Here is a 56,067-nt window from a genome sequence, read left to right on the forward strand (position 1 = left end):
CTTGTTCATGTTGGTGATTTCGATGGCGACCTCGTCGCTCACCTGCATTTTGGAGCGGTCGATTTCGCGTTCAATTGCAAGTTCAGACATGGTTGCTCTCCTCCAGCTTCCGTGTGGCGGTGATTGCACCGGCAAGATCCATCACCGCGTTGCCTACCGATTTGAACAGAGTGATTTCCTGTGCGCTGCTGCGGCCAGTATTGCCCTGTGTCAGCGCGTAGAGATCCCCCAGAATATCCGTCTGGGTGATTGCGCCGGTTTCCAATGGTGTCTTCAGCTCACCGGCTTCGATTGTTGCGAATTTAGTGTCGACAAACAGGCGGGCGCGTTGAAGCGCGCGGTCGTCAGCCTCGCGCATGGCCGGGGTGAAGGCACCGATCAGGTCCACATGCTGACCGGGTGTCAGCCAATCCCCCTTTAACAACGGTTCGGTTGCCAGCGTCGCCGCGCTGATGATGTCGGCCTGAGGCACGGCTGTTTCCAGATCAGATACCGCCTGAGCGTCCCATCCAGCTTCTTTCAGGGTGTCTGCCAGTCGTTCCGCGGCCGCAGGAAAAACATCCCAGATGCGCACGGTCTTGATCGGGCGTACTGCGTGGAAAGCTTCGGGGAGTTGAGCGGCAACCTTGCCGGCCCCGATGACCAGCAGATTCTCTGCATCTTCCCGCGCCAGAAGCCGTGCGCCCAACGCCGAGGCCGCAGCTGTGCGCCGTGCCGTCAGTACCGCGCCATCAAGCAAGGCCAGATGTTCGCCGGTGGTCCGGTCAAAGACCAGCACCGAACCGGCGATCGCAGGCAAAAGGCGGGCCGAGTTGCCCGGCGTGGCCGTCACGACTTTGACGCAGCCCAGGTTTTCGGTCCAGGCTGGCATCAGCAACAGCGTCGCGTCAGGTTCACCTTGCATCGGCATGGTGTGGTGGTGGCGGTCGGGCGCGGTCAGATCGCTTGCGAACAGCCCTTCCATCTGATCGATCAGACCATCAAAGGGAAGCACGCTTGCCGTTGTTTCAGCATCGAGAATTTTCATGAGTCAGCTTTCAAAACGGGAAGGGGAGAAGAGTGTAGCGTCAACGCCTGCCCCGATCAGATTGGAGGGCATATTTGCGCCGGTCAGCAGCGACGCGGCGAGTTGGCCCACTGCCGGCGAAGTCTGAATGCCGTATCCGCCAACACCGGCCAGCCAGAACAGGCCATCGACTTGTCCCGAGAACCCAATGACGGGCAATCTGTCCTTGGCAAATGTGCGCAATCCCGCCCAGCTATTGGCGACATGTGTGACCTCCAGCGTGGTGCATTCGCTCAGGTAATGGGCCGCGTAAGCGATATCCAATTCCTCGGGCCAGGCGTCGTGCGGGTCGACAGGGGTTTCGTCCGCGGGGCTGACCATCAATTGGCCCGCGTCCGGTTTGAAGTAGAACACTTCGTCGATCTCATTGACCTCGGGCATGTGGAATACATCGAAATCCGGAACCTTGACACTGATTGCCGTGCGGCGGTGGGGCACGATGCCCAATGGGTCAGCGCCGAACATCCCGGCAATCGGATCAGCCCAGCCTCCAGCGGCATTGACGACCATGCGGGCCCTTACCTCACCACTGGATGTTTCCAGCACCCAGTGGTCGCTTTCCTGATGGGCGGCGGTCACCGCGCTGGATTGACGGATTTCGGTGCCTTTGGCCTTGGCCCCGCGCGTGTATCCCTGCAACAGGTTTTCCACTTCGACATCCCAGCAATCGGGATCGAAGAACGCGGCCTTGACCCAATTGGGGTCGAGGAAAGGCATCTTTTCTACAGCTTGTTCGATGCTCAGCAACTCGACCGGCGAAGCACCTTCGGGTGTGTTTGCCCGTTCGTGCTCAAACACCTGAAGCAAATGGTCTGCCTTTTCGGCGTCGGCGATCAACAGGTTGCCACGCAGGCGCAGCAGGTCGAACTCGGCAAACCCGGATGGTGGCTGCATCATGAAGTCACTGCTGGCCTGCGTGAGCTGTCCTGTCACTTTCGAATGAAACCTGCGGGTGAATTCCGCGGCCGAGCGTCCGGTGGAATGATAGCCAAGCGAGGTTTCCTGTTCCAGCAGGACAACCGAACGCTGTTCATCCAGAAAAAACGCAGCAGAGGCCCCGGTAATTCCGCCCCCGATGATGGCGATGTCGAAAATCTCAGGCATTGATCTCATCCAACGGAAAGACAGGGCGACGCAGGCGGGTATAGGTGCGGCGTTTGACGTTGGGGGTGCACAACCCACCTGCGTCGGTGATGATGATGCGCGACGCAATCGGGCCGAAGGCTCCTTTAAAGTGCTGCATCGACTTTACGGCCAGAACGGTCTTGTCCGCCGGTTCGATCCCCACAACGCGGAACACGTTTTTGTCCAGCATCTGCATCCGGTCGGACACGATCATGATGTCGATCCCCTGCACCCGCAGGCAGACGCTTTGCCCGGTTGAGCCCGGAAGGCCGGTGAACATCGGACCTTCGAAGGTAAAGCTGCCATTGCTGATGGCCATGATCTTACCGGTCACCTCCAGCGGCCCGCCACCCACGGACGGGTCGGTTTTGCCACCGAGGGGGAGAGTGACCGTGGCTCCGACGCCGTGGGTGACGAGCTGGGCCACGGCTTGGGGGTCATAAAGCGCCCCGGCTGCCGCGTTCTGAATACCAGCCTCCAACATGGCTGCGATCAGTGCGGTGCAGTCGCTGTATGCGCCTGAGCCGGGGTTGTCGGAAAAATCCGCAACCACGATAGGGCCAGTGCCTGCTGTAGAGGTTTTGAGTTGCGCGATACAATCTTCCAACGGAATTGGCAGGTCCCACTGATCGCGGAACGACCAGATTCTGTCGCACATCCGTTCGGCGCAGCCTACCGCAGTTTCGCTTGTAGTAGTGGCCGTGTCATAGGTCACCAGAACCGATGGTCCGGCGGCCCAGACATCGGCATCGGTGAACCCGGCATTGATCGCGACATTCAAAATGCCGGGGGTCTGCATTTCCTGTGCCGCATCTTCCAGCAGGCGGCACATCGGGCCGTTTTCAGTCGTGCGCCCATCGTCGCAACCCACCAGCATCGGCGGGCGGCGGATCAGCAGCTTTGGTGCGATCTCACCCTCCAGTGTCCGGTGCAGCAGCTCACATGCCTCGACCCCGACCTCGCGCGTGTCCACATGCGGATAGGTGCGGAAGGGCACGGCGATTTGCGCCAGTTCTGCTGTCTCATCCGAAATGTTGGCGTGTAGATCAAGCGTGATGGCCAGTGGAATCTTATCCCCCACAACAGCCCGGATTTCGCGCAGGAACTGACAGTCGCCGTCCTGGTCGGTCTCGGTCACCATTGCACCGTGCAGCGCGACAAATACTCCGTCGAGCGGCCCGTTTTTACGTAGGCGACTGACACACTCTCCGGTGATTTCGGCCCGCGCGGCCTCGGTCACGGGACCGTTTGGTTCGGCATGGGCAGCGGTGATATAGACGGGCGTCCAGCCGCGCGCCTCGGCTACCTCAATCGCACCGCCGACCTCGGACCCGGTGCCACGGAAATTGGCCGGGATGTCGTCGCCTTTGAAGTAATGCGAGGCGTGAAAGTCATCCATTCCCGTCCGCATTACGGTGAATGTGTTGCTTTCGTTGATGAACTCGATGATGGCGACGCGGTGGGTCATGAAGCGGCCTTTCTCTGGTCGGCGCGGGCGCAGATATATTCCAGCGCCAGAGACGCCCCAAGCAACGCCGTTACATCCGCATGGTCGTAAGGAGGGGACACTTCAACGATATCCATGCCAATGAAATTCATATCAATACTGCCGCGCAGGAACTGGATGATATCATTCGGGGTCAGCCCGTCCACGACAGGGGTACCGGTGCCGGGCGCATAAGCCGGATCAAGACTGTCGATATCAATCGTCAGATAAGTGGGGCGATTTCCGACAACCTCTCGGACCTTTTCCAGTGCTCCACGCCAGCCGTGGTCATGCATCCAGTCACGGTAGAGAACGGTGATCGGGTCATCATCCTCATAAAATGTGCGGATTCCGATCTGGACTGAGTGCTCAGGGTCGATCAGCCTCTCGTTCATCGCGTGATGCACGAATGTACCGTGATCGAACCAGTCGCTTTTCTGCGTATCGCGATGCGCGTCGAACTGGATCAGCGCCAGAGGTCCGTGCTTTTCGGCATGGGCCTTCAGCGCGGTGTAGGTGGTGCAGTGATCGCCCCCCAGCATAAGCGTGCTGGCCCCGGACGATGTGATATGGCGTGCCATGGCGATGGCGCTGTCGCGCATCTGTTCGACCTGACCGCGCCGGAATGGCACATCACCACAATCGACGACCGAAAGGATATCGAACGGGTCGAAGCCCCATGGCCAGACCTCGCCCCAGGCCAGTTGAGAGGTTGCTTCTCGCAACGCGCTTGGACCCAATCGGGCGCCGGGGCGGCCCGAGGTGGTCAGATCGAATGGAATTCCATAAACCCCGATATCAACCCCTTCCATATCGACGGTAGGGCGGCGGCGCATGAATGTGCGGATGCCGGAATAGGGCATTTCCACATGGGTGCCGTCAGGGCCGGCCGCGGTGCGAAACACGCCTTCGCGACCGAACGCGATTTCGTCTGCCTGAATCTTCATCGCAATTATCCCTTATACTTGAGCCAGACGTTGCGGTTTTCGAGGTGTCGCCAGATCGCTTCGATCAGCAGAACGACGATCAGATAGTTTACTGCGGCGATATAAAAGACGCTCAGATCGAAGGTTTCACCGAAGAGGTAACGCGCCTGTCCCATCAGATCCCGGACAGTGATGACGCTGACCAGCGCCGACGCCTTGAGCAGCAGTACCAGTTCGTTGCCAAAGGCGGGCAGCATCCGGGCAACGGTGATCGGCAGGATCAGCAGGCGGAAAATCTGAAACCGGTGCAGCCCAAGCGCCTGTCCTGCCTCGATAGTCCCTTTGGGAATGGCCAGAATACCGCCTCGCAGAATCTCGGCCTGATAAGCGGCCGAATTCAGCGTGAAGGCCAGCAGCCCGCAATAGTATGCATCACGGAAGAACCACCAGACACCCAGTGCCTTAAGCTCTTTGTGGAACTGGCCCAACCCGTAATAGATGATGAAGATTTGCACCAGCAGCGGGGTGCCCCTCACCATGTAGATGTAGAAATAGGCAAGACGGGACAGCCATTTTTGCTTGCTCAATCGTGCGGCGGCCAGTGGAACGGCCACAAGGAAGCCAAGGATGAAGCCGAATACCGTCAGGCTGACCGTATTCTGCAGTCCTTCGATCCACAGATCGAGGTTGTCAGTTACATGCGACCACATCTCAGCGCCCTCCGACCAGATTGCGATTGGCGCGGCGCTCCAGAACGGTCTGGATCTGCCCCGAGATGAAGGCCAGCGCCACATAGATCAGCGCAAGGATCGAATAGAAAAAGAACGGCTCGCGCGTGGTGGCGATTGCCATGTTGGCGTAGCGCATCATGTCACTTACGGCGATGATTGAGATAAGTGAGGTGTCCTTGAGCAGGATCAGCCACAGATTTCCAAAGGCGGGAATGGCGTGCCGCCACATCTGGGGCAGGATCACGAGAAAGAAGGCCTTTGCCCTATGAAGGCCCATCGCAGCGGCAGCTTCGGACTGACCTTGACCAACGGCCTGATAGGCCGTGCGCACAACCTCGGACCCCAAAGCCGAGAACACAAGTGTCAGGGCAACCACACCAGCGGCGAACGCATTAAGAGAGATGTTTGCATCCGGAACGAAAAGCCTGACAGCAAAGTTCAGCAGGCTCTGCAGCTGGTAGTAGATGAGGATCAGAGTCAGAATCTCGGGCAGGCTGCGAAACACGGTCGTATAGCCATTTGCCAATGCGCGAACCCATTTGCGCTTGGAATGCTTGCCCCAGGCTATGACAAAGGACATCACCAGTGCGCACGGGGCCGTCACCAAAGCCAGAGCCATCGTGACCCAGAAGCCGCGCAATAACTCATCTCCCCAGCCGTCGTTGCCGAAGGCCAGTAGCGAAAGCAAATCTGTCATGGGTGAAGTCCCCCGGTTGCGGTGGGGTCCGGAGATTACTGCGGACCCCGTACTGCTCAGTTACCCAGAAGTTCGGATGCTTTCTTGGGTTGGGTCATGATGTCAAAAGTGAAGTATTCGCCCCTGATCTTGTCATAGGTACCGTCGGCGACGATCTCATCCAGCGCCACATTCAGCGCGTCACGCAGCTCGGCGTCGTCTTGTCGTACTGCAATTCCGGTGCCCTTGGCGAAGTCGGGCAGGAAAGTTTCGCCGACAAACTCGCAGCAGGCGCCTTCGTCGGTTTTCAGCCAATCGCCCAGTACGAACTGGCTGGCCAGAACAAGGTCGACCCGGCCTGTTTCCAGATCAAGCAATGCATCGTCAAGTTTGGGGTACAGCTTGAGCTCGCTGTCCGGGAAATACTGTTCAAGAATCTCAACTTCGCCCGTGGCCGATTGGGTGCCGATTATCTTGCCCTCGAGGTCCGCAGGCAGAGCATTTTCCAGACCATGACCTTCGGCCGCGACAAAGCGGATCGAGTTGAAGTAGTAGGGTTTGGAAAAGCTGACAACCTTGCTGCGCTCGTCCGTGATGGTCATCGAGGCAATGATTGTGTCGAACTTGTCCGAGTTCAGCGCCGGAATGATGCCGTCCCAGTCAGTCGTCACCCATTCGCACTTGACGTCCATCCGCTCGCACAGCGCGTTACCGACATCAATGTCAAAGCCCTTGATTTGGCCCGCGCTGTCGAAAAAGTTGAAAGGCGGATAGTAGCCTTCGGTTCCCATGCGGACCGTTTTGTCCTCGGCCATTGCCGACGTTGCCAGTGCGGATGCGGCGACGGCAGCCAGTGAAATTTTCGCAAACATGAGTTCCTCCCGATCGTTTGCTGGATTTGATGAAGGAGGATTCCCGATCCCTTCTCCTAATTCAAATTTATAGTTTTTAGATTTGGCATTAACTAAATTTATGGTGTAGGGAGCTGGCATGAGTGACTTTGCGCGAAATCTGGACTGGAACCTTCTGTATACTTTCATGGTGGTCGTGCAGAACGACAGCATGACGAAAGCGGCGGAAGAGCTTCTGCGTTCACAACCCGCAGTCAGTCTGGCCGTCAAGCGTCTGGAACAAAGCACTGGCAAGCGCCTGTTGATGCGTAAGGGAAACCGGATATCCGTCACCCCCGCCGGTCAAGCTCTCTACGATCAGGCGACCGAGATCTACTCGGCAATTTCAAGGCTGCCGCTGACGTTTGAAAAAGCGCCCCGGGCCTTGACCGGCAAAATCACGGTTGCCTCGATCGACCATGTTGAAAGCAGAATTTTCAATGAACGCCTTGCCCTGTTTTTTAGCAAATACCCAGGTGTTGAGCTTGAGATCTTGGTGGCGACGACGGCAGATGTAATCCGAATGGTAGAACTTGGGTCCGCGACGTTTGGTCTGTGCGATGGTGTTATTCCGCAAAGCCTGAATTCGACGACATTGCTGGACGAGCGTTTTGGTCTCTATTGCGGTTCCGGCTACCATCTTGCCGGTCAAACCGATCTTGCTGCCATCGACCTGAGAGGAGAACCGTTCATAGGGTTCACGGCGGACGTCTTGGGAGGCAGCCACATGGGAGACGTGACCGCATTCCGCGCCCGTGCCTCAATCGGTCAGTATGTCAGGGGGCAATCCAGTCATGTGAACGAAGTCAGACGGATGATCGAATGCGGATTGGGCATCGGCTTCCTTCCCGTTCACTTGGCCGACCCCTACGCGGCAAGAGGTGAACTGTTCCGTCTTCCGCCTTATGAGAATGAGCCAAATGCATCTGTTTTTTTGATCGCAAATCCGGCGGTGTCATTGTCAGAAGCGGAACAAATTCTACTGGAAGAGATGCATCGGGACTTGGCTACGAAAGGGTGAACTCCCAGATTGCACGCGGAATTTTGGGCAGGAAGCGGAAGCTCGTTGCAAGTGCAACACGACTTGGCTTAGGTGACAAGCCGGACACTCAATACGCTTAGAGGCCAGTTATTCTAATACGCCAAAGCAACTGACCTCCGCATTTAGGCAGACGTCAAATCTTGCCTGCTCGGCGTAAGAATGGGCTTGTCTTGGTTGCCTAGGAAATAGATGCCCGGCTTGTTGTTCCTCTGACGATCCGTTCCAAGTCGCAACGGATCCGAAACGGAACTGGATCGTCCGATGTAATGTAGTCGGTGAACTTTTCGCCTGCGAGTATTCCGATGGTTTCTGCAGGGATGCGAATTGTCGTGAGGCCCGGTTCAACATCTGCAGACCCTTTAAAGTCACCGATTCCGATAATCGACAGGTCGTCGGGAACGTTTATTCCTAGGTTTTGCGCCGCAAACAAGGCGCCTTGTGCAATCACGTCATTTCCGCAAAGCAAAGCCGTCGGACGAGATTGTTTGGCCAAAAGGGTCAATGCCGCTTCTTTGGCTTGAGATACACTGTAGGGCGCTTCCGATGCATGTTCGATTGGGACAGAAACTCCCACTGCATCCAGTGTGTCATGCACGGCCGAAAGCCGATGCTGCGCACGGTCATTGCCACTGGTTGTGGGAAAGATAAGACCAATGTTTCGGTGCCCTAATTCCAACAAATGCTCAGTCGCCAACCGCCCGGCCAACCGGTTGTCGGCCCCAACACACGGAAGGGGAGATTCCTCCGAAAAATTCCATATCGCAAGGGCCGGTATCTTCTGCTGTTCGATCAAGCGTGCGGTAGCGTCTGAATGCTCCAATCCGACCAGCGCCACTCCGTCCACACGGTGCTCCAGAAACTTACGAACCATCGCATATTCTCGATCGAGGTCATAACCGTGCGACGCCAACAAAAGGCTGAAACCGGCTTTGTCGATTGAATCTGAAAAGGCCTGTATGACTTCGGCGAAAATTGCATGGTTAATCGTGGGCACCACCAATCCGATGGTGCCCGACCGCTTGCCATGCATCGTCTGAGCTGCCCGGTTGCGGATGTACCCCAGTTTTTGGACTGCTCTATTGATCTTTTTGCGAGTCGCAGGGTTCACCAGATCCGGGTGATTGAAGGTACGCGACACAGTGGATGGTGACACTTTTGCGGCCTTTGCGACCGCTACAATATCCACCTTACCCTTTTGAAAATTAGCCATAATATCCTCCCGCAAGGTCGAATTTATGAAAACATTTGCAATACTATTTTCATCGCCTACCCTGAATTGTCAACAAAAGTAAAAGTATGAACCGACGGGTTGGGAGGCCCTGAATGGAATTCATTTATTACTTCGGAGACGTCTTCACACCGCTGTCGTTTATGCTGCTGCTGGGCGGTACGATCGGGGGGTTGATCCTGGGCGCGACACCAGGGCTTTCACCCACAATGGCTGTTGCGCTTCTGATACCGTTTACCTTCCAACTAGAAGCTGTTCAGGGTCTGATCCTGCTGGGCGCTGCCTATACGTCAACCGTGGCTGGCGGAGCGGTCAGCGCCATCTTGCTAAAGATCCCCGGCGCACCTGCCAATATCGCAACGACATTGGACGGGCATACTATGGCCAAGCAAGGTCAGGGTGCGCGGGCGCTGCAGTTGTCCTTTCTGGCCTCGGCCGTGGGTGGCATTTTTGGAGTACTCCTGCTGATCTTCTTGACGCCGGTTCTGGCAAAATGGGCACTGGCATTCGGCCCTTCACATCTGTTCTGGCTGGCCATTCTGGGTGTGACAGTGATCGGCACCCTGGATTCCGCGTCAGTGGTCAAAGGCCTGCTCTCGGGCTGTATCGGATTGTGGCTGGCCACTATCGGATTTGACGACATCATGGGGGCACAGCGCTTTATCTTTCACCCCGCTTTGGGAGGGGGGATCAATATCATTGCTGCACTGATCGGCCTGTTCGCAATTCCGCAGGTTCTGACGATGTTTGCAAAGGGTCGGTACAATACAGGCGCAGAGGTTATTGAAGTGCAGCGACACTCGATCCTTGCTGCCGTTCGCGAACTGTTCAGCCGCACACGCGCGTTAAGCATCGGCACGCTTACCGGTTCGATCATCGGCCTGATCCCCGGGGTAGGAGGGCAGATCGCGGGCCTCGTCGCGTATGATCAAACCAAGAAATTCTCATCCGAAAAGGACAAGTTCGGAACCGGCCATTCCGAAGGAGTAATTGCCGCGGAATCCGCCAATAATGCGATGGTGGGCCCTTCCCTGGTGCCGCTGCTGACCCTTTCGATCCCGGGCAGTCCTACCGCTGCCGTTCTACTTGGCGGATTGCTGATCCACGGGATTTTTCCGGGCTCAGACCTGTTCGACAATCATCCTGATGTGGCCTGGACCTTCATCAATTCCATGCTGATCGGTCAGGTCTTGATGTGCATCTTCGGCCTTTATGTTGCCGGTCTTGCAGCGCGTGTTGCACAGGTTCCGCAATCAGTGATGGCAGCCATCGTTCTGGCCCTGTCGGTCTTTGGTGCATATTCGGTGCAGGGATCGATGGGCGACGTCTATGTCATGGCCTGTCTCGGCATCGGAATGTTCTTTTTAGAGCGCTTTGGTTTCTCTGCTGCGCCGTTGGTTTTGGGGCTTATCCTTGGACCCATCGCTGAGGCCAACTTTATTCAAGGTGGAATGATCGCGGACGCCACCGTGGGCAAAGCTTCGTATTTCCTGACCGGTGGATTGAACCTGCTGCTGATCGCAGTGGTGCTGGCCTCAGTCGCGTACTCGGTCTGGATGGAACTGCGCCACCGTCGCTACACCACCAAAGAGGAGGCGCAGGCATGAACCGTTCACAACACGTATTTGGGTCTGGTCTGGTTTTTGCAGTTGGTCTTTGGGTGACCTGGGTCAGCTATACCCAGCAACCGGCCGAGGCGTTTCTGTTCCCGCGTCTTATCGCATCGGTCTTTGTAGTTCTGGCGGGATGGACGTTCGGCAAGGCGGTGCTGGGGCTGTCCAAAGTCGGGAACGGTGTGACCCGTACGATGTTCACAAACATGCTGCCGGGCCTGATCATCACGGTGATCTACGTTTTCTGGGCAGCAAAAACGCTTGGGTTCTACACTGCGACAGCGATCGCGTTTTTCATTCTGCTGTCAATTTATGATCCAGCTCCGCATTCCGAACTCAAAACCTGGCTCAAGCGGTGCCTGATCACGGTGATCTTCGTGGCGGTGATGTACGGGCTCTTTGCCACGCTTTTAAACGTCTACACGCCAAAGGAAATTTTGTTCTGACCGCGCAGGGCGCGTCTGAACCTAATCTGGGAGGAAACGCAAATGAAACATATACTTGCAGGGGCGGCATTAGCCCTCATGAGCCTTACGGGTGCAGCAGTCGCCGAGGAATACCCCGAACGACCGATCATGATGATGGTCAGTTACGGCGCAGGTGGCGCGACCGACTTTCAGGCACGGATCGTAACTATGACCGCCGGAAACGAAGATGCACTGGGTATGCCGATTGCCATTATCAACAAACCCGGAGCAGGTGGGCGGGTAGGCTGGAACTGGTTCGCCACTCAGGCGGACGCGGATGGTTACACTTTGGCCGCCTACAATGTGCCGCACTTCATCGCTCAATCGATCAAGGGCGGCGTAGAGTATTCAACTGACAGCTTTGAACCGATAGCAAACTGGGGTGCTGATCCGGCGGTTTTCGTGGTCGGTGCAGACAGCGCGTTCAACTCGATGGAGGACGTCGTCGCCTATGCCAAAGAGAACCCAGGCAAACTGACGGTATCCGGGGCGGGTCTTTTTGTCGGTCACCACATTGCTGCGCTGCAGATCGACAAGGCAGCGGGCACTAAGATGGCTTATATCCCAACCAAAGGCGGTGGGGCCGCAGCGATGAAAGCGGTGATCGCCGGTGAAGTCATGGGCGGCATCAACAACCTGTCGGACGCGTTCCGCGCGCAAGAAGCAGGTAACGTCAAAATACTTGGAGTCGCTGATCTGGAGCGCAACGCATTTCTGCCGGACGTGCCAACAATGATGGAACTGGGGCTGGATGTAGACAATTCCTCGGTCAATTTCCGGGGTGTGATGGTGCCCAAAGGGACGCCGCCGGAAGTGATCGAGAAACTGGCGGCAACTGTGCCGGAAATGTTCGCCAACGACCGGGTTTCCAAGAAGATGAAAGCCGGCGGATCGCTGATGCATGTCATGACACGTGATGAGGTGATTGAGATGTGGGCCCAGCGTCAGCAGACACTGAACGAGTTGCTGGCCGGTCTCTGAGCCGGATGGACACAGCGGGGCGGAGCAGGTCCGCCCCGATCAACCTATTGAGGACCAAGATGAACGCTCAGGACGGAATTTCACCCGAAATGGCCGAAGTAGATCGTATCGTGGCTCAGGCGCGCAAGGCGCAGAGGGATTTCGAAGCTGGTGGCAGTCAGGCGCTTTATGACAAAGCGGCACTTGCGGCAGGATGGGCCATCATGGAGCCTGCGCGCAATCGGGCTCTGGCCGAGACTGCTGTTGAAACCACCGGTCTGGGCAACGTGCAGGACAAGATCACGAAGAACCACAGAAAAACTCTGGGTCTGCTGCGTGATATCGCCGATGTAAGAACCCACGGCATCATCAGTGAAAACCGGGAAACCGGCATCACCGAGATCGCTCGGCCGATCGGCGTTATTGGCGCGGTTGTGCCGTCGACAAACCCTGCTGCGACACCGGCCAATAACATAATCAATGCGCTCAAGGGTGGTAACGCCATCGTCGTCGCGCCGTCCCCCAAAGGTGTGGCATCCTGCGAGATGCTGATTGGCTACATTCACTCTGAATTCGATAAGCTGGGACTGGACCGTGATCTGGTCCAGATGATCCCGGCACCCGGTTCAAAAGCCAAGACACAGCAACTGATGGAAACTGTTGATCGGGTGATTTGCACCGGCAGTCAAAACAACGTCCAGCGCGCACAGTCCTGTGGCACTCCTGCAGTCGCGGTTGGCGCGGGCAATGTAACAGTGATCGTGGACGAAACTGCTGATCTGCAAGCCGCTGCAGCCAAGATCGCTGCGTCGAAGTGTTTCGACAACGCGACGTCCTGCTCTTCCGAGAATGCAGTGGTCGTTGTGAGTGCGGTTTATGACGCCTTCGTTGCTGCGATGGCCGCCGAAGGTGGTGCCTTGGTGCCGTCTTCAAACGCAATTGACATCATCATGAGGCTTTGGCCCGATGGCCACTTAAACCGTTCGGTCATAGCGCAGGACGCCGACAAAATGCTCCAGGCACTGGGGATAGCCGATAAAGTGCCCGAGGGGACCAAGTTTCTGGCGGTAGAAACCGAGGGCATAGGCCCGGACCATCCTCTGTCCGGGGAAAAGCTCAGCCGGGTTCTGGCGCTTTATCGTGCCACAGATTTCGAAGAGGCGAAGGCGACCGCCACCCGCATTCTGGCGCATCAAGGTGCCGGGCACTCTGTTGGTATTCATACGGCAGATGATACACGCGCGCTTGAATTGGGCCGGGATTTGCCCACCTGCCGGGTTATTGTAAACCAGGCGCATACCTTCGCCACCGGCGGAAGCTTCACCAATGGAATGCCTTTTTCCCTCTCCATGGGTTGCGGCAGTTGGGGGGGCAATTCCATCGATAACAACCTGCACTGGCGCCATTTTGTTCAGACCACCAAGATTGTACGTGAAACACCGCCGCGCGAACCAGAGCTGGACGAGATTTTCGGCGACTACTGGTCGGAGGCTGGCCAATGACAGAGCCACCGAAGGGTACTGTCCGCGATTGGCTTGATTTGCGAGCAAGTCAGGGAGGAACCGGGTTCGTTTTCCCTGATGGGGCGCCGGATCTGACCTGGTGCGAATTGCGCGAAACTGCACGCCGGGTAGCAGCCATGTTAACCGGTTTGGGCATCGCAAAGGGGGAAAGCGTCGCCATCCTCTATCCCAACTGCCGGGAGGCCTTGGAAGTCCTTTTCGGAGTGCTCTACGGAGGATTCCGGGCAACAATGATCAACCTTGTTGCGGGTGACAGCGCCGTGGCCTACGCGCTGGAACATAGCGACGCACGCTATGGCTTTGTGCATCCTGAACAAATGGATATGTTCGCTCGGACCGCCGATCCCGCTAAGGTCACTTCACTACAAGTTGCGGAATCCGATGTTGCTGTTGACGGCCTGCATGACCTATCGCCCAGCGACCATGCGCTTTTGATGTACACGTCCGGAACAACCGGTCGCCCAAAAGGTGTGGTTCACACCCATTCCAGCCTGTTGGCCGGTGGCTGGACCACAGCGGTAGCGCATGAATTGTCCGAAATTGATCGCGGGTTTTGCGTATTGCCGATCTACCACATCAACGGGCTATGCGTAACCGTCATGGGAACGCTTGTTTCGGGCGGATCACTGGCCATGTGTGAGCGATTTTCGGCAAGTAGATTCTGGGGCAACCTGGGAAAGGTTGAGGCAACTTGGTTTTCGGTTGTGCCAACCATAATATCTCACTTGCTGCACTCCGATACCAAGCCGGATGCGGACACCCGCCAGCGTGTGCGTTTCGGTCGTTCGGCATCTTCAGCATTGGCGCCGGACGTACAACGCGCCTTTGAAGACCGGTTCGAAATTCCAATCGTTGAAACAATGGGGTTAACGGAAACCGCTGCGCAAATTTTGTCCAACCCGTTGCCTCCGGGTGTTCGCAAGATTGGGTCCCCAGGCGTCGCGTACGGCAATGAGGCGGCGATCTTTGACACTAACCTTCGACAGGTCCCAAACGGAACCGAAGGTGAGTTGGTCATTCGCGGACCAAATGTGATGCTGGAGTATCTCAAAGACGCCGATGCAACAGCAGGCACATTTACCTCTGATGGCTGGCTGCGAACGGGCGATCTCGCCCGAATGGACGCGGACGGGTACGTATTTGTCACGGGTCGGTTAAAGGAACTGATCATTAAGGGCGGTGAAAACATAGCGCCGCGCGAGATCGACGAGGCGCTTTATTCCCACCCCGACGTTGTTGAAGCCGCCGCTTTTGCGCGCCCCTGTGACAGCTATGGTGAAACCGTGGAGGCCGCTGTCAAAATTCGCGAAGGTTCTGAATTGACGCCTTTGGAGTTGTCGAAGATCTGCGAAGCCCAGCTAGGTCGCTTCAAATCACCCGATGAAGTTCACATCTTGCTTGATCTTCCTAAAGGTCCGTCGGGAAAAATCCAAAGAAACAGAATACTCGAGATTGTTAACGAAAAGGCCGGTAACTCAACCAACTGAGTATCCGCGACACGGTTTGTAAAAAGACCAATATTCGCATTGGCGAAGTTGCGATGCTGCACCATAAGCTGGTCAAATGGCGGTTATTAGGCCGTTCACGAGGATAGCGTGACTTGTTGTCAGATCGATGCCGCGCTGTCTCCAAAGTTGGTTTCGAGCCCATCCTGTGAATTCGATTTTTATGCTGTAAGCGCTCGCAGCATGAAAACTGTTGCAACTGAATTGCTTTTCCTGACGCGGCGCAGCCATGAATTCAGTCATTCGTGACATGCGCTATGCAAGAAGCGAAGGACTTCTCGGTATCTAACTTTTGTGTCCTGGAGTTGTTGGTAAAAGCGGAACAGCTCCTTCAGTGGGGCGGAAAAGTCCTTGTGGGCCGCGAGTACAGCAATCAGTGCTCCAAGGGTGATGCGATCTTGCAAAACGAGAAATCCACCCAGAAGGTAAAAAAGAACGGCGTCAGTGAGGTCAGAAAGTTCGTGAGGGCTTTGGCCAGAAATTTTACGCGGTGAATTCGAAGTCGCGTCTCTTCAAGTTTGCGCAGGGTTGCAATAATCTCGGATAGGTCGTCGGGCAAATCCCCCTCTGGTTCCATTTGCGACGTAAGCTTATGGCTCAACCGCCTCATGTGCATTATGCGCAAGCGGCTTAGTCGATTGATCAGTTTTTGAAGCTTGGGAAGGATCGTAAGCTGGACAGGCAAAATAGCGATTGCAGCTGCCCCGAGAATTGGATCTTGGGCAAACATGAATACCAAGATTGTCACGAACGTCCCGCCCTGGGTGATCGGAAGTGTCAAATAGTCTGACGCAAACCCTCCCAAAGGCTCGATCTCGGGGCCCATGACTTGGTGCACTTCCGGCTTTCTCGCTGACGTTTTCCGTAACCGCCATTCACGATAGATACGCAACCGCAGATGGCGCAAAAAACGCTCAGCGACCCGGCCCTTTGCCGTGTTCAGCTGATATTTTATCAAACCATTCAATGATATGGCCGCCAGAAACAAAAGGCTTAGGACGCTCAGAAGCTCCGACTGCGAAAACGACCAATAGAGCCAGCTGACGTCTTGTTGGTGTGACGTGCCAAGTACATTGTTCACAATCTGTTTGGGCAACTCTAATGTCAGGTAGAAAATGGGCATCACTGCAAGGCTCAGAATGACAAGGTAGATTTGCCTTGGTTGGGTCCTAGCAAACACATGCGCGAGCAATGACCTTTCCACGCCTTCAACTTCGATGAATGGCTCTGCTCGCCGGGCGCTGTTCGATCTGAGTTTCTTTGTCAGGCGCGCCAAGTAATACACCGCCAGCGCTGAAAGCAGTGTGGGCCCAACAATTAGGACAATGTGTAACAATGCATGCAGCACTTGGGGGACGTCGTCGTCCAGGGCGATGCCGAAGAACCGCAATACGGCTTCTGCCGTTGCGTGAATCAAAGTTTCCATTTTGGGGAATTCTTTTTCAGTATGGCTGCGCGCCACTACAGCGCGCAGCTCGACTCGATTAGCTGACGCTGGCGGTTCCGAACATGCCGGATTCGTAGTGGCCAAGGATCAGGCAGGCGAACTCGAACTCGCCGGCATTTGTGAACGTCCAGACGATTTCACCTTTCTCACCCGGTTGCAGAGTGATTGCATTGGACATCTGATGGGCGTTTTCATCCTGCCCTTTTGCCATCAGTTCCTTGTGAGTCTGGTTGTTTTCACGGGTATCCAGCACAAACTCGTGCTCAAGCTCGCCGCGGTTCGAGATCTTGATCCGGACGGTTTCCCCTTTCTTCACCGCAAATCTGTTAGGTGTGAAGATCATCTCACCGTCGTCGGTCTCCTTCATGGTGACGCGAACTGCCCGGCGGGCTTCACCTTTGTTTCCGGGCATTCCTGCGATCATCATCGCCGAGTGGTCCATATCATGCCCCGCTCCATGATCCGAACCATGGCCGCCGCCGGATGGCCCTGACATCGCTGGAATTGACATGGCAAAGACCATTGCTGCGCCGACAAATACTGCTCTCATTGAACTATCCTTTCTAAGGTTGGAGAGACTGAAGATGCGCGGCGGTGATCTCGCCGCGCGGAGTTCTCAGAACATCAATCGGACACCGGTCACGATTGAGAATTCGTCATCCTCCTCGCCGGCAGCTCGCATCATGTCGGCAGTGCCACCGAACGATTTTTCATAGTTGATGCCGATGTAAGGAGCGACCGATCGGTCGATGAGGTCGTAGCCAAGGCGCGCGCCGATCTCGACAGTGGCCCCTCCCGCTGCTTGCATGTAAGCCGGATCATCCTGCACAGGCAGAGTGACCTCTAAGGATGGTATCAGGGTCAAGCGGTTGGTCAGCAAAGCCTCATATTCCCCTTCAAACCGAAGGAACGACCGGTCTGACAGGTAGAAATCTGCGTCGATTTCAAACCACTGTGGTGCAAGTCCTTTGACACCAACAACAGCTGCATATCTGTCGGGCAATTGGTCTGGCGTTTGTGCGTACACCCCGACAACCGCATCGAAGAATCTGGATATGGGCATCTGCAATCGCAGCTGGTTTTCCAGACTCTCGATCTCACCAGAGCTTTCTGCGACTTCACCTTTGCTGCGCCACACGAACTTCAATTCGTCGGTGCCCACCAGAGCATCGAAATCCCAGACATATGTCCCGCCGTCATCGGTCGAACGATATTCCAGTTGCTCGACCTGAATGCCGTAAGTGAGAGCTTCTGCGCTTGTGTGCTGCGCGACCCCACCCGCCATGATCGACAGCGCCAAAGCTGTCATCTGTTGGTTGAGTGATCGTTTCAATGTCATGACGGTGTTCCTTTGATAACGACTTTGCGGAACATCCCTGCGTCGGCGTGGTAGGACAGGTGGCAATGAAAGGCCCATTGTCCTGTCACATCGACCTCTGTTTCGGTGTAAACGGTCGTGCCGGGGTTGACGTTAATTGTGTGCTTGATCGGGTCTCTGCGGCCTTTGCCGGTATCGAGGATCGACCACATACCGTGCAGATGCATGGGATGCGCCATCATGGTCTCGTTGACGAATTTGAAGCGCACCCGCTCACCATAATAGAGTACCAACGGCTCGGCCTCAGAGAGCTTCTTGCCGTTGATGGACCAGATGTAGCGCTCCATGTTTCCGGTCAGCCGCAGCTCGATCTCACGCGTCGGTGGACGATCCGGATAAAGCGGCTTTGCAGCCGACAGGTCTTGGTATGAAAGGAACCTTCCGCCGTTCGCCGCCTCGGGGATCAACCCGCTGCCATCGGCATAGAACGGTGCCGAAGCCCCGTTCCCTGCGCCATGGCCCATTTGTGCATGTGACATGGCGCTCATGGATTTGGGAGCCTGACCGTGACCGGAATGTGCAGGCATTGCCGCGGTCTTGGATGGTTCGCCATGACCCATTGCGGCGTGATCAACTTGATCATTGCTCATCTGGCCGTGACCCATGGCCGAATGGTCCATCTGACTATGGTCCATCTCGCCCTGTTTCTTCTTTTCGACTGGGGCGGCTGGCGTCATGTCCATCATGGAATGGTCCGCCTGCATCACATGGTCTTCCATGTTCATGCCGCCCATCATTCCGCTCATGTCGGCCATGGTGAGCAGTGGCGGTGTGCGCAGTTTGTACATCGGGCCCACCATGCCCTTGGCAGGTGCAAGTGTTCCGCGCACCACGCCGGTACGTCCCATGGATTCCGCAAAGATGCTGTAAGCTTGCGCCCTTCGCGGCTGCACAATCACGTCATAGGTCTCGGCCACAGCGATACGAAGCTCGTCAACCACCACTGGTTTCACATCGTTTCCGTCCGCCTGAACGACTGTCATTTTGAGGCCGGGAATGCGCACGTCGAAGTAGGTCATGGCAGAAGAATTGACCAAGCGGAGGCGAACTTTCTCACCAGGCTTGAACAGCCCTGTCCAATTCTGGCTTGTCGTCGCGCCGTTGATCATTGCGGCAAAGCCCTGAACGTCCTCAACATCGGTGCGCATCATTCGCATGCGACCCCACATCTTTCGTTCTTCCATGGCTTGTTTGAACCCATCGGCGCGAGAATCTCGCACAAGATCGGCAACTGTGCGCTGTGTTCTGTTGTAGTAATCCGATGACATTTTCAGGTTGCGCATTATGCGCTTTCCCTGATGCGGATGCGTATCGGTAAGCTGCACTACATAGTCACGATCCGCGCGGATCTTCTCTCCGCCCTTCGGTTCAATCACGATGGCACCGTAGGCTCCGTCCGGTTCCTGAAATCCAGAATGGCTGTGGAACCAATAGGTCCCAGCCTGCTCGATGGGGAATTGATAGGTGAAGGTTTCCCCCGGGTTGATCCCGTCAAAGCTGATCCCTGGAACGCCATCCTGATCATAGGGAAGGATCAGCCCGTGCCAGTGAATCGAGGTCGACTGCCGCAGGTTGTTCCTGACCCGGATAGTGACATCCTCGCCTTCTTTGAAGCGAAGAACAGTAGGCGTTTGGCTGCCATAGTAGCCAATGCCCTTCTTTTTGAATGTGTCCGCATCGATCCGGATGCGGTCCACGGTGATATCGTATACGTCGGCAAGCACACTTGTTGTCCCGGTCATCCCGACGACAAGACAAGTGGCAGCCACACGCATGAATTGCGTTGCTGTCATTGGTTTTCTCAAGTTTGGAGTGACGTCGGCATCGCGATCGGACGCGTTGAATGCCAACGAAATTTGGTGAACGAAAAAGTCAGCCAGGTTCAGTCAAGCGACCGGGCGGCTGACAGGACGTTCTTACGCGCGGGGAGGCGGCGTTTCAGTGAGCGACAAGGCTGACGGTTGTACGAGGTCGTAGAGGGGCTGGGTCATCGTCTTGGACAAGGGCAATGCAATGGCCAAGTTTGTCTGACCCGACATCGCAGCAAGACTGCACGAAACATGAACCAAGCAAGTCTCCGCATGAGTGCTGTTCACCGGATTGGAGTCGTGGTCCATTTGGGCATGTTCAGTGTCTACTGTCGTAGCCTGCGAAACATGCTCATGTGTTGACGAGAATGCGACAAACACCAAAAGCCCGACCGCCATCACGATCTGGAACATCTTAAGGGCTGTGCACTTCACTCTCATGGTCCTGTATTTGATGACTCTTCTGCTCGACTTTCGTAGTAGATAGGGTTTCCAGCAGGTGGAGGGTCAAGCATATTTCTCAGTTTTATCGAGCAACTTTATGGGTAGCCGGTATTGCTACGTATTACTGATGCGGCTGGTTGCGGCTTGCTTGCATATCCTGCGCGCGCTCAGGCCATGTTGATCTGATGTAAGCCAAGATGTGCCAGATCTCATCGTCAGACAGAATGTCGTCGAATGGTGGCATCCCACTGTCAAAATCCTGCAGACCTATTGCCGCAAGCGCGCGCCTCCCACCCAGTTTCGTGTAATCAAAAAGCAGTTGGTTGTCATGGTGCCATGTGTGCCCCGTTTCGTCATGAGGGGGCGCTGGCAATATGCCTTCGCTGTTGGGTGAACGCCAGTTTTACTGACCTTCGAGATTGCTGTCGTGGCAGGAAGCGCATTGCTCTTGGTACAGCGCTTGACCAGCCTTGAGGTCACGTTCAAGAAGCTCATGATCCGCCATTGATGAGGACGCAAACAGCATCGATATGGCGATCCAGGTTGTTGTCACGACAATCCGCTTTCCGGTAAACTCTTGCATGATCAGTTTATGCCGTTGGCGCGCTGCAACTCGCGCACATCTTGTGTGATCAACGCAATATCCGTGCGTGTCAAACTTTCAACAGGAGGCATGCTCCCGAAGGTCCAATGGTGGCTCCTGACACCCTGTGCTACAGCGCGTTGAAAACTCTCATTATCGTGGTGACCCGGCTCGTTGATGACATGGGCTAGCGGCGGCGCGACGCCTTGCTGCCCGACCCCGTTCAATCCATGACAGGCCGCACAATTCGCTTCAAAGCCCCGCTGGCCGATCTGCGGACTCGTGGACAGCGTTTCTGGTAGAACGATGTCAACGAGCGCTGTGCCGTGAGTTGCGGTTTGGCTTGCGGTCGATTGGACGGATTCAACGACAGGCCAGAAAATGTAGCCGGGGATACCTGCGGCTGTGATTGCTGAAATCATAATGGCTTTCTTCATGTTTCCACATGGGTGATGTGTTTCCTTTGGGGCCTACGGCTTCGAGGAAGTGGAAGGTCAAACTGTTTTTGATCACAGCTTCGAAAGCGTCCAGATGGCCATACCGACCATCATCAGGTTCACAGTGAGTGACACAGAACTTCAGCGCCTGCAGGTTTAATCTCGCCAAAAGTGACTGCAATGAAATCGACGAATCACCGAACTTTGCCACGCGATTATCTCGCGGACGCAACAATAGACGGGATTTGTGAAGCTACGCCGCGGCGTGATTTGATGAGGTGAATGTCCGCTTTGGGTCGTCCTGTCCTGCGCCAGGCACGACTGAAGACAAGATGCTGCGCTTGCTCCAACGACAACAGTAAGCCCTTTGGAGACGATCGAAGGCAGGTCAGATACTGATAAAGATCGCTACTCAGCCGCTGCCAACTGCAGGGTGCCTTCGACTGATGCCAGGGCCGCTCGCGGCAGCCATCGATCGATGGTCCGTTCCAATACTTTATCTCCGGAAAAAAACATGCGTCCTTCCGCGACCTCACGGGCAACGCTTGTTCGACCGTAAAAAATAGCTCCAAACGACAACTTGGTCGTTTCGATGTACAAGTCCACGTCAAAGGAAGGCACGTCTACACAGGCCTCAACAATGCCGCTGTGGGGCTCGTAGACCAGCCAGTAGACTGGGAATGGCCCCTCTTCGTCGGCAAAATTCATACGCACTACCACGCGCCGACGAGGAAGTTCGTTAACCACGATCATCTGGCGCAAATACCACATAAGTTGCGACAAATCATAACTGCAAACAGCCAGCTCGGCTTCAATATGTTTCTGGGTCCACTCGGCCAAAGCATCTAATATTGGGACGAGCGCTTTCGCTTTATCCGTAGGCAAGTAGTCTATGGTTCCCTTGGCTTTGTTATCGATCCGTTCGATCAGACCTACTGCTTCCATCTCGGATAGCCGCTTTGACAGAATCGCCGGAGAAATGTTGCCAAGTACCCGCTTAAGGTCACTGAACTTGGTGTAGCCGTTATACCCCATTTCGGTTAAAATCGGGATTGTCCAACGCGGTGTCAAAATTTCGCAGGCTTTTGAGATTGGGCAAATCATTCCATAGGATTTGGCGGGCATCGTAGCGGTCCTCCCTCCTGTTCAGATTATATCTTCAAGAGGATTCCGTTCCAGTTCAGAAACTGTACCGGGGCCTAAAACGCCCTGAACTAGCCTGCGGAAGGCAGGTTACGCCATGCTTTCTCTGTATAACACGGAGGAGGAAGACGAATGACCGACTACCCGACTTCAACCGCACCGACAGATGGTTATCTCATCATCGCTGGTAAACTGTGGCGAACCTTTCAAGCCTATCGCGAGGAACGTGTGGAACGTCAAAAATTAGGCGAAGCGCTGCGTGAATTTAATTCAGCCCACCTGCGCGACATCGGGTACATCAGGGAGGACATTCTGGACGCTGGCAATTCCAAAAGTGCATCAAAACAGCGTGGCAGCCGCATAGAGATTTTGGATATGACCTTTTGATGCGATCCAGCATTCGTTCAATGTCAAGGAACAAACCGCAGTCCGCCGTTCTTTTGTGAACTGCGCTAAAGGTCCGTTCCGTCCCACGATCAGTAAATTCGTTCGTCGACTGATCTCGCTGCCGCATCGAACGTCTGGCTTGAAGGGCTGCACTGCAGCATCTCGAAAGCTGGTCGAACGACCGGAATGCGCCGGATTTGAAGGAAGAAAATTCTGTCCCTTGCGGGATGGCTCAGAGCAGGTCCTCAAACAACTATCGACTTAGGACTACGTGAGGCCACTAGCCCAGGTCCAATGCTGTGTCGCACAGCGTCAATAGAGCCGATGTAGCCCTTGACCTAATATGGTGCGATAGTCTTCATTAGAACAAAACACGATCTCATTGTTCGACAAATAGACCACCGGCTAAATGGCGGACTAAGTTAACGGGGAGATGCTTGCTGGCAAGTGTACGAAGTGGTCCTGTGACAACCGCAAGCAAAACTATTTGATGTCCGATATCGCGACCTGGCTCCAGAAACATGGTTTATCCAAGTATGCTGCTGATTTTGCTGAACACGAAGTCGAATTTGGCGACCTGTCAGAACTAACTGACGAAGACTTGATAACAATTGGGCTTCCCCTCGGACCGAGAAGGCGGTTCCTGAAGGCTGTTCGCGCAAGCACTGAAAAGGCGCTGAAACAGCACATCACTTCCAACGGCCCCGAAATCGTGGCAGAGCGGCGCCAGCTTACGGTCATGTTCATCGATCTGGTCGGATCAACCGAAATTGCGCAACGAGTCGATCCGGAAGATCTGGCTGATGTTCTTCGGCTCTTTAAAGAAACCTGTGCCTCGGCTGTCGCCGCGTTTGATGGCCATATCGCCAGTTACTATGGCGACGGTATCATGGTTTTTTTCGGATTTCCCCACGCCCATGAAGATGACCCCGAGCGTGCCATCCGTGCGGGTCTGCGTATCATCGATGAGATTCCGAAAATTCGCACCCACGCGAAACTCAATGTCCGAATAGGCATTGCAACCGGATTGGTAGTGGTCGGTGATTTGCGAGGCGAGAAAATGTTTGAGGACGGGACGGCGATGGGCGAGACGCCCAACCTGGCTGCGCGTCTTCAGGCAATGGCGGATCCAGGGGCGATAATCATCGCCCCAACCACTCATCAGTTGGCTGGTGATGCATTTGAGTATGTTCTGCGCGGTGCGTTCAATCTCAAGGGTTTTGCTAAGGAAGTCGAAGCTTGGCAAGTGACTAGGGCACGTGAAACGGTCAGCCGTTTCATGGCGATAGATGACGCGTTGCTCAAACCCTTGGTCGGGCGCTCAGTAGAACTTGAGGCGCTGAATGATAAGTGGGAGCTTGCCAGTGGAGGTCTAGGGCAGGTTGTGTTGGTCTCAGGAGAGCCAGGAATTGGAAAGTCGCGATTGGTAGAAGAGTTTCGGCAGAGCATTATCGATTTTCCACACACACAAACACGATATCAATGTTCTCCATATCATTTTGCGACTGCGTTTTATCCGGTAGTTCGCCAACTTGAGAGCGCGGCAAATCTTCATGCAGACGAGCCAAGCTACGTTAAGCTTGAAAAAATCCGCGACGTGTTGGGCGATCAATCCGACGAAGCACTGAAGTTGGCCGCTACACTTCTCTCCATTCCGTTCGAAGATCACTTGGGGCCTTTGGATCTGACGCCGCAGCAGATTATGGATCATTCTCTAGATTTGTTGCTGAACAATCTTTCGTCGGAGGCTGCCGGCGGTCCGGTTCTTTTCCTTTTTGAAGATGCCCATTGGATTGATCCGACAACTAAGTTGCTTCTGGATCGGATCGTCGACCGTATTCGTGATCTTCCAGTGCTTGTTGTTATGACATTCCGACCTGAGTTCGATCCGAGTTGGACATTTCAGTCAAACCTCACAAAAGTCGTCTTGAAGCAATTAGACTTTCAGCATGTCAAAACCATTGTGGACGAAGTCGCCGAAGGCGAGACGATTGCTGATGAGATGTATGACGTGGTCGCGGCAAGATCTAACGGTGTTCCGCTATTTGTGGAGGAGGTGACCAAAGATCTCCTTGAGTCGGGCATCCTGACGAGGGGAAGGGACACCTACTCGATGGGTGGGGTCTCGGCAGCGAACTCTGTGCCCAGTACGTTGCATGATGCGCTGATGGCGCGCCTTGATCGCTTGAGCTCCGCAAAAGAGGTCGCCCAAATAGGAGCTGTCATTGGACCGCAATTCACCTATCCGTTGATCTCGAAAGTGGCCGGCATCGGCGATAAAGCGTTGCGTGCAGGTCTCGAGCTCTTGGTGGAGGCTGGCATAGTTACGGCTTCTCGTGCCGAGGGTTTTGAAACTTTTAGCTACTGCCACGCCCTTATTCGCGACACTGCCTACAATAGTCTTTTGAAGCGAGAACGCCGGGCTCTACACTCTCGCGTTGCGCGGCAATTGGATGACACGTCGGCGCATAAGGGCGATGCCAGCCCGGAAATTCTGGCGCATCATTACACTATGGCCGGCATGAGCAAGGAAGCCGTAGACTATCGGTACCTTGCGGGTCAGCGTGCGGTCCAGCGTTCTGCCAACACCGAGGCTAGCACACAGCTGTCACTGGCGCTTGAGCAACTTGGCGAGTTGGAACAGAGTATTGAGCGGGATCGTAGAGAAATTGAGGTTCTGGTTCTCAAGGCCGGTGTTCTGAGGTCGACCGCAGGGATTGCCGCGGATGAAACCGGTTCAGTTTATGCAAGAATACGAGACTTGTGCGACCGCGTTGAAGAAACGCAGCACCTGTTCCCGGTTCTGAATGGATTGTATTCCTTTCATTTGGTCCGTGCGGAATACGACTTAGCAAGATCTGTCGCAGGGCAATTGCTGGATTTGGCGGCCTCGACCGGTGAGACGCAGCATCAGATGGTGGCACATCGCGCGATGGGAGCGGTATTATTCCATATCGGAGAGCTAAGCCCGGCATATAAGCACTTAAGCAAAGCACTGGACCTCTATAGCCGAGAGCGTGACGGACAGCTGGCTTTTATCTACGGGTCGGACCATGCGGCAATTACCTCATGCTTTCTGAGTTTAGCCGTGTGGATGCGCGGCGACCCCGACGAAGCCCTTAAGATACAAAATCGAGCGGTGGCGGGTGCTAAACAACTAGAGCACGCTCATAGCATTGCTCAGTCACTGACTTATTTGTGCATGCTTCACCTGCTGCGTCGTGAACCCGAGAAAGTCTTGGAGGTGGTTGAGGAGCTTGAGGAGATTTCAGATGGGCATTCATTCACATTCATGTCTTTGACTGCGACCCTCTGGCGAAGCTGGGTGAACGCCTATGTTTCGCCAAAACAAGAAACGATCGATACGTTACACAAAGCGTCGATCGCATGGTGGGAAAGTGGCGCGGGAAACTACAAACCCTTCTTTCTGACCCTAGTTGCGGAGCTCACTTTGAAAATAGGTGACCGGAAAGGGGCCTTGGATATGCTGGCTCAGGCCCATGATCAGCAGCATCGCACAAATGAAGGATGGGCACAGGCTGAGACGGAGCGAGTCTACGCGCTAGCACGTTGCAAGAATGAGTTGGCGGAAAAGGAATTTCTTAAAGCTTTAGACGCAGCGAGAAGCCAGAAGGCAAGGATGTTCGAACTTCGAACCTCTGTAGATTACACAAAGCAAAGCAAACTTTTTGGGCAGGCGCACAGCGCGATCACTGAACTACGTACCGCTTTGGATAGGATAAAAGGAGGTGAGAATACTGCCGATGTGACTGATGCGCTAAAGCTAGTTGATGAATTTTCTGTCATCTGAAACCCTAGTTTTTCCAGAGTTTCACGCGGCTTAATTGATTGCTGAACTTTTGCTTTTGCTAAATCAAATTTGTAGACTGTCGAATTGCAACTATCACAAAATCCGTATTCTTTCCGCCTCATTTGGCGCGCACAGCGACTGTCTGGAATGTATGCTGCAAACACGGCATGACACGATCCCAACGAGTGACCGCGCCGGGCCGTATGATGCATATGAGATCGGGTGGTTTCCTGCCCCTCGCTGCAGATTGGGTCAATGACTGATTTTGGGGAAAGCCACCCTTTCAGGGCTGGAACACCTTACAGAACAGAAAACCTTCTCTTCCACTGAACGACACGCAATTCATCGCGCTTCTCATATTCTGCAATAGCTTCACCGATGTCCCGGTTAACATGATCCTCTCGATCTTCTCCGAGATCGGTCATGCGCATGGTAAACTAAGCAGTCATTCCTCCGGGCGGCAAGGTGGCAAACCTAGGGAAAGAGGGATCACCTTTGCCGGCCCGCCATTTTGCGGGCAGGGAGGGATCAAGGACAATACCCCGTGCCACTCCCACGACATCCACATCCCTTGATCGGACTGCAGCTTCAGCCTCCTCTTTGCGTTTGAAGCCGCCGGTGACCATAAGTGGAACTGATATCAGTCGACGCGCAGCGCGTGCAAATTCGACAAAATATGGACCTTTAGTCGCGCGTTCTGAGCTGGAAGGTGCTCCGGGGAAATAGGTCCCGCCGCTGATATCCAGAAGGTCGACATCCTTGCCTTCAAGTCCGGCAACGACTTCGAGTGCTTCGTCTTCCGTTAGGCCTCCGTCGAGTTGATCGGTTGCATTTAACTTTATTGCTACCACAAAGTCGGATGGGACCGCCGCGCGAACGGCTTCGACCGTTTCAATAAGTAGCCGCATCCGCGCCTGTATCGAACCGCCATAGGCATCGGTTCGGCGATTGAATAGCGGCGACAGAAACTGGCTGAGGAGAAAGCCATGTGCGGCATGGATTTGCACGCCGCCAAATCCCAATTCCGCCGCACGCAGAGCGGTGCGGGCAAAGCTATCTGGAACGGCCCTTATCTCGGCGATTGACATGGCTTCGCTGCGGAAATCAGGAAACTCGATAGCGCTTGGCCCTCTGGATTTGCTGATCGGAGGATGAGCCATTGCCCCGGCATGCCCAAGCTGCAGCCACAATTGGGCTCCGTTAGCCGACCCGCGCCGCGCAAGGTCGCGAAACGCCGTCTCGTCGGCTGCACCATCCAGTACCAGATTGCCCGGTTTCTCGGGATACCGCGGATCACCCTGCACCTCGCCGATGATCGACGCGGCAAGCCCCCCTTTAGCCCAGCGTTCATAAAGCCGCATCTGAGAAGGAGTAGGGTTTCCCTGGCCATCAGCCAACGAATCCGACATCGCTGATTTGATGATCCGATTCTTCAATACACGCCCATTCGGCAAAGTGAGTGGCGAGAAAAGAGATACGTTCGAAGCGGTGTGCAAAGCAGTTTTCCTTGGAGTTTTCATCTCCACCTGAGATACTTTGGATCACATTGCATGATAAGTTGGCTACTTGGATCACCTCTTGATAGATTTTGGAACAGATGACGCAAAAGACAGAAATCGAGATCCTTCTGGCCGTTGTGGATCACGGCAGTTTCTCAGCCGCCGCCAGAGTGTTGGGATACACCCCGTCCGCTGTGGGTAAACGGGTGCATCAGCTGGAACAGCGGTTGAAGGTGCCGCTTTTTGTCCGCTCGACCCGGCGCATGGCCTTGACCGATGCGGGGCAGCGATATGTGGAGGAAGCGCGGGGGCTTCTTGCTCGCCTCACAGCGCTGGAAGAGGATATTGCCGATGATGGCGACAGGCTGCGCGGCACAATCCGCCTGACAAGCGCTGCGGCTCTTGGCCGCCTGTATGTAGTTCATCTGGCGATCGAATTCATGGAGCGGCATCCGGAGGTTGAGATCGAACTGCTGCTGACCGACAAATTGGTCGATTTGGTCGGAGAAGGTTTTGATCTTGCGATCCGCAGTGGTGTCTTAGGCGATTCATCCCTGGTCTCACGAAAACTGATGACCAACAGGCGGGTGCCATGTGCCGCACCTGCGTACCTAGAACAGCATGGCATCCCTCAGCAACCGGAAGAGCTTACCACACACAAATGTCTGCGCCTGGGCCACGAAAGGCACCTTTCGGATTGGGGAATTGCCCAAGCACCACACGGGCATGCACGGCTTGGCCCCGGCTTCATTTGCAACAGCCTGGAAGCTCTCCATGCAGCGTGCCGCGCGGGGCGAGGCATTGCTTGGCTGCCAGAGTTTCTTATCTCCCACGACCTGCTAAATGGCCGCCTGGTGCCGGTGTTAACTGACTACACTGAACAAGACGCCGGCGGCGGGATTTTCATTCTACGCCCGGAGACAACATTCCTGCCGCGACGGGTGCGGGTTCTGATCGATTTCCTGGTGGACCACTTCACTGGTACTCGAGACGATTGAACCGGGGGGATGGGGAAGCAAAGCTCGTTGAAGCGAAGACCCAATTGAGGAGGGCGCAAGAAGAAAGCAATATCACTCAAAGGAACCGAAGGGCGTATCCGAGTAGAAATCACACCAGCAGGAGGTGGCAGAATGACAATGTTTGATTTTGATCATAGCTCGCTCGACTGGGTAACTGCCACTTGAGCGCCTCACAATAAACCGCCACACAAAGGCAATCAGGATCATATATGCTGCGAAAATTACTTGGCTCATCTCTATTCAAGACAGCTTCAATAGAGATGGCAATCGAAGGTCTCGCAAAAGATGATGTTCGAATTGGAACAGCATTCCGTGAAATCTCTCACGCGGATGTCATGCGCTACATTGACAAAAGAAAGTTCCATGTACGAAAGGTAATACCCCGACCGCAGGGTGATTGGGTCGAGTTCTACGCTTTGATAGAAAACAAGATTCACGTCGTCCGGCTCGACGTCGCCAGGGACGGTATAGGATCGATTCTTACGTCTCATTACTTGGACTTATCAAGTGAGCTTCGGAATGTTTTCAGAGATGACTTATCCAAAATAATGTTCGGGTTAAGCCTCCCCTACACAGATGCAAGCTATGAGAAATGGCGGGATTTCGACATCGAGGAACGGTTGGAAGAAGACATGCTTTTGGCAGGTCGTCTGATGCGAAAATTCTTCGAAGTCAACCCTTTGGCATTCTACCCACTGCTCGCAGCCTGTGAGGATTTTCATGCCCCACAAGAGCACCTTGGCCTATTTGACCTGTTGTGTCATGAGGGAATGCCGGACGAAAGAAGAGCGCGCTTGCAATGCTACTTAGCTGTTGAGTCATTGATGACAAACAATCACCTGCCTTGCTTTCGCACAGTAAACCTTAAACGGGTTTCCGAAATGGTCGACGAAATGAGCGCAGAACAAACTGGCTGACATGGCATCCAAGTACTTAACTAACTAACCGTGTCAAAAAACTCGGCTGGGCGGCCCTGCATCGCGTTCACGCTGATCCGCCCATGCGGCCAATGCTTGTCTACACTCCTTTGATTGGCGATTTGAAAGCCTATCAATGACCGCTGATTGTTTTGTATGCGAACCGACCGAGAATTCGACCTTATAGACAGGACAATCGGATAGGAGCGGGTTAGAATCCCTACTGTCGGATTGCAGTCTCACTGCAGTCCCGGCAGGAAACCCGCAGGGAGGAATTTGGATATTGATCGCAATCGCCTGCTTTATAGGGGGATTTTGGTAGCGGAGGAGGGACTTGAACCCCCGACACGCGGATTATGATTCCGCTGCTCTAACCAACTGAGCTACTCCGCCATGAGTGAGAGGCGATTTAAGGGAGGTGTGGGGTAGGGTCAAGAGGGAAAACTGTGGATTTACCGGTTTCTTCCCTCTTTCCATTTTCATCATTTAAACCTGTTATTGCGATCCGGCAGTGTCCTGCGGGATTTGGTGCGCGTTCGCTACATTGCGAATGAATGCGGCGCATTCTGCGGGAGCGGTGATCGGGATCATGTGTCCTCGCTCTTCCAGTTCCTCCACAGCTATACCGAACTGGCGCATCGGCTCGCCATGTTGCCGCGGTGACAGGATTTTATCCTCTGCGCCAAACAGGATGGCCCCGGACACCTTCAGGTCATTGTAGCGATCGGCTTGGTGCTGGATGCTCGAATCCGCACCAACCACGTCCTGAGACGCTGTAATATAGGCAGACGGGCGCAACCCCAGCGCGCCTCCGGCTTTGTAGATGAAGTCGTCAGGGACATTTTCGGGCGCGAACACATCAGCCAGAACCTGTGGGGCAGTTCTTCGCGCCATGGGCACCGCAATGGTGTTGCCAATGAGATTTCGCAGCCATCCGGTGCGTATCTCCAGAGCTTTGAACGCAGCCGGTGTGTCGGGCACTTTGTGGGTGAGCGGGCACAACAGGGCCAGAGCCGAGACGTCGTTGGGATAGTCCAGCGCCATCGCCAGTGAAACCGCCCCACCTAGAGAATGGCCAACCAGAACGGTGTCTGATACGCCCTTGATCTGTAGGAACTGATGAATCATGCGCGCCTGCTCGGGCAATGTGCCAAGCTCGGCACTTTCCCGGGTGGAATATCCGCATCCCGGCCGGTCAACGGCGATAACGTGATATTCCTCTGCAAGCAGGTCCATCAGGGCGTAGGTATAATGCTGTAGCTGGCCGGACAGACCATGAATTAGAACAACGGTCTGGCGGGCAGGGTCCCCCGCTTCAACATAATGAATGCTGCCGCCGTCAACCGGGATGACCTTGCCAAGTTGAGGCACAAGCTCCGATCCCTGCCGGGCCAGCCGCCGGGTCCAGAGATTGAGCCCAAGCAGTAGGCCACCGATGAGTAGGACTAAGATCAAAAGCACATTCATATCAATTTTCCCCAGTCAATTCAGATGGATCAATTCCGTGGTATTGTTCCAGCCCGCAGCGAGCCATGCGGTTTTTGTACTCGGCCACGGTTCCCGGCCAAAGCGTCGTATTCCGGCCCTCAGCGTCCTGATACCACGAGGTGCAGCCACCTGCCTGCCACACGCTGTTTAAGTGGCGTTCTTGCATTTCGCGGGTGAACGCAGCCTGCTTCTCGGCATCCGGAGTTATGATGCTTAGCCCGCTTGACTTCATTTGTGTCAGAACCTTTCCGATATGGGCCACCTGCGCCTCGATCATCAGAACGACCGAGTTGTGGCCCAGCCCGGTATGTGGCCCGAGCAGGATGAAGAAATTCGGAAAACCCGCAACCGCAGTGCCAAGATTGGCCTGCATGCCGTTTGCCCAGGCTTTGCGTAATGTCTGCCTCTCGACGCCGCATATGTTCAGCCGTTCCATTGCGTCGGTTACACGAAAACCAGTGCCCCATATCAGTACGTCCGTTTCGGTCTGGCTGCCGTCGCTTGCAACGATCCTGTTTCCATCAATGGATTCGACACCACTTGGGATAAGATCGACATTTCTGCGGGCCAGGGCTGGATACCAGTCATTCGAACTGAGTATGCGCTTGCACCCGATCCGGTAATCCGGCGTCAGCGCTTTTTGCAGAGCCGGATCGGAAATGGCGTCGGTCAGTGACTTCCGCCACATTTTCATGGCGAAATTGACGGCCCCCTCTTCACCACGAAAGACGCGGTGGCGGAATTCGAATATCCTGTAGATCAGTTCCCGCCGCAATCTGGGCAATGCCTGAAACCGGCCATAGAGCTTGCGAACCCATGGCGCGATCGGTCCGTCCGGGCGAGGAAGGACATAGGGCGGAGTGCGCTGGAAAATCGTAATTTCTTCTGCGGTTTTTGCTATTTCCGGAACAAATTGCACCGCGGATGCACCTGTTCCAATGACCGCCACACGCTTGCCTGACAAATCCTGGGAATGATCCCATTGGGCTGAATGAAATGCAGGGCCGGGAAAGCTGTCGGCGCCCGGTATTTCCGGGATCAATGGAATGTGCAGCGCACCTATCGCAGACACCAGAATGCGCGAATACCACTTGTGGCCGTCTTCGGTTTCGACATGCCAGCGGCCGTCCGCCCATCTGGCGGACTTGAACACCTGATGAAAGCGGCAAAGATCGTATAACCCTTCATCTCGGGCGACCTGCTGCAGATAGGATTGTATCTCAGCGCCACCGGCATAGGCAGTGCTCCAGTCTGGGTTGAGGTGTGTCGCCATTGAATACAGGTGCGAGGGTATATCACATGCGACACCGGGATAGGTGTTCTCACGCCACGTGCCACCGATGTCGCCGGCCTTTTCCAATATCGTGATGTCCGAAATCCCGCGCTTTCGCGCCTCGATCGCCATGACAAGTCCCGAGAAACCGGCGCCTATGATAAGCATGTCGGTCTGGTGCGTCATGGCGCGCCGATCCTCCGCTGGGCGTTCAGCCTGAAGCGTAACAAAAGGAATCGGATCGCGCAGCCTGTGCGGCAGATGCCGTTGGGTCAATCCGATTGATTGACGTCGGCAACTTTCGGGCAAGGCAGGGTATCCAGCAGTCTGAATACTTCGGTTCGGCAGGACGGCCCGGCCCAGTCCTTCGGAAAAAAGATCGGTGGCAAATCCGGGTGCCGCAAAACGACCCGGCGCCATCTGTGGACAATCAGTGTGCGCAGGGTTGCAACTTGCGCCGGGGATGGGTCCCAGCCCGACGGGCGTGTATCATGGGCGCGTCGGACAGCATCACGCAGGCTTTCGCAGGCTTCTCGCAACTCCGGCGGGCAAATGCGTGTCTGCAACCACATGGGGACCGAGCGCGCGGTTACCTCGAACACCATAAGGCCCTCGCAATTCCGGGGCGGTGGCCCCGACGCCATGGCAATATTCTTGCCCATGGATGTGTAATCACGGGTCAGCAGCAGATCATCCAGCGTGCGGATACCTGGCCCTTCCTCGGCAATCAGTATGTGCCAAGTTTCCGGCGTCACCTGTTCGGTTGCATAAATACGGGGCGTCACCTGGGCGGATTGGGTTCGGCCAAAATCAGTCAGAAAATGCATCGAGACGCGGCCAATGCGGGCGCTTTCAATCCATCCATCCTTGCGCAGGCGGTGCAGCGCGACACGGATCGCTTCGGGTTTGATGCCGATCGGTTCGATGATGCGAGTCAGCGCGCCGCCTGAAATCTGTGCGCCCCGCTCCTGTGCGAGGTCGCCGAACAGCGAGACGATGATCGACCAGACGCGCAGATTGTGCGGGTCGGTCAGATCGGCCACTGCGGTTTCGAACCACCTTTGGTCACTGGTCATAGGACCAGTTTAAACCCTTAGCGCGGATAAGAAAAACACAAACACCGAAATTGAAGGTTCCGATTGGACCACGGTCCTCAATAAGCGTTCATAGTCAGCAACTCGTACTCCGCGACTTTGTCGTCATCCTGATTGGTCAGGGTAACGTGCCAGCGAACCTCGCCGTATTCATCGGTGCGGCGGGTCTTTTTCCTGACCGTCAGGCGGACTTTGATGCTGTCGCCCGCGCTGACCGGTTTCATGAAGCGCAGGTTGTCCAGTCCGGTATTGGCCAGAACAGGTCCCTCGTTCGGTTCGACAAACAGCCCTGCGGCAAAGCTGAGCAGCAGATAGCCATGTGCCACGCGGCCGGGGAAGAATGGGTTCCTTTTGGCCGCTTCTTCGTCCATGTGGGCATAAAACGTGTCACCCGTGAAATGGGCGAAATGTTCGATGTCGTCCATCGTCACGGTGCGGGACGCGGTATGCAGCGTCTCACCGATCGACAGATCTCCGAATTTCCGCGTGAAAGGATGGCTCGGGCCTTTGACTTCGGTGGCGCCGGGAACCCAGGTTTGACCGATTGCGGTCAGCATCTCGGGTGAGCCCTGAATGGCGGTGCGTTGCATGTAGTGCTGGACGCCGCGAACACCGCCCAGTTCTTCGCCGCCTCCCGCGCGACCGGGGCCGCCATGCACCATGTGGGGCAGGGGGGAGCCGTGCCCGGTCGATTCCTTCATCGAGTCGCGGTCGTTGATGTAGATACGCCCATTATAGGCCGCAGCCCCCAGAACCACATTGCGCGCGATGTCCGGATCATGCGTGATCAGCGAGGTAACCAATGACCCCTGACCTCGATTGGCAATTGCAATGGCATGATCTGTGTCGCGATAGCCCATGATGGTCGAAACAGGCCCAAAAGCTTCGGTATCGTGAACGCGATTGGCGTTGTCCGGATCGGCGCAGTGAAACAGCATCGGCGGGACAAACGCGCCTTTTTCCGTATCCGCGCCTTCGATGGCAAACGACTCCGGATCACCAAATACCCGCTCCGCCTCTTGGCCGATGATTTCTGCCTTGGCCAGAACATCAGCCTTCTGTCCGTTTGAAACCAGCGCCCCCATTCGGGTCGTTTCAAGCCGGGGATCGCCGATGGTGGTTTTTGCAAGACGGGCCGAAAGCGCCTCGATAACCGGTTGGACAAGCCCTTCGGGGGCGATGATGCGGCGAATGGCGGTGCATTTCTGCCCAGCCTTCGTCGTCATCTCGCGCGCGACCTCTTTCACGAACAGGTCGAATTCAGGTGTTCCGGGTGCCGCGTCCAGACCGAGGATTGAGGCGTTGAGACTGTCCTGTTCGGCGACAAAACGGACCGAATTCTGCAGGATCACAGGATTCTGCCGCAGCTTCAGTGCGGTATCGGCCGACCCCGTAAAGCTGACCACATCCTGACAGGTCAGGTGATCCAGCATGTCGCCGATCCCACCTGAAACCAGCTGCAGCGCCCCGGCGGGCAGAATGCCGCTGTCCAGCATGACTTTTACGGCCAGCTCGGTCACATAACAGCTGTTGGTCGCAGGCTTCACAATGGCGGGAACGCCCGCCAAAAGGGTGGGGGCCAGTTTCTCAAGCATGCCCCAGACCGGAAAGTTGAACGCATTGATGTGAACGGCCACGCCGTGCAGCGGTGTGCAGATGTGCTGCCCCAAAAAGGTACCGTGCCGCGATAGTTGCTCAACATCTCCGTCCAGATAGACATGGCTGTCGGGCATCTCGCGACGACCCTTGGAAGCAAAAACGAACATTGTGCCGATGCCGCCGTCGATATCGATCAGGTGGTCGTTTTGCGTGGCGCCCGTGTTGAAGCTGAGATCGTATAGCGCCTGCTTGTGCGTCGTCAGGGCCTGAGCCAGTGCCTTGAGCATCTTAGCGCGCTCGTGAAAGGTCAGCTTGCGCAAGGCCGGACCGCCCTTGTTGCGTGCAAATTCCAGCATGGCATTGGTATCAAGCGACGAATTTCCGGCGCTTGCAAAAGCTTCGCCTGTGATGGCCGAAGCGATGGTTCGGGCGCCTGCGTCGGGTGCGATCCATTCTCCGGCGGCAAAACTGGAAATCTGTTGCAAGGTCATCGGACTCTCCTGTTCCTGTTACACCGCCGGGCAGCACGGTATCGTTAGGATATAATTAACCGAATGATCGGTCAATAAATGAATGCTCAACGCACTGAGGCTGCGACCGGCGGCTGCGCCGGACGCCGTTTTCAGTGACCCAGTGCGCCCATCTGTTGCGGCAGGTACAGAACGACAATCGGCACCAGCACGATCAACGCCAGCCGGAAAATGTCAGCGACCCAGAAAGGTGTCACTCCGCGAAAGATCGTGCCGGTAGACACATCGCCGACCACGCCCTTCAGGATGAACACGTTCAGACCAACAGGCGGGGTGATCAGGGAAATTTCCGTCACAACAACGACGACGATGCCGAACCAGATCGGATCATAACCCAGCGAGGTCACCAGCGGAAAGAAGATCGGCACCGTCAGCAGCAACATGGACAGCGATTCAAAAACGCAACCAAGGATGATGTAGATGCCCAGGATCATCAGGATTACGACAAACGGCGAAACGTCATAGGCCGTGACCAGCGCAATCAGCGCCTCGGGCAGACCTGCGAGGTTGATGAAGTTGGAAAAGATCTGCGCACCGATCAGAACCGCGAACAGGGCGGCGGCTGTAAAGCATGTTTCCTTGAGCACTTCGAAGGTCGACCCGATGGTCAGGCCACCGCGGAACAAGGCGATCAGGAATGCACCGGCGGCACCCATACCCGCGGCTTCGGTGGGCGAAAAGGTCAGGTTCAGCGGCTCGAAATCGAAGGCGCCGTATAGCCCGCCGATAACCAGAAAGAACAGCAAGAGCACGGCCCAGACCGAACCCAGCGCGCGAAACCGCTCGCCCCAGTCGGCACGCTCACCTGCCGGACCTGCCTCGGGGTTGCGCCAGACGGTCCAGCGCACGGCAAACAGATAAAACAGGATGCCGAGCAAACCCGGAATGATACCGGCCATAAACAGCTTTCCGATCGAGGTTTCGGTCAGCAGGCCGTAGATGACCAGAATGACCGAGGGCGGGATCAGAATGCCCAAGGTACCGCCTGCCGCGATGGATGCGGTGGACAGCTCGTCTGAATAACCGTAGCGGCGCATTTGCGGCATGGCGACCTTGGACATGGTGGCGGCGGTGGCCAGGGACGAGCCGCAGATGGCGGAAAACCCACCGCATGCCGCCACGGTCGCCATGGCGATTCCACCCCGCATGTGACCCAGAAAGGCGTTGGAAACTGCGTAAAGCTCGCGCGCCATGCCACCTTTGTTGACGAACAGGCCCATCAGGATGAACAGCGGCACAACGGACAAGCCGTAATCCTGCGCGGTGTCTGTGATCTGGCGGCCCACCATCGACATCGCGGCTTTGAGCCCACGCTCATCGAATATTGAGCCTCCGCGTTCATAGGCAAAGCCAAAGGTGCCCACAAGGCCCATTGCAAAAACGATGGGCAAGCGCACAAGTACCAGAACAAGGACAAGTGCAAATCCGATAAGCGCGGCGGTCATTTGGCATGCTCCGACAGGGTATGGGGGGCAAAGAGATGAAGCAGGCCGGTGATGATCATGACCACTGCCGTGATTGCCACGGATATGGTGATGAACCAGCCGACGAGATAGGTCGGGATCGACAGATATTCAGTCACGTCGCCATAGTCGCGCGCGCGTTCCGCCAGCACCCAGACCCGCTGGACGGGCCAGAACAGCATCACGCCACTGACTAGATAGATTACGGCGTCGCGAATGCGGCTCAGGCGCAGACGATGGAATATTCCGTCGGTCAGATCGACGGCAATATGGCCGTTGGTGACCGATATGATCGGAAGGACCGAAAAGACCAGTATCGCCATCAGGATGCGGGTCAGTTCCGTTGCAGCCTCGATCGGAGAATTGAAGACGGATCTGAGGATCACATCGCAAAAGGTCATGATCATGAGGATGAACAACGCTGCGCTGGCTACGATAACCGGCAATATGCTGACCCGCCGTACAAGCTGGATGAGAGAGGTCATTTGGCTGCTCCCGAAAGGGGTTGGCTGGGGGCGGCGGCGTCGCGCCGCCCCGCAGACTGGATCAGTTGGACGCCATTTCCGACCGGATCATGTCATAGGCGGCCTGCGCGTCCACGCCTGTTTCGCTGACTTCGGCGATGACTTTTCCGCGCACATCCTCTGCGATGACCGAAAACTTCTCAAGATCGGCGTCCGAGGCGGCGTTGATTGCATTGCCATCGGTGCTTTCCGTGGCTTCGCGACCGATCGCGTCAATCTCGTCCCAGATCTTGCCAATCTCCCGGCTCAGCGGTTCACCAAAGACGTTTTCGTCAAGCGCGGCCTGCAGGTCTGCGGGGAGGTCGGCAAAGGTGTCTTCGTTCATGATGAAGGCGAAGGAACCACGGTAAAGGCCACCGGGCATCTCGTAAACGTTCTGCGCCACTTCGGTCAGTTTAAAGCCCTTGCGGGATTCAAAGGGCATCACGACACCGTCAGCCGCCTTAGAGGCCAGCGTCTCGTAAACCTTGGGGGCCGGCACCTGAATGCCCGTCGCGCCAAGCGCCGTACCCACGTCGCCACCAACACCACCTGGGATGCGGACCTTGAGGCCGGAAATCTCACCAAGTTCGGTAACAGATGAGCTGGAGTGCAGCTGGGCAGGGCCGTGTGTGTGCAACGCGACGACCTTTACCCCGCGATGCTCGTCCGCGTCTTTCAGGTATTTGTCGTAAGCGCGCCAATAGGCAACTGATGCAGCCTCGGCCGAACCCTCATATCCCGGCAATTCGATCAGCTTCGTGGTGACGAAGCGGCCCGGCTGGTAGCCGTGAAAGATGATCGAGGCATCCGCAGCACCATCCATGATCAGGTCCATCTGTGCCGGGGGCGGGGCGATGCCAAGCTTGAGTTCGGCGGTGACTTTGCCGTCTGTGGCCTCTTCAACCATCTCGACGAACTTGGGCCACATCTTGGCGTTGATGCCGTGCGTCGGCGGCGCCCAGCTGGAAATTGTCAACGTGTAGTCGGCTGCCATTGCAACTGTTCCGCTGACTGCGAGAGCTGCAGTGGCAAGCAAGGTTGAAAGCCTGGTGAATTTCATGACTGGTATCCTCCTCCGAAACATAAGTCATTAATGTGTTAATAGTCAATTTTGTAACTATCAACGGGTTGGTAAATCGCGAAACAGATATCGGGCAGTTTTTTGCTAAGCTTCCAAGGCTTTGGTTTCGCGATTTTTTTCCGAAAGACTGCAAATCTGGTCCGTTTGTGCCGGACAAGTTGAACCTTTCAGAGTCATCATTTCCCCCTCTTCTTCACGGGAATCGAGATTCGAAGAATTTATTGACCAACCGTTCGGTTTATGCAAGAAATTTGTAACAACATCTGAAAAGCGGGGAGGTCATGTCAGATACGATTGTTGCGCAGGACCATGGAAATTGGGTCGAAATAACTCTCAACCGTCCGGATCGCCTGAACAGTTTCACTGCTGAGATGCACGCCGCCCTGCGGGGCGCTCTGGAAGCCGCGCGTGACAATGGCGCACGTGCGATTCTGCTGACGGGCGCGGGACGTGGTTTTTGCGCGGGGCAGGATCTGGCTGATCGTGATCCGTCAAAAATGGATGGACCGCCGGATTTGGGGCAGACAGTGCGTTCTTACTATGCGCCACTGGTGCGCCTGATCCGGTCACTGGAGTTTCCGGTGATTTGTGCGGTAAACGGCGTCGCGGCCGGAGCAGGTGCGAACCTTGCGCTGGCCTGCGACATCGTTTTGGCGGCGGAATCTGCCAAGTTCATTCAGTCTTTCTCCAAAGTCGGGTTGATTCCGGACACTGGCGGCAGCTGGCATCTGCCGCGGCTGTTGGGTGAGGCGAGGGCCAAAGGGCTGGCCCTGACGGCGCAACCGCTGCCCGCGAAACAAGCGGAAGAGTGGGGGTTGATCTGGAAGTCGGTGCCTGACGATCGCCTGATGGACGAAGCCCGTGCCATGGCCGAACAGTTTGCGAACGGGCCGACTCTGGGGCTTGGTCTGACCAAAATGGCTATTCAAGCCGCAGCGGTTGACACGTTGACCGATCATCTGGAGTTGGAAGCCGATGCAATGAAGGCCTGTGGCGAAAGCGCCGACTATGCGGAAGGCGTCACAGCGTTTCTCGAAAAACGTGCACCAAAGTTCCGGGGCGAATGATATGACGCCAAAGGAACGCGCCGAAAAAGCCGCCGCGGCGATGTGGGCTGAAGACAGCGCATCAAAATGGGCTGGAATGGAAATCACTCATATCGACGAGGGGACCGCCGCGCTGGAGATGCCCGTTGTGTCGCATCACTGCAACGGGCACGGCATTTGCCACGGAGGTGTGACTTTCATGCTGGCCGACAGCGCTTTTGCTTTTGCCTGCAACAGCCGCAACCAATCCACGGTCGCTCAGCACAATGTCATCAGCTTTATTGCTCCGGCCCGACAGGGTGATCGTTTGACCGCGACGGCAACCGAGCTGAGCCTGACCGGGCGAAGCGGAGTATATGACGTAACAGTAACCAATCAGGACGGACGCAGGATCGCGGAATTCAGGGGGTTTTCCCGCGCGATCAAAGGTGCGCTGTTTGATGAGAATTAAGGCGAGGAGGACACCATGAAGGATCTGACCCCGAACAAATCCGATCTGGACCCGATTGAAATCGCGTCAATCGATGAAATCCGCAAGCTTCAGCTGGACCGTTTGAAATGGTCGGTGCGTCACGCATATGACAATGTACCGATGTACAGGCAGCGCTTTGATGAGGCCGGTGTGCATCCGGACGATCTGCAATCCTTGGGCGATCTGGCGAAATTCCCGTTTACCTACAAGAACGACCTACGCGACAACTATCCCTTTGGCCTGTTTGCAGTGCCGCGTGAGCAGATCATCCGCCTGCATGCCTCGTCCGGTACGACCGGCAAGCCTACAGTTGTCGGATACACGCAGGGCGATATCGACAACTGGGCGGACCTTGTGGCGCGGTCACTGCGGGCAAGCGGCCTGCGCAAAGGTGACATGGTTCACAATGCTTATGGTTACGGCCTGTTTACGGGCGGGCTGGGCGCGCATTACGGGATCGAGCGTCTTGGCGCGACTGTTGTGCCAATGAGCGGCGGCCAGACCGAAAAACAGGTGGGCCTGATCACCGATTTCAGGCCGGACGGGATCATGGTAACGCCGTCCTATATGCTCAACATTCTTGAGCAATATCACAAGGTCGGCATGGACCCGCGCGAAACCTCATTGTCTGTGGGGGTATTCGGGGCCGAGCCCTGGACCGACGCCATGCGCAAAGAGGTTGAGCAGGCGTTCGACATGCATGCGGTCGACATCTATGGCCTCAGCGAAATCATGGGGCCGGGCGTCGCTAACGAATGCGTTGAAACCAAGGACGGGCCGGTGATCTGGGAAGATCATTTCTATCCAGAAATCATTGACCCCGTGAGCGGTGAGGTAATGCCCGACGGTGAAATGGGAGAGTTGGTGTTCACGACCCTTACAAAAGAGGGCCTGCCGATGATCCGCTACCGTACCCGCGACCTGACGCGCCTGCTTCCGGGAACCGCGCGCTCGATGCGGCGGATGGAAAAGATCACCGGACGATCGGACGACATGATCATTCTGCGTGGCGTGAACGTGTTCCCCAGTCAGGTCGAGGAACAGGTTATGGCGACGGGCGGTCTTGCGCCGCATTACCAGATCGAGTTGTACAAGGCAGGCCGGATGGATGCCATGCGGGTCTTTGTCGAGGCACTGCCGGACGCAGCGGACGAGTTGAGCAAAACCGCGGCAGCCCGCATGCTGACCAAGCGTATCAAGGACATTGTTGGTGTTTCCACCGAGATTGTTGTAGGCGAGCCCGGCGATGTTGAACGCAGTCAGGGCAAGGCCAAGCGCGTTGTCGATAACCGGGATAAGGAGTGAGGTTTGGCCCGCACGATAGCCAAAGACCATGACCAGAAGCGCGCGCAGATACTGAAATCCGCCGCGCGCGTCTTTGCGCGCGAGGGGTTCGACCGCGCGTCGATGACCCAACTTGCGCGTGAATGCGGAATCTCCAAGGCCAATATCTATCACTACTACGACAGCAAGGATGCGATCCTGTTCGACATCCTTGAAACCTATCTGCGCGAGCTGCGCGATCTGATCTGCGGGATCGACATAGATGGCCTGAACGCCGCGGATCGGCTGCAGAAGGTGGTGGCGGAAATCCTGCTGGCCTATCATGGTGTCGATGACGAACACCGGGTACAGACCAGTGGAATGTCGGCCCTTCCTGCGGACCAGCAAAAGCTGCTGCGCGGGTATCAGCGGGATATGATCGAGTTCCTGAGCGGCATAATCACAGAGATTGCCCCGGACGTGTTCCGGGGTGACGCGAACAAGCTCAGGTCCACGACGATGTCCGTCTTTGGTATGCTGAACTGGTACTACATGTGGAATTCCGGGGCCGATACGGCTGCGCGCGAGGACTATGCCAAGCTGGTCAGCAATTTGACACTTCATGGTATTCAGGGTCTCTGACGCGCGATAATTTGACTTGGGTACCTCCGGGAATGCTGCTTCAATGAAGCAGGGAGGATCGCGATGCAAACCCCTGAAAGTTTCGAGAAGTTCTACTTCACCAAGGTCGGGCTGGGCGAAGCCTGTGGCTGCGCTGAAAAAGTGATCGACGTCTATGAATTCAACCGTAAGAGCGGCGCGAACGATGCTGTGGTCAAAACAGGCAGCGGAAAAAAGCGCGGTTCGTTTCGCTCCTGGGCTTTGAAGTTTGGACTGATTAGCCGTTCGCGTGAATGAATGTGCGCCCGCCGCGCGCGCTCCGGCGTGCGCGGCCCGGCCCAACGGGAGGCGGCGCCGAAGGCGTCAACGACAGGCGGGAGTGCCCCGGGTGGGGTAATTTACTCCGGTTTTTTCAGGCCGAGGTTTGTCAGGATTGCACCGGCTTCGGCGTCCCATCTGGTTTTGAGCTCGGAATTGGATGACTTGCGCAGGCCCATCTCGCGAAGGCTTTCCAGCTTCTGTGATGACCCTGTCCCAAAGCTTTCCGAAACACGCGGCCACCAATAATCAACGGCGTCCTGCATTTCGTTTGTATGACCCTGTTCCAGAAGTTTCACCGCACCCTCCAGCGCAAGTTCGCCGTGATGTGCCTCAACCGGGGCAATGGTCCGGAAGGCTTCGGCAAGCGGTTGATACGAGATCAGGGAAAATTCCGCCAGCTGAACGGCAACGGCACGGCTCATCAGAAGGTTCATAACAACGGCGTCTACCCAACCCTCAATCGGGTAGTTGAAGACCGCAAGCCGCATGTCATGCTCGGATCTGGTCGCACCGACATCCGCCCCACGATCAAGCCGGGTGGTCCACGGGTGGTGACTTACATACCGTTCGGCATTGGCGCCAAACTCTCCCATGATGCGCAGCACCCGGTCAGCATGGTCAGTCTTCTCCAGAACGATTCTGGCGGCTGCAATCCGCTCTTTGATGCCCGGCCCTTGATTGATGATATCGGCAAAACCCGCTGCACCGGCCAGCTCACTGTCCACGAAGGTCGCCATCAGTTTCATCAGCTCGGCACGATAGCGCGGCGGGACATTGGTGGGGTTGGTCAGAACACCACCGGCGGCCAGATAGCTTTCGATCGTCATGTCTTCGGCCATAGTACTTCTCCCTTACTGGTCGTAGTCGACGACAACGGTGTCTGTCAGCGGGAAGGCCTGGCAGCTCAGCACATAGCCTTTCTCGACCTCATAATCTTCTAGCGCATGGTTGGCGACCATCTCGACATCGCCCTCGATGACTTTACAGCGGCAAGTCGAACACACTCCGGCTTTGCAGGCATAAGGTGCATCCATGGCGTTTTCCAAAGCCGCGTCGAGGATCGACAGGTCCTTGGGCATGGTGATGGTTTGCGTTGCCCCATCCAACGTGATCGACGTCTTGGTCTGGTTGGCGCTTGTCGCGGTATCCGCCGCCACAACCTTGCGTTTCGCCCGTCCGGGCTGGGCGCTTGCAAACAGCTCGAACTTGATCTGACCGTCATCTAGACCATGCGCACGCAGGGCCGCAGCGATACCCAGCATCATGGGTTCAGGGCCGCAAATAAAGGCTGTGTCGACGTTTTCGATATCGATCCAGTTTCGGAACAGCTCGGCGCATTTTTCCTGCGTTACCAGCCCGGTGAACAGGTCAATTTCTTGCGCATCGGATTCCAGCACATGAATCACGTTCAGACGGCCCATATAAAGGTTCTTGAGGTCTTCCAGTTCCTCGCGGAACATGATCGTGTTCACGCCCTTGTTGGCGTAGACCAAGGTAAACCGAGCATTGGGTTCGCGCGCGAGAGTCGTCTTGAGTATCGACAGAACCGGTGTAATGCCCGAGCCGCCCGCAAACCCAAGGTACTGTTTTTCAGCACCGGGAGTGATGGCCGTGAAAAAGCTGCCCATTGGCGGCATGGCCTGCAATCTGTCACCGACTTTGAGCTCTTCGTTGGCCCAGGTGGAGAAGGCACCGCCGTCGACGCGCTTGATGCCCACTTGCAGCACCCCGTCGTCCTTGCCCGCGCAAATCGAATATGACCGGCGCAGTTCCTCTCCGTCGAAGTCCCTGCGGAACGTCAGGTATTGCCCCTGGGTAAACTCGAACTCTTCGGCCGCACCGTTGACCGGTGCAAGCGTGACCACCACTGCGTCACGGATCGTTTTATGGATGTCTGTGACTTCCAGTTCGTGAAAGCGTGCCATCCGGCTGTTCTCCTTTTCTAGGGCTCAGATACACTTGAAATAATCAAATGGTTCCAGGCAATCGGTGCAGCGCCAGTGGGCCTTGCAGGGGGTCGAACCGAATTGACTGACCCTTTCCACAGCCTTGCTGCCGCAATTCGGGCATCGCTCCGGCCCACCCGCGGGCTGGGGCGGAGCGATGCCATATTCCTCGAGCTTTGCGCGGCCCTTCTGACTTAGCCAGTCGGTCGTCCAGGCCGGAGAGATGCTTGTTTCCAAACGGATATCTTCGATACCGTGATCGCGCAGGGCCGTTTCGATATCCATGCTGATTACCGATGTCGCCGGGCAACCTGAATAGGTTGGTGTCACCGTGACCTTCAGTGTTTCCGCATCCCATTGAACATCACGCACGATACCCAGATCCACGACCGAGATCACCGGGATCTCGGGGTCGGGAACGGTATCGAGCCACTCCCATATCTGATCGACCGAAGCGCGTGTCATCGTCATTTACCAACTCGCATCCGGATAGGCGCGTTGCAGCCACTGCATCTGCGTCAGAAGATGTCCAAGGTGTTCGGTATGCATCCGTCCGTCGCGCCCGCCCTTGTGGGCAAAACGGCTTTCCGGAATGGTCAGCGTCGCCTCAGTCAGCACGTGCCCGACAAGGGCATCATATTCTTCGCGCAACCCGGCGGGATCAGGTGCGATACCCGCAGCGGACATTTCTGCATCTACGTCATCGCCGGCAAACATCTCACCCACGTAAGGCCAGAGATAATCCAGTGCATCCTGCATCCGGGCATGGCTTTCTTCTGTTCCATCGCCAAGACCGACCACGGTGTCGCTCGAGCGTTCCAGGTGATAGGCAACCTCTTTGCTTGCCTTCTCTGCGATTGCAGCAACACGTTCGTCGGACGATTTCATCAGGCGACCCAGCATGATCGAATGCCAGGCATCGAACAGGAACTGTCGCATCAAAGTGCGGCCAAAGTCGCCGTTGGGAACTTCGACCAGCAGCACATTGCGGAAGTCCCACGCATCACGCAGAAACGCCAGATCATCGGCGCTTTTGCCTTCGCCCTGAACATCTCCTGCAAGACCCAGCCACATCTGGGTTTGCCCGATCAGGTCCAGCGCCGTATTGGCCAGCGCAATGTCCTCTTCCAGCACGGGTGCATGACCACACCATTCGCTGACACGATGCCCGAGGATCAGGGTGTTATCCCCCATCCGCAGCAGGAATTGCAGGAATGCCTCATCGCGGGTCATTACATTGCCCCCACTTCTTCGGGGATGTCGAAAAAGGTCGGATGGCGGTAAACCTTGCTTTCGCTCGGCTCATACAGAGGGCCTTTGTCGCCGGGTGAGCTTGCCGCGATGTTGTTGGCTTCGACCGCCCAGATCGACACGCCCTCGTTCCGGCGGGTATAGACGTCGCGGGCATTCTTGATCGCCATCTCTGCGTCAGGGGCGTGCAGCGAACCGACGTGCCGGTGGCTCATGCCGTGCTGGCCACGGATGAAGATTTCCCAAAGGGGCCATTCGTTTTTCATGTGCAGTCCTCCATACGAGTGGGGTTATTCGGCGGCCAGGCCGGTGGCTTTTTTCTTGCGAGCATGCGCCAGCAACCCGTCGCGCACCCATTTCCCGTCGTCCCAGGCCTTGTTACGCGCTGCCAACCGGTCAACGTTGCAGGGTCCATTTCCCCGCACAACGTCGAAGAATTCGGACCAGTCCGGATCGGAATAGTCGTAATGGCCGCGCTCTTCGTTCCATTTCAGGTTCGGATCGGGGATCGTCAGTCCCAGGTATTCTGCCTGAGGTACTGTCTGGTCCACGAATTTCTGGCGCAGCTCGTCGTTGGTGTTGATCTTGATTTTCCAAGCCATCGACTGGGCGCTGTGAACGGATTCCTTGTCGGATGGTCCGAACATCATGAGGGACGGATACCAAAGCCGGTTCAGGGCGTCTTGCGCCATTCGCTTTTGCTCAGGTGTGCCTTCCGCCATTTTCCGAATGGCATCGTAGCCCTGCCGCTGGTGAAAACTCTCTTCCTTGCAGATGCGGATCATCGCACGCGAATAGGGGCCAAACGAGGTTCGCTGCAACGGCACCTGATTCATGATCGCCGCACCATCGACCAGCCAGCCAACCGCGCCGATATCGGCCCAGTTCAAAGTCGGATAGTTGAAAATGGACGAGTATTTCATGCGGCCATCCAGCAGCATTTCCGTGATCTCATCGCGCGACACGCCCAGCGTTTCGGCTGCGCAGTACAGATACAGGCCATGTCCTGCTTCGTCTTGTACCTTGGCCAGCAGGATCGCCTTCCGTTCGAGTGTGGGCGCGCGGGTGATCCAGTTGCCTTCTGGCAATTGTCCGACGATTTCCGAATGCGCATGCTGGCCAATTTGGCGGATCAGCGTCGCGCGATAGTCGTCCGGCATCCAGTCCTTTGGCTCGATCTTGATATCTGCGTCGATCTTGTCCTGAAAGGCACGTTCCTGATCCGTCATCTCTTCACGGGATTTGACGCCGGTTCCAGCTGTCTTGATCATCTGAGCGTACATATCGGATCTCCTCACGTTTTCTCTGTCGCGCGGCGAATGTTTTCTGTTCCCGCTGTTCAGCCCGCGCCTTAGACGCGTTCAAGTATAAGTGCGGCCCCCTGACCAACCCCAACGCACATGGTGCAAAGCGCATAGCGCCCGCCCGTACGCTGCAGCTGATACGCCGCGGTCATCACAAGACGTGCGCCGGACATGCCCAATGGGTGGCCGATGGCAATCGCGCCGCCGTTGGGATTCACATGGGGTGCATCATCGGCGACACCAAGTTCGCGCAGGGTGGCCAGGCCCTGAGACGCAAAAGCCTCGTTCAATTCTATCACATCCATCTGGTCGATGGTTAGCCCGGCGCGGGCCAGCACCTTGCGGCTGGCAGGTACGGGACCAATTCCCATGACACGCGGTTCAACGCCTGCAACAGACATGCCTACGACGCGGGCAATCGGCGTCAGGCTGTTCTTGTCTGCGGAAGCCTCGTTTGCCAGCAGGATTGCCGCGGCACCGTCGTTCACGCCCGAGGCGTTTCCGGCCGTTACTGATTTGTCTGGGCCGTTGACGCCCTTGAGCCCGGACAGTTTGTCGGCGCTTGTTCCCGGTCGGGGATGTTCGTCGGTGTCCACGATGATTGGATCACCTTTGCGCTGTGGGATGGTGACCGGGGTGATCTCCTCCTTGAACACACCGGCCTCATGCGCCGCGGCCCAGCGGGCCTGGCTGCGTGCGGCAAATGCATCCTGATCGGCGCGGCCAATGCCATAATCCTCGGCCACGTTGTCAGCGGTCTGTGGCATCGAATCCGTGCCGTACATCTGGTGCATCTTTTTGTTGACGAAGCGCCAGCCGATGGTGGTGTCATAAACCGCGTTTGAGCGGGTGAAGGCGCTTGTTGCCTTGGGCATAACGAACGGCGCGCGCGACATGCTTTCGACGCCGCCTGCGATGGCCATGTCATAATCACCCGCCTTTATAGCGCGTGCAGCCATGCCCACGGCGTCCATTCCTGATGCGCACAGCCGGTTGATCGTGGTGCCAGGAACCTCGACCGGTAATCCCGCCAGCAAGGCGGCCATCCGCGCGACGTTCCGGTTGCTTTCCCCGGCCTGATTGGCATCGCCAAAAATGACGTCATCGACACTGGACCAGTCCACCTGTGGGTTTCGCTCTTTCAAAGCCGCGAGCGGAATCGCTGCCAGATCGTCCGTGCGAACCTGTGACAGCGCACCGCCGTAGCGTCCGATCGGGGTCCGTTGTGCGTCGCAGATAAAGGCGTCCATGCGTCAGAAACTCCAGTCTTGCGTAGGGCGTCATTAAGTGACCGATTGGTCGGGTAATACGCGATGAAGCGATTCGCGGCAAGCGAAATGTAACGAATAATTTGTGACGACACTTATTCTGTAACATATCACGATGAGATCAAAAAAAGACCCGCCTGAAAGCGGGCCTTCTTTTGGGTTATTGGCAAAGGGTCAAAGTTGCCCGGCTTCGTCCAGAACTTTGCGGGCCACACGGAAACACTCCAGGGCCTGTGGGACGCCGCAATAAATTCCAACCACATGAATAATAGCGCGAATTTCCTCTTTGCTGACGCCGTTGGTGATTGCGCCCCGGCAGTGAATTTCCCATTCGTGCATCTTTCCCAAGGCGCCAATCATGGACAGGTTCATCATCGAGCGTGTTTTTGCGTCAATGACGTCATCTCCCCAGCCAAAACCCCAGCACCAGGCTGTCATGGCTTCCTGAAACGGGCGCGTAAAGTCATCGGCAGCGGCAAGATTTTTTTCGACATATTCCGCGCCAAGTGTGCCTTTGCGCTGTTCCAGCCCTTTTAGGAAAAGGTCTTCGTCAAAGATGTCTGCCATTGGGGTCTCCGTGATAATCGGTGGTATGGGATCAGGCTGTCAGCCGATGTTTATATAGGTGATCGTAGTGCGGCTTCATCCGGCGGTGTACCTGTTTCACCCGATCCGGGGCTTCATCCAACGAAATGTGTTTGCGCGGTTGCGGGGTCAGCCCGGTGGACTTGGCGAGATTGCCGTGAAACGAGCCGCCATCCCACCAGCTATGGGCCGACGGATCTCCACCCGCTTCCCAGGTGAGGGCCTCTTCGATGAACGGTATCCCCATGGTTTCGCAGAATTTATTCGTAATGCCATGAGGATCTTCCAGCAAGTCGTCGCTGTCGATTACGCAAGGTGGCGCACCGTTCAGGGCGGTCAGCAGGTCAAACAGCGCACGCTGTTCGGGAAAGCCGACCTCGCCTTCGGCAAAGTCCGGCCATTGCTTGTACATCGAGGTTATCGTCTTGGCCGGATCGCGGATCAGGAAAGCGTGGTTGAAGTTGGAAAGAAACTCAGCATCCCACATGTGATTGATATAATGGGGGAAATCCTTCATGAAGACCGGCCCCTTGCGGGCGCGATCCTGCACATCAGCCCAAACGGTTTCCAGTGTCAGGCCGGGTGTCGTCTTCTCGCCCGGCTGAAAGCGGTGCCACAGGGGTTCCTCGCCCTGATACCAGGCTTCGCCAAAGGGTTCGTGCAGGCAGTCCAGATCGCCGCGCTGTCGCATCATCCATTCGAAGGCGGTCGAGGTCGAGCGGGGAACAGCCCAGAGGGCAAGGATTTTGTGCATTTTGTACCTGTTTCTGAGGGGGTTTCTTCCGGTTTGTACAACCTGTTTTTGCGCCTAGAGGCTTAGTAACAGTCGCCCGCGCGGTGTCTCGGGGGCAAGGCCCAGCGATTTGAAGATGCGCCAGTAAAGCGCGATGTCGTGACCTATGACCGGTTTGCCCAGAGCGGTTTCCAACTCGTCCGCCAGATGCAACGGGCGTTGCGGTAAACCTCCGGGGCCAGTGCGGAAGTTGCACATGCCGTTAATCAGGATCGCGTCCGCTTGCGGGGCTTGTTCGGCCACATATTCGAAACTCTTCCGGGCCAGATCGCCATCAAATACCCAGCGGTAGGAGTTGACCTCTTCCTGATCGGCGAACCACCCCTGATCATGGAAGTTACCCGCATAAAGCACATCGAACCCGGCCTCGCGCAGAAAACCGGCGGTACCCTGCCACCATTCGGGCCAGTGATAGGCGGCGTTCAGGGCGACCTTTTCCACATTCATCTCGCGCAGGGCTTCGACCATGGCGTAACCGGCCATGTGAAAACGGATGCCGTGCTTGTCGGACAGGTCCTCGCAATGCTGCCGCACGCCCTCGACCCCCAGCCCGCAGGCATGTACCCAGTTCGAGCCGACCTGGCCGCAGACATCTACGCCATTGCGGGACATGCAGTGGACAAAATCTTCGAGCATGCCAAAGTTCTTTTTGCGCTGGTCCAGCCCGTGCACATAGTCGGGCACATGCAACATCCAGCCATGCACGCCGACCGTCTCGGGGCACATGCGCAGGAAGTCCGAAGGGGCCGCGTCAAAGTCGAAGGGCGGAGAGGTAAAGCCCACCTGATAGGGGAACAGTTTGTGTTCGGGGCGCCATTCTCCGGGCATGAGCATGGGTTTACTCCTTGTTCGCTTTGGCGGGATCGGCCTGAAAGCTTTGATGTTTGGGAATGTCATCCGACAATTGCAGCCATGAAACTGCGCTGCCCATGACCACATGGGCGTCTGGGGCGTAGCCTGCATCGTCATCCAGCGTTGCAGCGTGAATGTGGATTTCGCCCGGCCATTTGTCGGACCTGAAATATAGACGTGATCTACATTTGGGGCAAAAGCCACGATGGGTGCCGGGGGAGCTTTCGAAGTGGTTGACCTCACCCACCCATTCAACGGTTTCGGGGGCCAGTCCGACAAAGGTCGTGAAGGGAGAGGAAGTGGCCCTTTGACAGTCGCTACAATGGCAGGACAATCGGCGCGTCACGGTCCCGGTCGAGGACCACGTTACTGCGCCGCACATGCATTGACCTGAAAGGCGGGTCATTCCGTGTGCTCCGCGACCAAGAAAATTCGACGAATTTTCTTGGCTGTGGCGGCCGTTGGTTTCATGTTTCCACACCCTCGCGCATCCATTGTTGCAACCGGGCGATCGAATGTTCCGACATCACGCCACAGCCGGGGTCCAGCACCAGAGGGCCCGGGCGATAGCCGCGGGATTTGAGGCCGCGGTGGACGCTTTCGACCAGACGTATGTCTTCCTCGACCGTGGTTTCACGATCCTGTACGGCCAGTTGCCGGATCACTGCGCTTTCCGAGCCGCCCTCGGTGTACCAGCCGCGCCAGACGGTGCAGTGGTCGGCGTCACCCGCGCGCCAGTGATAGGTGTTCAGCACATTGCCCGGGTAGCACTGGAACGAGAACATCGGCCACAGGAACCACGACTGATAGTCGCCCGCATGGGGCACCGACAGGTCGATGGGATAGGTCATCTTGTCGAGGCTTTGGCATTCCGTCGTGTGGCGCAGGACATAGCCGCCGCCTGCGTCCGGCTGGATGTCATAGGTCTCGGGCTTGACCACGCCTTCGGCAAAGGTCGGGTGGTTGGTCGGGCAGTGGTAGCATTCCGAGTAGTTCTCGACACTGACCTTCCAGTTGCAGTTTTCCGGAATCTCGACCCATTCCAGCGGTTCAAGATCGTCGATATGCGGAACAAAGGCGCGGATTTCCTCGCGCACGCCGGGGTACCATTCGTCCATCGGGGCAGCGTCATCGTCGAGGTTGACGAAGATGAAACCGTTGAAGACCTCGGTGCGGACAGAGGTCAGGCAGATGGCGCTGCGGTCAAAGCCGGGGACGGATTTGATGTTCGGCCCGGCGCGCAATTGACCCGACAGCTCATAAGTCCAGGCGTGGTAGGGGCAGACCACGACGCGGGTGTTGCCTGCGCCCGTCACCATCTCATGCGCGCGGTGCTGGCAGACATTGTAGAAGGTGCGGATTTCCCCGTCGCGGCCGCGAATGCAAAAGAGGTTCTGACCGGCGATCTCGAAGGCGAAGTAATCCCCTGTCTCGCGCACCTGTGCGACGTGGCCTGCGAATTGCCACGTTCGGGCCAGTAAACCCTGCATCTCCTGCTCGAAGATCGCAGGATCGGTATAATATCGCGCGTCCAGTGAGTGGGTCAGGGGTGCGTTCATTCGGGCTCCTCCGCGTAGAGGCCAAGTTGATGCCTGCGTTGGTGAAACCGTTCAACCCGCTCGACGATCTCATCGCTGGAGACGGCGATCACGAAGGACAGCAGTGTTTCCAGCAGCGCGATGGTCGAAATGGAGGACGGAAAGAATTGCGGCGTGTCGGCGGCGACGACAAAGCCGTGATGGGCGTTCAGGATGATCGGGCTGGCCGGGCTGTCCGAGAGACCGACAACGGTCAGCCCCTGTTCGCGGGCCAGCTTCACGGCCTCAATCACTTCGGTGCGGTAGGGTTTGCAGGTGATGGCGATCAGAACGTCCTGCTTGTCAGCCCAAGCCAGATCGTCCACCGGGGTCGAGCCGGGGCGGGGGATGGCGTGGAACTGTTTCATCCCCGTCGAGGCAAGGTAGGTGAAGTTGCGGGCGTTCGAGTTGTTGACGCCGACGCCCAGCGTGAAGATTTGGCGCGAGTTCCAGATATCTTCGGCGGCGGCCTTCAGGCGTGCGGCGTCAATACCTGCAAATGTTTCTTCGATGTTGCGGATCGCGGACCCGACCATATCGGCATAGAGCCCGCCCAGTTCCCCCGACTTGCCGATGCCCTGCAACCAGCGGGCGCGGTCCGGAAACGACACCGCGCCTTGTCGAATCGCTTGGCGGAAGGGTGCGCGGAAATCCTCGTACCCGTCAAAGCCGACCTGCCGGGCCATGCGCACGAAGGTGTTGGGTTTGACATTGGCGGCCTCGGCGATCTCGCGCACCGTTGAAACCCCAACATCCGTGGGATTTTCAAGCACATAGCGCGCGGCCTTCTGCGCCTCGGGCGTCAGGGCGTCCCACTCTTCGGTCAGGCGGTCCAGAACGGTTGATGATACATTTGTGTCATTCATGATTGACGATGGTACATTTGTGGAATTAGCCTGTCGAGCAGAAACGCGACTCGGGAAGAGGAAAAATCATGTCCGGGAAGGAACTGCCGTCACAGGCCCGCGTAGTGATCGTGGGCGGAGGTGTCATGGGGGTCGGTCTGGCCTATCATCTGGCACATGAAGGGTGGACCGATGTGGTCCTGCTGGAAAAGGCCGAACTGACCAGCGGCAGCACGTGGCATGCGGCCGGTCAGATCACCCATTCGACCAGTTCCTTCGGGCTGGGCAAATGTGTGGATTACAACATTGGCCTGTATTCCGGCGCATTGGAGGCCGAGACAGGTCAGGCAGTGACATGGCACGGCTGCGGGTCTTTCCGTCTGGCTTATACCGAGGACGAGATGGACTGGCTGCGCCACACGCTGTCGGTGGGCCGGTCGCTGGGGTTCAACATCGAACTGGTGGGGCCGGAAAAGGTGGCCGAGCTGCACCCGTTCTACAATCTCGACGGTGTTCTGGGCGCGCTGCACACACCTGATGACGGCCACGTGGACCCGACCAATGTGACGATGGCGATGGCCGCCGGGGCGCGTCAGCTGGGGGCGAGGATCATCCGTCATTGCCGGGCGACGAACATCACGCAGGCCGAAAACGGCGAATGGGTAGTCGAGTCTGAGAAGGGCACGATCCGGTGTGAGCATGTGGTGAATGCAGGCGGTACCTATGCCCGTCAGATGGGCGAGTGGTCGGGGCTGCAACTGCCCATGACCTCGATGACGCACCACTATTTCGTGACCGAGCCGGTGCCCGAGTTCGAGGGGCTGGACAAGGAATTGCCGGTCATCCGCGATGACAAGAAGGTTTCCGGCTACATCCGGATGGAGCAAAAGCGCGGGCTGATCGGGATTTACGAGAAAGAGAACTCGAACTCTGTCTGGCACGACCATTGCCCATGGGATTACGAGAACTGGCTGTTCGACGCCGATTACGACCGGATCATGCCGTGGCTTGAGGAAAGCCTGAACCGGATGCCGATCTTTGCCGAGCTGGGCATTCAGCGTGAAGTGCACGGTGCGATTTCGCACCCGCCGGATGGCAATCCGCTGATCGGACCTGCGCCGGGGGTCCGGAACTATTGGTGCTGCTGCGGGACGCAAATCGGCATCGGCTGGGGGCCGGGTCTGACCCGCGAACTGGCGCGCTGGATGGTGCATGGGGCGGCGGATATCTCGATGCGCGACTACGACCCGCGCCGGTTCGGGGCTTATGCAACCAAGGACTGGCAGGTCACCAAGGCGCATGAGGATTACAAGCTGCGCCATGAGATTCCATTCCCGCATTTCAACCGGCTGGAGGGGCGTCCGATCAAACCTTCGCCTCTTTACGAACGGCTGAAGGACAAGGGTGCGGTTTACGAAGAGGTCTATGGCCACGAACGCCCGCGCTGGTTTGCCAAAGATGGCGTCGAACAGCGCGATCATTACTCGTTCCGCCGCAATGTGGTGCACGACATGGTCGGGGCTGAATGCAAGGCCGTACGTGAGGCGGTGGGGATCATGGACATCTCGGCCTTTACCAAGGTCGAGGTGACGGGACCCGGTGCCGAGGCGCTGCTGGACCGGCTGGTCGCAAACCGCCTGCCACAAAAGGTGGGGGGCATCGCTCTGACCCATATGCTGAACCGCCGTGGCCGGATCGAGTTGGAGACCACGGTCGTGAAGCTGGACGAAGGGCGCTATTACCTTGTTTGCGCGGCCTTCTTTGAACAGCGCCTGCTGGATCATCTGAACCACCAGCGCGCGGATGAAGATGCCCAGATTATCCTGCGATCCAACGATTGGGCGGCACTAAGCCTGAACGGCCCAAAGGCGCGCGAGGTTCTGGCCGCCTGCACGGATGCGGACCTGAGCAATGCCGGGTTCAAATGGCTGACCGCGCAGGAGATTGAGGTGGCTGGACACAGACTCTGGGCGTTCCGCATGTCCTATGCCGGGGAGCTGGGATGGGAGTTGCATATCCCGCGCGACAGCGCGCTGGCGGTCTATGATGCGCTCTGGGCGGCGGGTGAGGCGCATGGGATCACTGATTATGGCTCCTTCGCGATGAACGCGCTGCGGATGGAGAAAGGTTTCAAGGGCGCTGGTGAGTTGACCAATGAGGTGACGCTTGCCGAGGCGGATGTGCTGCGCTTTGCGCGCACCGACAAGGACTATCTGGGTAAAGACAAGACACTGAACACCGACCTGCCGTGGGTCTGCGCCTATCTGGAGATCGAACCGGACGGGGTCGAGGATGGCCATGGCGGTGAGGCGGTGCTGTTGGAGGGCAAGGTGGTCGGCTCGACCGCTTCGGTTGCCTATGGTCACACCGTCGGCAAGATCCTTGCCTTTGCCTATGTCAAACCGCACGCCAACGTGCCGGGGACGCAGATCGAGGTTGTGATCGCGGGCCAGCCACGCAAGGGGCGCATTCTGGGCGAACCCGCCTATGACCCGCAGAGCCTGCTGCCGAGGGCGGACGTCGCCATGGAGCCTGCGGAATGAACCCGTGCCGGACGCGCGCCCAAGGCCCCCTGACAGGAGAGTTTGGATGACGATACCTGACAAAATGAAGGCCATGGTCCTGACCGGACACGGTGGTCTGGACAAATACGAATGGCACGAGGATTGGCCAACCCCGCAGCCGGGACCGATGGAGGTATTGATCCGGGTTGGCGCCTGTGGGCTGAACAATACGGACGTGAACACCCGGTCGGGCTGGTATTCCAAAGCGGTCAGC

Annotated in this window: 54 protein-coding genes, 1 tRNA gene and 1 pseudogene (1 of these 56 only partly in view); 17 read left to right on the forward strand and 39 right to left on the reverse strand. The window is 56.5% G+C overall.

Annotated features, from left to right (window positions below; genetic code table 11):
* The 8 genes and pseudogenes from ACR0NA_RS13565 to ACR0NA_RS13600 all read right to left on the reverse strand — a co-directional run.
* A pseudogene (locus ACR0NA_RS13565) lies at nt 1-90 on the reverse strand (amino acid ABC transporter ATP-binding protein); the annotation flags it as partial.
* Nucleotides 83-1,027, reverse strand: a complete 945-nt coding sequence (gene lhpI / locus ACR0NA_RS13570) for a bifunctional Delta(1)-pyrroline-2-carboxylate/Delta(1)-piperideine-2-carboxylate reductase (protein ID WP_480729573.1) — start codon at nt 1,025-1,027, stop codon at nt 83-85. The pseudogene ACR0NA_RS13565 and the gene lhpI, both read right to left, overlap by 8 nt.
* 3 nt (nt 1,028-1,030) lie before the next feature.
* On the reverse strand, nt 1,031-2,170 hold the full coding sequence (locus ACR0NA_RS13575) for an NAD(P)/FAD-dependent oxidoreductase (RefSeq protein WP_480729575.1): 1,140 nt from the start codon (nt 2,168-2,170) through the stop codon (nt 1,031-1,033).
* The gene (locus tag ACR0NA_RS13580) at nt 2,163-3,659 is read right to left on the reverse strand and encodes a M81 family metallopeptidase (RefSeq protein WP_480729578.1); all 1,497 of its coding nucleotides are present in this window, start codon (nt 3,657-3,659) and stop codon (nt 2,163-2,165) included. Before ACR0NA_RS13580 ends, ACR0NA_RS13575 begins: the two co-directional genes overlap by 8 nt.
* Nucleotides 3,656-4,624, reverse strand: coding sequence for an agmatinase (speB, locus tag ACR0NA_RS13585; protein WP_480729581.1), 969 nt, complete (start codon nt 4,622-4,624; stop codon nt 3,656-3,658). The genes ACR0NA_RS13580 and speB overlap by 4 nt, the downstream gene beginning before the upstream one ends.
* A 5-nt stretch (nt 4,625-4,629) precedes the next feature.
* Nucleotides 4,630-5,313, reverse strand: a complete 684-nt coding sequence (locus ACR0NA_RS13590) for an ABC transporter permease (protein WP_480729583.1) — start codon at nt 5,311-5,313, stop codon at nt 4,630-4,632.
* Between the two features lies 1 nt (nt 5,314).
* Nucleotides 5,315-6,031, reverse strand: a complete 717-nt coding sequence (locus tag ACR0NA_RS13595; RefSeq protein WP_480729586.1) for an ABC transporter permease — start codon at nt 6,029-6,031, stop codon at nt 5,315-5,317.
* A gap of 56 nt (nt 6,032-6,087) precedes the next feature.
* Nucleotides 6,088-6,882: a transporter substrate-binding domain-containing protein gene (locus ACR0NA_RS13600; RefSeq protein ID WP_480729589.1), complete on the reverse strand. Its 795-nt coding sequence runs from the start codon at nt 6,880-6,882 to the stop codon at nt 6,088-6,090.
* Nucleotides 6,883-7,000: 118 nt separating this feature from the next.
* Between ACR0NA_RS13600 and ACR0NA_RS13605 the strand changes: the two genes are divergently transcribed.
* Nucleotides 7,001-7,921 (forward strand): LysR family transcriptional regulator, encoded by a 921-nt coding sequence (locus tag ACR0NA_RS13605; protein WP_480729592.1) that lies wholly within the window; start codon nt 7,001-7,003, stop codon nt 7,919-7,921.
* A 199-nt stretch (nt 7,922-8,120) separates the two neighbouring features.
* On the opposite strand, the gene ACR0NA_RS13610 is transcribed toward ACR0NA_RS13605, so the two are convergent.
* Complete coding sequence (locus ACR0NA_RS13610; protein ID WP_480730036.1) at nt 8,121-9,152, reverse strand: LacI family DNA-binding transcriptional regulator; 1,032 nt, start codon at nt 9,150-9,152, stop codon at nt 8,121-8,123.
* A 113-nt stretch (nt 9,153-9,265) separates the two neighbouring features.
* On the opposite strand from ACR0NA_RS13610, the gene ACR0NA_RS13615 reads away from it, so the two are divergent.
* Genes ACR0NA_RS13615 through ACR0NA_RS13635 form a run of 5 tightly spaced genes read left to right on the forward strand, consistent with a single transcriptional unit; the run spans nt 9,266 to nt 15,220 of the window.
* The gene (locus ACR0NA_RS13615; protein ID WP_480729595.1) at nt 9,266-10,777 is read left to right on the forward strand and encodes a tripartite tricarboxylate transporter permease; all 1,512 of its coding nucleotides are present in this window, start codon (nt 9,266-9,268) and stop codon (nt 10,775-10,777) included.
* Complete coding sequence (locus ACR0NA_RS13620; protein WP_480451678.1) at nt 10,774-11,229, forward strand: tripartite tricarboxylate transporter TctB family protein; 456 nt, start codon at nt 10,774-10,776, stop codon at nt 11,227-11,229. The genes ACR0NA_RS13615 and ACR0NA_RS13620 overlap by 4 nt, the downstream gene beginning before the upstream one ends.
* Nucleotides 11,230-11,271: 42 nt before the next feature.
* Nucleotides 11,272-12,231, forward strand: a complete 960-nt coding sequence (locus tag ACR0NA_RS13625; RefSeq protein WP_480729600.1) for a Bug family tripartite tricarboxylate transporter substrate binding protein — start codon at nt 11,272-11,274, stop codon at nt 12,229-12,231.
* A gap of 59 nt (nt 12,232-12,290) precedes the next feature.
* Nucleotides 12,291-13,712, forward strand: a complete 1,422-nt coding sequence (gene sauS, locus ACR0NA_RS13630; protein ID WP_480729602.1) for an acylating sulfoacetaldehyde dehydrogenase — start codon at nt 12,291-12,293, stop codon at nt 13,710-13,712.
* Nucleotides 13,709-15,220 carry an AMP-binding protein gene (locus ACR0NA_RS13635; RefSeq protein WP_480729605.1) on the forward strand — a complete coding sequence of 504 codons (1,512 nt, stop codon included), beginning with the start codon at nt 13,709-13,711 and terminating at the stop codon, nt 15,218-15,220. The genes sauS and ACR0NA_RS13635 overlap by 4 nt, the downstream gene beginning before the upstream one ends.
* Nucleotides 15,221-15,611: 391 nt before the next feature.
* Here the strand turns inward: ACR0NA_RS13635 and ACR0NA_RS13640 are convergent, their stop codons facing one another.
* The 7 genes from ACR0NA_RS13640 to ACR0NA_RS13670 all read right to left on the reverse strand — a co-directional run bounded on the left by ACR0NA_RS13640 (nt 15,612) and on the right by ACR0NA_RS13670 (nt 22,460).
* Nucleotides 15,612-16,664, reverse strand: coding sequence for an ABC transporter ATP-binding protein (locus ACR0NA_RS13640; protein WP_480729608.1), 1,053 nt, complete (start codon nt 16,662-16,664; stop codon nt 15,612-15,614).
* Between the two features lie 58 nt (nt 16,665-16,722).
* Entirely contained in the window at nt 16,723-17,235 is a 513-nt protein-coding gene (locus ACR0NA_RS13645) for a cupredoxin domain-containing protein (protein WP_480729610.1), read from the reverse strand.
* A 66-nt stretch (nt 17,236-17,301) separates the two neighbouring features.
* Nucleotides 17,302-18,024: a copper resistance protein B gene (locus ACR0NA_RS13650; protein ID WP_480729612.1), complete on the reverse strand. Its 723-nt coding sequence runs from the start codon at nt 18,022-18,024 to the stop codon at nt 17,302-17,304.
* Entirely contained in the window at nt 18,021-19,856 is a 1,836-nt protein-coding gene (locus ACR0NA_RS13655) for a copper resistance system multicopper oxidase (RefSeq protein ID WP_480729614.1), read from the reverse strand. Before ACR0NA_RS13655 ends, ACR0NA_RS13650 begins: the two co-directional genes overlap by 4 nt.
* A gap of 862 nt (nt 19,857-20,718) precedes the next feature.
* Nucleotides 20,719-20,898: a c-type cytochrome gene (locus tag ACR0NA_RS13660; protein WP_480729616.1), complete on the reverse strand. Its 180-nt coding sequence runs from the start codon at nt 20,896-20,898 to the stop codon at nt 20,719-20,721.
* A gap of 2 nt (nt 20,899-20,900) precedes the next feature.
* The gene (locus ACR0NA_RS13665; RefSeq protein ID WP_480729619.1) at nt 20,901-21,335 is read right to left on the reverse strand and encodes a c-type cytochrome; all 435 of its coding nucleotides are present in this window, start codon (nt 21,333-21,335) and stop codon (nt 20,901-20,903) included.
* A 408-nt stretch (nt 21,336-21,743) separates the two neighbouring features.
* Entirely contained in the window at nt 21,744-22,460 is a 717-nt protein-coding gene (locus tag ACR0NA_RS13670) for a winged helix-turn-helix transcriptional regulator (protein ID WP_480729622.1), read from the reverse strand.
* A 150-nt stretch (nt 22,461-22,610) separates the two neighbouring features.
* Between ACR0NA_RS13670 and ACR0NA_RS13675 the strand changes: the two genes are divergently transcribed.
* Together ACR0NA_RS13675 and ACR0NA_RS13680 are read left to right on the forward strand one after the other, a co-directional pair.
* Nucleotides 22,611-22,865 (forward strand): hypothetical protein, encoded by a 255-nt coding sequence (locus tag ACR0NA_RS13675; RefSeq protein WP_480729624.1) that lies wholly within the window; start codon nt 22,611-22,613, stop codon nt 22,863-22,865.
* 490 nt (nt 22,866-23,355) lie between these two features.
* Nucleotides 23,356-26,676 carry an adenylate/guanylate cyclase domain-containing protein gene (locus ACR0NA_RS13680; protein WP_480729626.1) on the forward strand — a complete coding sequence of 1,107 codons (3,321 nt, stop codon included), beginning with the start codon at nt 23,356-23,358 and terminating at the stop codon, nt 26,674-26,676.
* A 437-nt stretch (nt 26,677-27,113) separates the two neighbouring features.
* Here the strand turns inward: ACR0NA_RS13680 and ACR0NA_RS13685 are convergent, their stop codons facing one another.
* Entirely contained in the window at nt 27,114-28,196 is a 1,083-nt protein-coding gene (locus ACR0NA_RS13685; RefSeq protein ID WP_480729629.1) for an NADH:flavin oxidoreductase/NADH oxidase family protein, read from the reverse strand.
* Nucleotides 28,197-28,273: 77 nt separating this feature from the next.
* Here ACR0NA_RS13685 and ACR0NA_RS13690 point away from each other — a divergent pair, with 77 nt between their 5' ends.
* A complete protein-coding gene (locus ACR0NA_RS13690; RefSeq protein ID WP_480730038.1) occupies nt 28,274-29,173 on the forward strand; it encodes a LysR family transcriptional regulator in 900 nt (299 codons plus the stop codon).
* 272 nt (nt 29,174-29,445) lie between these two features.
* On the opposite strand, the gene ACR0NA_RS13695 is transcribed toward ACR0NA_RS13690, so the two are convergent.
* Nucleotides 29,446-29,685: a hypothetical protein gene (locus tag ACR0NA_RS13695; protein ID WP_480729632.1), complete on the reverse strand. Its 240-nt coding sequence runs from the start codon at nt 29,683-29,685 to the stop codon at nt 29,446-29,448.
* A gap of 57 nt (nt 29,686-29,742) precedes the next feature.
* Between ACR0NA_RS13695 and ACR0NA_RS13700 the strand changes: the two genes are divergently transcribed.
* Nucleotides 29,743-30,111 carry a hypothetical protein gene (locus tag ACR0NA_RS13700; RefSeq protein ID WP_480729636.1) on the forward strand — a complete coding sequence of 123 codons (369 nt, stop codon included), beginning with the start codon at nt 29,743-29,745 and terminating at the stop codon, nt 30,109-30,111.
* Nucleotides 30,112-30,427: 316 nt separating this feature from the next.
* Here ACR0NA_RS13700 and ACR0NA_RS13705 read toward each other — a convergent pair.
* The 8 genes from ACR0NA_RS13705 to ACR0NA_RS13740 all read right to left on the reverse strand — a co-directional run bounded on the left by ACR0NA_RS13705 (nt 30,428) and on the right by ACR0NA_RS13740 (nt 39,124).
* Nucleotides 30,428-30,504, reverse strand: a tRNA-Met gene (locus tag ACR0NA_RS13705).
* A gap of 102 nt (nt 30,505-30,606) precedes the next feature.
* Nucleotides 30,607-31,578 carry an alpha/beta fold hydrolase gene (locus ACR0NA_RS13710; RefSeq protein WP_480729638.1) on the reverse strand — a complete coding sequence of 324 codons (972 nt, stop codon included), beginning with the start codon at nt 31,576-31,578 and terminating at the stop codon, nt 30,607-30,609.
* Nucleotide 31,579: 1 nt separating this feature from the next.
* The gene (locus tag ACR0NA_RS13715; RefSeq protein WP_480729640.1) at nt 31,580-33,058 is read right to left on the reverse strand and encodes a flavin-containing monooxygenase; all 1,479 of its coding nucleotides are present in this window, start codon (nt 33,056-33,058) and stop codon (nt 31,580-31,582) included.
* A gap of 86 nt (nt 33,059-33,144) precedes the next feature.
* On the reverse strand, nt 33,145-33,948 hold the full coding sequence (locus tag ACR0NA_RS13720; protein WP_480729644.1) for a PaaX family transcriptional regulator C-terminal domain-containing protein: 804 nt from the start codon (nt 33,946-33,948) through the stop codon (nt 33,145-33,147).
* 77 nt (nt 33,949-34,025) lie between these two features.
* Nucleotides 34,026-36,056 (reverse strand): phenylacetic acid degradation bifunctional protein PaaZ, encoded by a 2,031-nt coding sequence (gene paaZ, locus ACR0NA_RS13725; RefSeq protein WP_480729646.1) that lies wholly within the window; start codon nt 36,054-36,056, stop codon nt 34,026-34,028.
* A gap of 131 nt (nt 36,057-36,187) precedes the next feature.
* On the reverse strand, nt 36,188-37,540 hold the full coding sequence (locus tag ACR0NA_RS13730; protein WP_170654363.1) for a TRAP transporter large permease: 1,353 nt from the start codon (nt 37,538-37,540) through the stop codon (nt 36,188-36,190).
* On the reverse strand, nt 37,537-38,043 hold the full coding sequence (locus ACR0NA_RS13735) for a TRAP transporter small permease (protein ID WP_480729649.1): 507 nt from the start codon (nt 38,041-38,043) through the stop codon (nt 37,537-37,539). Before ACR0NA_RS13735 ends, ACR0NA_RS13730 begins: the two co-directional genes overlap by 4 nt.
* 61 nt (nt 38,044-38,104) lie before the next feature.
* A complete protein-coding gene (locus ACR0NA_RS13740) occupies nt 38,105-39,124 on the reverse strand; it encodes a TRAP transporter substrate-binding protein (RefSeq protein WP_480729651.1) in 1,020 nt (339 codons plus the stop codon).
* A gap of 302 nt (nt 39,125-39,426) precedes the next feature.
* Between ACR0NA_RS13740 and paaG the strand changes: the two genes are divergently transcribed.
* From paaG to ACR0NA_RS13765, 5 genes are all read left to right on the forward strand, one after another.
* Nucleotides 39,427-40,212 (forward strand): 2-(1,2-epoxy-1,2-dihydrophenyl)acetyl-CoA isomerase PaaG, encoded by a 786-nt coding sequence (paaG, locus tag ACR0NA_RS13745; RefSeq protein ID WP_480729653.1) that lies wholly within the window; start codon nt 39,427-39,429, stop codon nt 40,210-40,212.
* A gap of 1 nt (nt 40,213) precedes the next feature.
* Complete coding sequence (gene paaI / locus ACR0NA_RS13750) at nt 40,214-40,642, forward strand: hydroxyphenylacetyl-CoA thioesterase PaaI (protein ID WP_480729655.1); 429 nt, start codon at nt 40,214-40,216, stop codon at nt 40,640-40,642.
* A 15-nt stretch (nt 40,643-40,657) separates the two neighbouring features.
* Complete coding sequence (gene paaK, locus ACR0NA_RS13755; protein ID WP_480729657.1) at nt 40,658-41,968, forward strand: phenylacetate--CoA ligase PaaK; 1,311 nt, start codon at nt 40,658-40,660, stop codon at nt 41,966-41,968.
* 3 nt (nt 41,969-41,971) lie between these two features.
* Nucleotides 41,972-42,568 (forward strand): TetR/AcrR family transcriptional regulator, encoded by a 597-nt coding sequence (locus ACR0NA_RS13760; protein WP_480729660.1) that lies wholly within the window; start codon nt 41,972-41,974, stop codon nt 42,566-42,568.
* 63 nt (nt 42,569-42,631) lie between these two features.
* Nucleotides 42,632-42,844, forward strand: a complete 213-nt coding sequence (locus tag ACR0NA_RS13765; RefSeq protein ID WP_480729662.1) for a hypothetical protein — start codon at nt 42,632-42,634, stop codon at nt 42,842-42,844.
* A gap of 101 nt (nt 42,845-42,945) precedes the next feature.
* Here ACR0NA_RS13765 and ACR0NA_RS13770 read toward each other — a convergent pair whose 3' ends face one another.
* The 13 genes from ACR0NA_RS13770 to ACR0NA_RS13830 all read right to left on the reverse strand — a co-directional run bounded on the left by ACR0NA_RS13770 (nt 42,946) and on the right by ACR0NA_RS13830 (nt 53,310).
* A complete protein-coding gene (locus ACR0NA_RS13770; protein ID WP_480451739.1) occupies nt 42,946-43,707 on the reverse strand; it encodes a Phenylacetic acid catabolic protein in 762 nt (253 codons plus the stop codon).
* 12 nt (nt 43,708-43,719) lie between these two features.
* Complete coding sequence (locus tag ACR0NA_RS13775; protein ID WP_480729666.1) at nt 43,720-44,793, reverse strand: 2Fe-2S iron-sulfur cluster-binding protein; 1,074 nt, start codon at nt 44,791-44,793, stop codon at nt 43,720-43,722.
* Nucleotides 44,794-44,817: 24 nt separating this feature from the next.
* The gene (gene paaD, locus ACR0NA_RS13780) at nt 44,818-45,279 is read right to left on the reverse strand and encodes a 1,2-phenylacetyl-CoA epoxidase subunit PaaD (RefSeq protein ID WP_480730041.1); all 462 of its coding nucleotides are present in this window, start codon (nt 45,277-45,279) and stop codon (nt 44,818-44,820) included.
* 6 nt (nt 45,280-45,285) lie between these two features.
* On the reverse strand, nt 45,286-46,047 hold the full coding sequence (gene paaC / locus ACR0NA_RS13785; RefSeq protein ID WP_480729668.1) for a 1,2-phenylacetyl-CoA epoxidase subunit PaaC: 762 nt from the start codon (nt 46,045-46,047) through the stop codon (nt 45,286-45,288).
* Nucleotides 46,047-46,331, reverse strand: a complete 285-nt coding sequence (paaB, locus tag ACR0NA_RS13790) for a 1,2-phenylacetyl-CoA epoxidase subunit PaaB (protein WP_170654343.1) — start codon at nt 46,329-46,331, stop codon at nt 46,047-46,049. The genes paaC and paaB overlap by 1 nt, the downstream gene beginning before the upstream one ends.
* 24 nt (nt 46,332-46,355) lie before the next feature.
* Nucleotides 46,356-47,348, reverse strand: a complete 993-nt coding sequence (paaA, locus tag ACR0NA_RS13795) for a 1,2-phenylacetyl-CoA epoxidase subunit PaaA (protein ID WP_170654341.1) — start codon at nt 47,346-47,348, stop codon at nt 46,356-46,358.
* A 68-nt stretch (nt 47,349-47,416) separates the two neighbouring features.
* On the reverse strand, nt 47,417-48,619 hold the full coding sequence (gene pcaF / locus ACR0NA_RS13800; RefSeq protein ID WP_480729672.1) for a 3-oxoadipyl-CoA thiolase: 1,203 nt from the start codon (nt 48,617-48,619) through the stop codon (nt 47,417-47,419).
* A gap of 192 nt (nt 48,620-48,811) precedes the next feature.
* Nucleotides 48,812-49,204 carry a carboxymuconolactone decarboxylase family protein gene (locus ACR0NA_RS13805; RefSeq protein ID WP_480451748.1) on the reverse strand — a complete coding sequence of 131 codons (393 nt, stop codon included), beginning with the start codon at nt 49,202-49,204 and terminating at the stop codon, nt 48,812-48,814.
* A 31-nt stretch (nt 49,205-49,235) separates the two neighbouring features.
* The gene (locus ACR0NA_RS13810) at nt 49,236-49,976 is read right to left on the reverse strand and encodes a sulfotransferase-like domain-containing protein (RefSeq protein WP_480729675.1); all 741 of its coding nucleotides are present in this window, start codon (nt 49,974-49,976) and stop codon (nt 49,236-49,238) included.
* A 54-nt stretch (nt 49,977-50,030) separates the two neighbouring features.
* A complete protein-coding gene (locus ACR0NA_RS13815) occupies nt 50,031-50,849 on the reverse strand; it encodes an aspartate racemase/maleate isomerase family protein (protein ID WP_480729677.1) in 819 nt (272 codons plus the stop codon).
* 4 nt (nt 50,850-50,853) lie between these two features.
* Nucleotides 50,854-51,273 carry a GFA family protein gene (locus tag ACR0NA_RS13820; protein WP_480729680.1) on the reverse strand — a complete coding sequence of 140 codons (420 nt, stop codon included), beginning with the start codon at nt 51,271-51,273 and terminating at the stop codon, nt 50,854-50,856.
* Nucleotides 51,274-51,334: 61 nt separating this feature from the next.
* Nucleotides 51,335-52,426 (reverse strand): aromatic ring-hydroxylating oxygenase subunit alpha, encoded by a 1,092-nt coding sequence (locus tag ACR0NA_RS13825; protein WP_480729683.1) that lies wholly within the window; start codon nt 52,424-52,426, stop codon nt 51,335-51,337.
* Entirely contained in the window at nt 52,423-53,310 is an 888-nt protein-coding gene (locus ACR0NA_RS13830; RefSeq protein ID WP_480729686.1) for a MurR/RpiR family transcriptional regulator, read from the reverse strand. The genes ACR0NA_RS13825 and ACR0NA_RS13830 overlap by 4 nt, the downstream gene beginning before the upstream one ends.
* Nucleotides 53,311-53,378: 68 nt before the next feature.
* On the opposite strand from ACR0NA_RS13830, the gene ACR0NA_RS13835 reads away from it, so the two are divergent.
* Nucleotides 53,379-55,832 (forward strand): FAD-dependent oxidoreductase, encoded by a 2,454-nt coding sequence (locus ACR0NA_RS13835; protein WP_480729688.1) that lies wholly within the window; start codon nt 53,379-53,381, stop codon nt 55,830-55,832.
* A gap of 46 nt (nt 55,833-55,878) precedes the next feature.
* Nucleotides 55,879-56,067 carry the start of an alcohol dehydrogenase family protein gene (locus ACR0NA_RS13840; protein WP_480729690.1) on the forward strand. It continues 894 nt past the right edge of the window, so the window shows 189 of its 1,083 coding nt (coding positions 1-189); the start codon lies at nt 55,879-55,881; its stop codon lies off the right edge, out of view.

This window comes from Ruegeria sp. C11 (genome assembly GCF_056537725.1).

Bases quoted from the DNA above. Each gene is read 5' to 3' on its own strand.
- ACR0NA_RS13615 (WP_480729595.1), top strand. From the start codon at position 9,266: ATGGAATTCATTTATTACTTCGGAGACGTCTTCACACCGCTGTCGTTT.
- pcaF (WP_480729672.1), bottom strand. From the start codon at position 48,619: ATGGACGCCTTTATCTGCGACGCACAACGGACCCCGATCGGACGCTAC.
- ACR0NA_RS13835 (WP_480729688.1), top strand. From the start codon at position 53,379: ATGTCCGGGAAGGAACTGCCGTCACAGGCCCGCGTAGTGATCGTGGGC.
- paaI (WP_480729655.1), top strand. From the start codon at position 40,214: ATGACGCCAAAGGAACGCGCCGAAAAAGCCGCCGCGGCGATGTGGGCT.
- ACR0NA_RS13740 (WP_480729651.1), bottom strand. From the start codon at position 39,124: ATGAAATTCACCAGGCTTTCAACCTTGCTTGCCACTGCAGCTCTCGCA.
- ACR0NA_RS13685 (WP_480729629.1), bottom strand. From the start codon at position 28,196: ATGAAAACTCCAAGGAAAACTGCTTTGCACACCGCTTCGAACGTATCT.
- ACR0NA_RS13700 (WP_480729636.1), top strand. From the start codon at position 29,743: ATGTTCGGGTTAAGCCTCCCCTACACAGATGCAAGCTATGAGAAATGG.
- ACR0NA_RS13720 (WP_480729644.1), bottom strand. From the start codon at position 33,948: ATGACCAGTGACCAAAGGTGGTTCGAAACCGCAGTGGCCGATCTGACC.
- ACR0NA_RS13830 (WP_480729686.1), bottom strand. From the start codon at position 53,310: ATGAATGACACAAATGTATCATCAACCGTTCTGGACCGCCTGACCGAA.
- sauS (WP_480729602.1), top strand. From the start codon at position 12,291: ATGAACGCTCAGGACGGAATTTCACCCGAAATGGCCGAAGTAGATCGT.
- speB (WP_480729581.1), bottom strand. From the start codon at position 4,624: ATGAAGATTCAGGCAGACGAAATCGCGTTCGGTCGCGAAGGCGTGTTT.
- ACR0NA_RS13595 (WP_480729586.1), bottom strand. From the start codon at position 6,031: ATGACAGATTTGCTTTCGCTACTGGCCTTCGGCAACGACGGCTGGGGA.
- ACR0NA_RS13650 (WP_480729612.1), bottom strand. From the start codon at position 18,024: ATGACATTGAAACGATCACTCAACCAACAGATGACAGCTTTGGCGCTG.
- ACR0NA_RS13675 (WP_480729624.1), top strand. From the start codon at position 22,611: ATGACCGACTACCCGACTTCAACCGCACCGACAGATGGTTATCTCATC.
- ACR0NA_RS13825 (WP_480729683.1), bottom strand. From the start codon at position 52,426: ATGAACGCACCCCTGACCCACTCACTGGACGCGCGATATTATACCGAT.
- ACR0NA_RS13820 (WP_480729680.1), bottom strand. From the start codon at position 51,273: ATGACCCGCCTTTCAGGTCAATGCATGTGCGGCGCAGTAACGTGGTCC.
- ACR0NA_RS13710 (WP_480729638.1), bottom strand. From the start codon at position 31,578: ATGAATGTGCTTTTGATCTTAGTCCTACTCATCGGTGGCCTACTGCTT.
- ACR0NA_RS13730 (WP_170654363.1), bottom strand. From the start codon at position 37,540: ATGACCGCCGCGCTTATCGGATTTGCACTTGTCCTTGTTCTGGTACTT.
- ACR0NA_RS13580 (WP_480729578.1), bottom strand. From the start codon at position 3,659: ATGACCCACCGCGTCGCCATCATCGAGTTCATCAACGAAAGCAACACA.
- ACR0NA_RS13625 (WP_480729600.1), top strand. From the start codon at position 11,272: ATGAAACATATACTTGCAGGGGCGGCATTAGCCCTCATGAGCCTTACG.
- ACR0NA_RS13655 (WP_480729614.1), bottom strand. From the start codon at position 19,856: ATGACAGCAACGCAATTCATGCGTGTGGCTGCCACTTGTCTTGTCGTC.
- paaB (WP_170654343.1), bottom strand. From the start codon at position 46,331: ATGAAAAACGAATGGCCCCTTTGGGAAATCTTCATCCGTGGCCAGCAC.
- ACR0NA_RS13810 (WP_480729675.1), bottom strand. From the start codon at position 49,976: ATGCACAAAATCCTTGCCCTCTGGGCTGTTCCCCGCTCGACCTCGACC.
- ACR0NA_RS13690 (WP_480730038.1), top strand. From the start codon at position 28,274: ATGACGCAAAAGACAGAAATCGAGATCCTTCTGGCCGTTGTGGATCAC.
- ACR0NA_RS13600 (WP_480729589.1), bottom strand. From the start codon at position 6,882: ATGTTTGCGAAAATTTCACTGGCTGCCGTCGCCGCATCCGCACTGGCA.
- ACR0NA_RS13670 (WP_480729622.1), bottom strand. From the start codon at position 22,460: ATGCCCGCCAAATCCTATGGAATGATTTGCCCAATCTCAAAAGCCTGC.
- ACR0NA_RS13660 (WP_480729616.1), bottom strand. From the start codon at position 20,898: ATGCAAGAGTTTACCGGAAAGCGGATTGTCGTGACAACAACCTGGATC.
- ACR0NA_RS13775 (WP_480729666.1), bottom strand. From the start codon at position 44,793: ATGGCACGCTTTCACGAACTGGAAGTCACAGACATCCATAAAACGATC.
- paaZ (WP_480729646.1), bottom strand. From the start codon at position 36,056: ATGACCTTGCAACAGATTTCCAGTTTTGCCGCCGGAGAATGGATCGCA.
- ACR0NA_RS13715 (WP_480729640.1), bottom strand. From the start codon at position 33,058: ATGACGCACCAGACCGACATGCTTATCATAGGCGCCGGTTTCTCGGGA.
- ACR0NA_RS13695 (WP_480729632.1), bottom strand. From the start codon at position 29,685: ATGAGACGTAAGAATCGATCCTATACCGTCCCTGGCGACGTCGAGCCG.
- ACR0NA_RS13645 (WP_480729610.1), bottom strand. From the start codon at position 17,235: ATGAGAGCAGTATTTGTCGGCGCAGCAATGGTCTTTGCCATGTCAATT.
- ACR0NA_RS13805 (WP_480451748.1), bottom strand. From the start codon at position 49,204: ATGGCAGACATCTTTGACGAAGACCTTTTCCTAAAAGGGCTGGAACAG.
- lhpI (WP_480729573.1), bottom strand. From the start codon at position 1,027: ATGAAAATTCTCGATGCTGAAACAACGGCAAGCGTGCTTCCCTTTGAT.
- paaC (WP_480729668.1), bottom strand. From the start codon at position 46,047: ATGACCCGCGATGAGGCATTCCTGCAATTCCTGCTGCGGATGGGGGAT.
- ACR0NA_RS13735 (WP_480729649.1), bottom strand. From the start codon at position 38,043: ATGACCTCTCTCATCCAGCTTGTACGGCGGGTCAGCATATTGCCGGTT.
- ACR0NA_RS13770 (WP_480451739.1), bottom strand. From the start codon at position 43,707: ATGGCCGAAGACATGACGATCGAAAGCTATCTGGCCGCCGGTGGTGTT.
- ACR0NA_RS13575 (WP_480729575.1), bottom strand. From the start codon at position 2,170: ATGCCTGAGATTTTCGACATCGCCATCATCGGGGGCGGAATTACCGGG.
- paaA (WP_170654341.1), bottom strand. From the start codon at position 47,348: ATGTACGCTCAGATGATCAAGACAGCTGGAACCGGCGTCAAATCCCGT.
- ACR0NA_RS13640 (WP_480729608.1), bottom strand. From the start codon at position 16,664: ATGGAAACTTTGATTCACGCAACGGCAGAAGCCGTATTGCGGTTCTTC.
- ACR0NA_RS13665 (WP_480729619.1), bottom strand. From the start codon at position 21,335: ATGAAGAAAGCCATTATGATTTCAGCAATCACAGCCGCAGGTATCCCC.
- ACR0NA_RS13635 (WP_480729605.1), top strand. From the start codon at position 13,709: ATGACAGAGCCACCGAAGGGTACTGTCCGCGATTGGCTTGATTTGCGA.
- ACR0NA_RS13605 (WP_480729592.1), top strand. From the start codon at position 7,001: ATGAGTGACTTTGCGCGAAATCTGGACTGGAACCTTCTGTATACTTTC.
- ACR0NA_RS13815 (WP_480729677.1), bottom strand. From the start codon at position 50,849: ATGCTCATGCCCGGAGAATGGCGCCCCGAACACAAACTGTTCCCCTAT.
- paaK (WP_480729657.1), top strand. From the start codon at position 40,658: ATGAAGGATCTGACCCCGAACAAATCCGATCTGGACCCGATTGAAATC.
- paaG (WP_480729653.1), top strand. From the start codon at position 39,427: ATGTCAGATACGATTGTTGCGCAGGACCATGGAAATTGGGTCGAAATA.
- ACR0NA_RS13765 (WP_480729662.1), top strand. From the start codon at position 42,632: ATGCAAACCCCTGAAAGTTTCGAGAAGTTCTACTTCACCAAGGTCGGG.
- ACR0NA_RS13680 (WP_480729626.1), top strand. From the start codon at position 23,356: ATGTCCGATATCGCGACCTGGCTCCAGAAACATGGTTTATCCAAGTAT.
- paaD (WP_480730041.1), bottom strand. From the start codon at position 45,279: ATGACACGCGCTTCGGTCGATCAGATATGGGAGTGGCTCGATACCGTT.
- ACR0NA_RS13590 (WP_480729583.1), bottom strand. From the start codon at position 5,313: ATGTGGTCGCATGTAACTGACAACCTCGATCTGTGGATCGAAGGACTG.
- ACR0NA_RS13610 (WP_480730036.1), bottom strand. From the start codon at position 9,152: ATGGCTAATTTTCAAAAGGGTAAGGTGGATATTGTAGCGGTCGCAAAG.
- ACR0NA_RS13620 (WP_480451678.1), top strand. From the start codon at position 10,774: ATGAACCGTTCACAACACGTATTTGGGTCTGGTCTGGTTTTTGCAGTT.